Annotated in this window: 56 protein-coding genes and 1 pseudogene (2 of these 57 cut by a window edge); 20 read left to right on the top strand and 37 right to left on the bottom strand. The window is 70.0% G+C overall.

The features are described 5' to 3' along the window. On the bottom strand, nt 1-277 hold the beginning of the coding sequence (locus ACIQBL_RS23505; protein ID WP_401944715.1) for a flotillin family protein. It extends 1,904 nt beyond the left edge of the window; 277 of the gene's 2,181 nt are visible here — the first part of the coding sequence; the start codon lies at nt 275-277; the stop codon falls past the left edge of the window. A 110-nt stretch (nt 278-387) separates the two neighbouring features. Next, nucleotides 388-1,017, bottom strand: coding sequence for a hypothetical protein (locus ACIQBL_RS23500; RefSeq protein ID WP_401944713.1), 630 nt, complete (start codon nt 1,015-1,017; stop codon nt 388-390). Nucleotides 1,018-1,261: 244 nt separating this feature from the next. Between ACIQBL_RS23500 and ACIQBL_RS23495 the strand changes: the two genes are divergently transcribed. Further along, nucleotides 1,262-2,320, top strand: coding sequence for a PucR family transcriptional regulator (locus ACIQBL_RS23495; RefSeq protein WP_401944711.1), 1,059 nt, complete (start codon nt 1,262-1,264; stop codon nt 2,318-2,320). 107 nt (nt 2,321-2,427) lie between these two features. On the opposite strand, the gene ACIQBL_RS23490 is transcribed toward ACIQBL_RS23495, so the two are convergent. The 4 genes from ACIQBL_RS23490 to ACIQBL_RS23475 form a co-directional block, all read right to left on the bottom strand. Next, complete coding sequence (locus ACIQBL_RS23490; protein ID WP_401944710.1) at nt 2,428-2,766, bottom strand: SCO5918 family protein; 339 nt, start codon at nt 2,764-2,766, stop codon at nt 2,428-2,430. A gap of 169 nt (nt 2,767-2,935) precedes the next feature. Continuing rightward, complete coding sequence (locus tag ACIQBL_RS23485) at nt 2,936-3,139, bottom strand: cold-shock protein (RefSeq protein ID WP_019063123.1); 204 nt, start codon at nt 3,137-3,139, stop codon at nt 2,936-2,938. A gap of 203 nt (nt 3,140-3,342) precedes the next feature. After that, complete coding sequence (locus ACIQBL_RS23480; protein ID WP_401944708.1) at nt 3,343-3,690, bottom strand: MerR family transcriptional regulator; 348 nt, start codon at nt 3,688-3,690, stop codon at nt 3,343-3,345. Between the two features lie 136 nt (nt 3,691-3,826). Then, complete coding sequence (locus ACIQBL_RS23475) at nt 3,827-4,561, bottom strand: hypothetical protein (RefSeq protein ID WP_401944706.1); 735 nt, start codon at nt 4,559-4,561, stop codon at nt 3,827-3,829. Nucleotides 4,562-5,613: 1,052 nt separating this feature from the next. Between ACIQBL_RS23475 and ACIQBL_RS23470 the strand changes: the two genes are divergently transcribed. Beyond that, nucleotides 5,614-6,030 (top strand): DUF5994 family protein, encoded by a 417-nt coding sequence (locus tag ACIQBL_RS23470; RefSeq protein WP_401944705.1) that lies wholly within the window; start codon nt 5,614-5,616, stop codon nt 6,028-6,030. 24 nt (nt 6,031-6,054) lie between these two features. Here the strand turns inward: ACIQBL_RS23470 and ACIQBL_RS23465 are convergent, their stop codons facing one another. Together ACIQBL_RS23465 and ACIQBL_RS23460 are read right to left on the bottom strand one after the other, a co-directional pair. Continuing rightward, nucleotides 6,055-6,846, bottom strand: a complete 792-nt coding sequence (locus ACIQBL_RS23465) for a TIGR03943 family putative permease subunit (RefSeq protein ID WP_401944703.1) — start codon at nt 6,844-6,846, stop codon at nt 6,055-6,057. Beyond that, nucleotides 6,843-7,940 (bottom strand): permease, encoded by a 1,098-nt coding sequence (locus ACIQBL_RS23460; protein WP_401944701.1) that lies wholly within the window; start codon nt 7,938-7,940, stop codon nt 6,843-6,845. The genes ACIQBL_RS23465 and ACIQBL_RS23460 overlap by 4 nt, the downstream gene beginning before the upstream one ends. A gap of 180 nt (nt 7,941-8,120) precedes the next feature. Between ACIQBL_RS23460 and ACIQBL_RS23455 the strand changes: the two genes are divergently transcribed. After that, nucleotides 8,121-10,013: an NAD-binding protein gene (locus ACIQBL_RS23455; RefSeq protein WP_401945070.1), complete on the top strand. Its 1,893-nt coding sequence runs from the start codon at nt 8,121-8,123 to the stop codon at nt 10,011-10,013. Nucleotides 10,014-10,135: 122 nt separating this feature from the next. Here the strand turns inward: ACIQBL_RS23455 and ACIQBL_RS23450 are convergent, their stop codons facing one another. Continuing rightward, nucleotides 10,136-11,935 carry a prolyl oligopeptidase family serine peptidase gene (locus ACIQBL_RS23450; RefSeq protein WP_401944700.1) on the bottom strand — a complete coding sequence of 600 codons (1,800 nt, stop codon included), beginning with the start codon at nt 11,933-11,935 and terminating at the stop codon, nt 10,136-10,138. A gap of 148 nt (nt 11,936-12,083) precedes the next feature. On the opposite strand from ACIQBL_RS23450, the gene ACIQBL_RS23445 reads away from it, so the two are divergent. Beyond that, nucleotides 12,084-12,881 (top strand): SURF1 family protein, encoded by a 798-nt coding sequence (locus ACIQBL_RS23445; RefSeq protein ID WP_401944698.1) that lies wholly within the window; start codon nt 12,084-12,086, stop codon nt 12,879-12,881. A gap of 73 nt (nt 12,882-12,954) precedes the next feature. Here the strand turns inward: ACIQBL_RS23445 and ACIQBL_RS23440 are convergent, their stop codons facing one another. The 4 genes from ACIQBL_RS23440 to ACIQBL_RS23425 all read right to left on the bottom strand — a co-directional run bounded on the left by ACIQBL_RS23440 (nt 12,955) and on the right by ACIQBL_RS23425 (nt 17,646). Then, nucleotides 12,955-14,214, bottom strand: a complete 1,260-nt coding sequence (locus ACIQBL_RS23440) for a DUF4232 domain-containing protein (RefSeq protein ID WP_401944696.1) — start codon at nt 14,212-14,214, stop codon at nt 12,955-12,957. Then, nucleotides 14,211-14,786 carry a SigE family RNA polymerase sigma factor gene (locus tag ACIQBL_RS23435; protein ID WP_043667413.1) on the bottom strand — a complete coding sequence of 192 codons (576 nt, stop codon included), beginning with the start codon at nt 14,784-14,786 and terminating at the stop codon, nt 14,211-14,213. The genes ACIQBL_RS23440 and ACIQBL_RS23435 overlap by 4 nt, the downstream gene beginning before the upstream one ends. Nucleotides 14,787-15,307: 521 nt before the next feature. After that, nucleotides 15,308-16,375, bottom strand: coding sequence for an aspartate-semialdehyde dehydrogenase (locus ACIQBL_RS23430; RefSeq protein ID WP_401944694.1), 1,068 nt, complete (start codon nt 16,373-16,375; stop codon nt 15,308-15,310). Beyond that, nucleotides 16,375-17,646, bottom strand: coding sequence for an aspartate kinase (locus tag ACIQBL_RS23425; protein ID WP_043667409.1), 1,272 nt, complete (start codon nt 17,644-17,646; stop codon nt 16,375-16,377). The genes ACIQBL_RS23430 and ACIQBL_RS23425 overlap by 1 nt, the downstream gene beginning before the upstream one ends. A gap of 187 nt (nt 17,647-17,833) precedes the next feature. Here ACIQBL_RS23425 and ACIQBL_RS23420 point away from each other — a divergent pair, with 187 nt between their 5' ends. Then, nucleotides 17,834-18,529 carry a response regulator transcription factor gene (locus tag ACIQBL_RS23420; RefSeq protein ID WP_401944692.1) on the top strand — a complete coding sequence of 232 codons (696 nt, stop codon included), beginning with the start codon at nt 17,834-17,836 and terminating at the stop codon, nt 18,527-18,529. Further along, complete coding sequence (locus ACIQBL_RS23415; RefSeq protein WP_401944690.1) at nt 18,526-19,815, top strand: ATP-binding protein; 1,290 nt, start codon at nt 18,526-18,528, stop codon at nt 19,813-19,815. Before ACIQBL_RS23420 ends, ACIQBL_RS23415 begins: the two co-directional genes overlap by 4 nt. On the opposite strand, the gene ACIQBL_RS23410 is transcribed toward ACIQBL_RS23415, so the two are convergent. After that, nucleotides 19,781-20,281 (bottom strand): SgcJ/EcaC family oxidoreductase, encoded by a 501-nt coding sequence (locus ACIQBL_RS23410; protein WP_401944688.1) that lies wholly within the window; start codon nt 20,279-20,281, stop codon nt 19,781-19,783. The two genes, ACIQBL_RS23415 and ACIQBL_RS23410, sit on opposite strands and share 35 nt — an antisense overlap. Before the next feature lie 105 nt (nt 20,282-20,386). Beyond that, entirely contained in the window at nt 20,387-20,578 is a 192-nt protein-coding gene (locus ACIQBL_RS23405; protein ID WP_262061260.1) for a hypothetical protein, read from the bottom strand. A 145-nt stretch (nt 20,579-20,723) separates the two neighbouring features. On the opposite strand from ACIQBL_RS23405, the gene ACIQBL_RS23400 reads away from it, so the two are divergent. After that, nucleotides 20,724-21,452 (top strand): TSUP family transporter, encoded by a 729-nt coding sequence (locus ACIQBL_RS23400; RefSeq protein WP_401944686.1) that lies wholly within the window; start codon nt 20,724-20,726, stop codon nt 21,450-21,452. A 27-nt stretch (nt 21,453-21,479) separates the two neighbouring features. On the opposite strand, the gene ACIQBL_RS23395 is transcribed toward ACIQBL_RS23400, so the two are convergent. From ACIQBL_RS23395 to ACIQBL_RS23380, 4 genes are all read right to left on the bottom strand, one after another. Further along, complete coding sequence (locus tag ACIQBL_RS23395) at nt 21,480-22,058, bottom strand: Uma2 family endonuclease (protein ID WP_401944684.1); 579 nt, start codon at nt 22,056-22,058, stop codon at nt 21,480-21,482. 91 nt (nt 22,059-22,149) lie between these two features. Further along, on the bottom strand, nt 22,150-23,214 hold the full coding sequence (locus ACIQBL_RS23390; protein WP_401944683.1) for a hypothetical protein: 1,065 nt from the start codon (nt 23,212-23,214) through the stop codon (nt 22,150-22,152). A gap of 284 nt (nt 23,215-23,498) precedes the next feature. Then, the gene (locus ACIQBL_RS23385) at nt 23,499-23,699 is read right to left on the bottom strand and encodes a DUF397 domain-containing protein (protein WP_401944682.1); all 201 of its coding nucleotides are present in this window, start codon (nt 23,697-23,699) and stop codon (nt 23,499-23,501) included. Beyond that, on the bottom strand, nt 23,696-24,517 hold the full coding sequence (locus ACIQBL_RS23380) for a helix-turn-helix domain-containing protein (protein WP_401945069.1): 822 nt from the start codon (nt 24,515-24,517) through the stop codon (nt 23,696-23,698). Before ACIQBL_RS23380 ends, ACIQBL_RS23385 begins: the two co-directional genes overlap by 4 nt. A 78-nt stretch (nt 24,518-24,595) precedes the next feature. Between ACIQBL_RS23380 and ACIQBL_RS23375 the strand changes: the two genes are divergently transcribed. Further along, nucleotides 24,596-25,003, top strand: a complete 408-nt coding sequence (locus ACIQBL_RS23375) for a hypothetical protein (protein ID WP_401944680.1) — start codon at nt 24,596-24,598, stop codon at nt 25,001-25,003. A 229-nt stretch (nt 25,004-25,232) separates the two neighbouring features. Here ACIQBL_RS23375 and ACIQBL_RS23370 read toward each other — a convergent pair whose 3' ends face one another. From ACIQBL_RS23370 to ACIQBL_RS23350, 5 genes and pseudogenes are all read right to left on the bottom strand, one after another. Then, entirely contained in the window at nt 25,233-25,565 is a 333-nt protein-coding gene (locus tag ACIQBL_RS23370; protein WP_401944679.1) for a helix-turn-helix domain-containing protein, read from the bottom strand. Continuing rightward, nucleotides 25,562-25,861, bottom strand: a pseudogene (locus ACIQBL_RS23365) (type II toxin-antitoxin system RelE/ParE family toxin); the annotation flags it as partial. The pseudogene ACIQBL_RS23365 and the gene ACIQBL_RS23370, both read right to left, overlap by 4 nt. Before the next feature lie 40 nt (nt 25,862-25,901). Beyond that, complete coding sequence (locus ACIQBL_RS23360) at nt 25,902-26,564, bottom strand: DUF5063 domain-containing protein (RefSeq protein WP_019070338.1); 663 nt, start codon at nt 26,562-26,564, stop codon at nt 25,902-25,904. Then, a complete protein-coding gene (recR, locus tag ACIQBL_RS23355; protein ID WP_019070339.1) occupies nt 26,557-27,156 on the bottom strand; it encodes a recombination mediator RecR in 600 nt (199 codons plus the stop codon). The genes ACIQBL_RS23360 and recR overlap by 8 nt, the downstream gene beginning before the upstream one ends. Before the next feature lie 69 nt (nt 27,157-27,225). Continuing rightward, complete coding sequence (locus ACIQBL_RS23350) at nt 27,226-27,588, bottom strand: YbaB/EbfC family nucleoid-associated protein (RefSeq protein ID WP_401945068.1); 363 nt, start codon at nt 27,586-27,588, stop codon at nt 27,226-27,228. A gap of 242 nt (nt 27,589-27,830) precedes the next feature. On the opposite strand from ACIQBL_RS23350, the gene ACIQBL_RS23345 reads away from it, so the two are divergent. Beyond that, nucleotides 27,831-28,544 carry an SLATT domain-containing protein gene (locus tag ACIQBL_RS23345; RefSeq protein ID WP_401944677.1) on the top strand — a complete coding sequence of 238 codons (714 nt, stop codon included), beginning with the start codon at nt 27,831-27,833 and terminating at the stop codon, nt 28,542-28,544. A gap of 265 nt (nt 28,545-28,809) precedes the next feature. On the opposite strand, the gene ACIQBL_RS23340 is transcribed toward ACIQBL_RS23345, so the two are convergent. Together ACIQBL_RS23340 and ACIQBL_RS23335 are read right to left on the bottom strand one after the other, a co-directional pair. After that, complete coding sequence (locus ACIQBL_RS23340) at nt 28,810-30,336, bottom strand: substrate-binding domain-containing protein (RefSeq protein ID WP_401944675.1); 1,527 nt, start codon at nt 30,334-30,336, stop codon at nt 28,810-28,812. A 132-nt stretch (nt 30,337-30,468) separates the two neighbouring features. Further along, complete coding sequence (locus ACIQBL_RS23335; RefSeq protein ID WP_401944673.1) at nt 30,469-33,102, bottom strand: protein kinase; 2,634 nt, start codon at nt 33,100-33,102, stop codon at nt 30,469-30,471. Nucleotides 33,103-33,460: 358 nt separating this feature from the next. Here ACIQBL_RS23335 and ACIQBL_RS23330 point away from each other — a divergent pair, with 358 nt between their 5' ends. The 4 genes from ACIQBL_RS23330 (at nt 33,461) to ACIQBL_RS23315 (ending at nt 38,854) form a co-directional block, all read left to right on the top strand. Continuing rightward, entirely contained in the window at nt 33,461-34,816 is a 1,356-nt protein-coding gene (locus ACIQBL_RS23330) for an aspartate aminotransferase family protein (protein ID WP_401944671.1), read from the top strand. A gap of 141 nt (nt 34,817-34,957) precedes the next feature. Continuing rightward, on the top strand, nt 34,958-35,659 hold the full coding sequence (locus ACIQBL_RS23325) for a GntR family transcriptional regulator (RefSeq protein WP_401945067.1): 702 nt from the start codon (nt 34,958-34,960) through the stop codon (nt 35,657-35,659). Nucleotides 35,660-35,685: 26 nt separating this feature from the next. Continuing rightward, a complete protein-coding gene (locus ACIQBL_RS23320; RefSeq protein WP_401944669.1) occupies nt 35,686-38,112 on the top strand; it encodes a dolichyl-phosphate beta-glucosyltransferase in 2,427 nt (808 codons plus the stop codon). Nucleotides 38,113-38,203: 91 nt separating this feature from the next. Continuing rightward, on the top strand, nt 38,204-38,854 hold the full coding sequence (locus tag ACIQBL_RS23315; RefSeq protein ID WP_401944667.1) for a hypothetical protein: 651 nt from the start codon (nt 38,204-38,206) through the stop codon (nt 38,852-38,854). 3 nt (nt 38,855-38,857) lie between these two features. On the opposite strand, the gene ACIQBL_RS23310 is transcribed toward ACIQBL_RS23315, so the two are convergent. The 5 genes from ACIQBL_RS23310 to ACIQBL_RS23290 all read right to left on the bottom strand — a co-directional run bounded on the left by ACIQBL_RS23310 (nt 38,858) and on the right by ACIQBL_RS23290 (nt 41,426). Continuing rightward, a complete protein-coding gene (locus ACIQBL_RS23310; RefSeq protein ID WP_401944665.1) occupies nt 38,858-39,151 on the bottom strand; it encodes a hypothetical protein in 294 nt (97 codons plus the stop codon). Between the two features lie 100 nt (nt 39,152-39,251). Then, on the bottom strand, nt 39,252-39,707 hold the full coding sequence (locus tag ACIQBL_RS23305) for a hypothetical protein (protein ID WP_401944663.1): 456 nt from the start codon (nt 39,705-39,707) through the stop codon (nt 39,252-39,254). After that, nucleotides 39,704-39,970, bottom strand: coding sequence for a hypothetical protein (locus ACIQBL_RS23300; RefSeq protein WP_234336814.1), 267 nt, complete (start codon nt 39,968-39,970; stop codon nt 39,704-39,706). The genes ACIQBL_RS23305 and ACIQBL_RS23300 overlap by 4 nt, the downstream gene beginning before the upstream one ends. A gap of 118 nt (nt 39,971-40,088) precedes the next feature. Continuing rightward, on the bottom strand, nt 40,089-40,892 hold the full coding sequence (locus tag ACIQBL_RS23295; protein ID WP_401944661.1) for a hypothetical protein: 804 nt from the start codon (nt 40,890-40,892) through the stop codon (nt 40,089-40,091). A gap of 138 nt (nt 40,893-41,030) precedes the next feature. Then, nucleotides 41,031-41,426, bottom strand: coding sequence for a hypothetical protein (locus ACIQBL_RS23290; RefSeq protein WP_401944659.1), 396 nt, complete (start codon nt 41,424-41,426; stop codon nt 41,031-41,033). Between the two features lie 125 nt (nt 41,427-41,551). Here ACIQBL_RS23290 and ACIQBL_RS23285 point away from each other — a divergent pair, with 125 nt between their 5' ends. The 3 genes from ACIQBL_RS23285 to ACIQBL_RS23275 all read left to right on the top strand — a co-directional run bounded on the left by ACIQBL_RS23285 (nt 41,552) and on the right by ACIQBL_RS23275 (nt 43,264). Further along, complete coding sequence (locus ACIQBL_RS23285) at nt 41,552-42,388, top strand: helix-turn-helix transcriptional regulator (protein ID WP_401945066.1); 837 nt, start codon at nt 41,552-41,554, stop codon at nt 42,386-42,388. Continuing rightward, nucleotides 42,385-42,594, top strand: a complete 210-nt coding sequence (locus tag ACIQBL_RS23280; protein WP_401944657.1) for a DUF397 domain-containing protein — start codon at nt 42,385-42,387, stop codon at nt 42,592-42,594. Before ACIQBL_RS23285 ends, ACIQBL_RS23280 begins: the two co-directional genes overlap by 4 nt. Nucleotides 42,595-42,664: 70 nt before the next feature. Continuing rightward, nucleotides 42,665-43,264, top strand: coding sequence for a TetR/AcrR family transcriptional regulator (locus tag ACIQBL_RS23275; protein ID WP_401944655.1), 600 nt, complete (start codon nt 42,665-42,667; stop codon nt 43,262-43,264). 9 nt (nt 43,265-43,273) lie between these two features. On the opposite strand, the gene ACIQBL_RS23270 is transcribed toward ACIQBL_RS23275, so the two are convergent. From ACIQBL_RS23270 to ACIQBL_RS23260, 3 genes are all read right to left on the bottom strand, one after another. Continuing rightward, nucleotides 43,274-43,555, bottom strand: coding sequence for a hypothetical protein (locus ACIQBL_RS23270; protein WP_401944653.1), 282 nt, complete (start codon nt 43,553-43,555; stop codon nt 43,274-43,276). A 176-nt stretch (nt 43,556-43,731) separates the two neighbouring features. Then, a complete protein-coding gene (locus ACIQBL_RS23265) occupies nt 43,732-45,558 on the bottom strand; it encodes a bifunctional metallophosphatase/5'-nucleotidase (RefSeq protein WP_401944651.1) in 1,827 nt (608 codons plus the stop codon). 174 nt (nt 45,559-45,732) lie between these two features. After that, on the bottom strand, nt 45,733-47,016 hold the full coding sequence (locus ACIQBL_RS23260; protein WP_401944649.1) for an adenylosuccinate synthase: 1,284 nt from the start codon (nt 47,014-47,016) through the stop codon (nt 45,733-45,735). A gap of 187 nt (nt 47,017-47,203) precedes the next feature. On the opposite strand from ACIQBL_RS23260, the gene ACIQBL_RS23255 reads away from it, so the two are divergent. Continuing rightward, entirely contained in the window at nt 47,204-48,067 is an 864-nt protein-coding gene (locus ACIQBL_RS23255; protein WP_401944647.1) for a diacylglycerol kinase, read from the top strand. A 123-nt stretch (nt 48,068-48,190) separates the two neighbouring features. Here ACIQBL_RS23255 and eutC read toward each other — a convergent pair whose 3' ends face one another. After that, complete coding sequence (gene eutC / locus ACIQBL_RS23250) at nt 48,191-48,955, bottom strand: ethanolamine ammonia-lyase subunit EutC (protein WP_401944645.1); 765 nt, start codon at nt 48,953-48,955, stop codon at nt 48,191-48,193. Further along, complete coding sequence (locus ACIQBL_RS23245) at nt 48,952-50,340, bottom strand: ethanolamine ammonia-lyase subunit EutB (protein WP_401944643.1); 1,389 nt, start codon at nt 50,338-50,340, stop codon at nt 48,952-48,954. Before ACIQBL_RS23245 ends, eutC begins: the two co-directional genes overlap by 4 nt. A gap of 160 nt (nt 50,341-50,500) precedes the next feature. Between ACIQBL_RS23245 and ACIQBL_RS23240 the strand changes: the two genes are divergently transcribed. Further along, nucleotides 50,501-52,012 carry an APC family permease gene (locus ACIQBL_RS23240; protein ID WP_401944641.1) on the top strand — a complete coding sequence of 504 codons (1,512 nt, stop codon included), beginning with the start codon at nt 50,501-50,503 and terminating at the stop codon, nt 52,010-52,012. A gap of 108 nt (nt 52,013-52,120) precedes the next feature. On the opposite strand, the gene ACIQBL_RS23235 is transcribed toward ACIQBL_RS23240, so the two are convergent. Next, the gene (locus tag ACIQBL_RS23235; protein ID WP_401944639.1) at nt 52,121-52,636 is read right to left on the bottom strand and encodes a GbsR/MarR family transcriptional regulator; all 516 of its coding nucleotides are present in this window, start codon (nt 52,634-52,636) and stop codon (nt 52,121-52,123) included. Between the two features lie 73 nt (nt 52,637-52,709). On the opposite strand from ACIQBL_RS23235, the gene ACIQBL_RS23230 reads away from it, so the two are divergent. Together ACIQBL_RS23230 and ACIQBL_RS23225 are read left to right on the top strand one after the other, a co-directional pair. Next, the gene (locus ACIQBL_RS23230; RefSeq protein ID WP_401944637.1) at nt 52,710-53,618 is read left to right on the top strand and encodes an ATP-binding cassette domain-containing protein; all 909 of its coding nucleotides are present in this window, start codon (nt 52,710-52,712) and stop codon (nt 53,616-53,618) included. Beyond that, on the top strand, nt 53,615-54,851 hold the 5' portion of the coding sequence (locus ACIQBL_RS23225; protein ID WP_401944636.1) for an ABC transporter permease. It continues 386 nt past the right edge of the window; only the first 1,237 of its 1,623 coding nucleotides appear in the window; its start codon is at nt 53,615-53,617; the stop codon falls past the right edge of the window. The genes ACIQBL_RS23230 and ACIQBL_RS23225 overlap by 4 nt, the downstream gene beginning before the upstream one ends.

Below are 54,851 nucleotides of genomic sequence, written 5' to 3'. Positions count from 1 at the left end.
TGTCGGCCCGGATGTTGTCCTGGCAGATCAGGCCCTCGCGCCCGGTGCGGCGGATCTCGATCGTCTTCACCGAGATGTCCATGAACTCGGCCTTGTGCAGCACCGGCAGGACGACCGCGCCGGTGAAGGTGACGTCGACCTTCTTCGTCTTGGAGACGATCAGCGCCCGCCCCTGCTCCACCTTCCGGAACAGCCGGCCGACCACCAGGAGCAGGGTGAGCGCGATGAGCAGGACAACGGCGACGAACACACCGATGCCCACGGTGATGGCGTTCATGACATGGGTCCTCAAGGGATGAGAAGGGCGGTGAACGAGCGGGCAGGGATCAGCGAGCGGAGTGCGACGATCCGGGGGCAACGAGCGTGCGGGCGGCCTGAGTTGGCGGCCTATCCCGTCTTGCCCGGTCCGGTCCTCGGGTCGAGCGCGCTGTCGTAGGGCGCGACCCAGAAGAACTCACCGGTCTCGTCGTAGGCGTAGAGCAGTCCGGTGCTGCCACTGGCGAGGGCGTCGTTGCCCGTCTGCCGGACCTGGACCACCGCGGCCGAGCCGTCCGCCGCCCTGACCTCGGCCTGGCCGAACCCGTCGTCCACCCGCCCGGTGCGGATGGTGCAGGTCAGCCCGACGAAGTCCAGCCGGGACGGCCCGTGTTCGTCGGGGAACAGGCGGTGCAGGGGGCGTACGAGCAGCTTGGTCGTACGCCAGGAGACGTACACCGTGCCGAGCAGCACGGCCATCCCGACCAGGACGCCGACCGGGCCCGCAGGGACGAACAGCACGCTCGCGCAGAAGCTGATCAGCCAGCCGACGGCGACGAACAGCGAGAAGGCGAAGGTCACCGGGACTCCGCCGAGCCACCGGCCGTCGACGTGGGCGCGCGAGTGGAGGTGCACATGGGCGTGTCCGTGCGCGTCGGCCGCGCCGAGCGCTACCAGCAGCCAGTAGAGGACGACCACGACGAGCGCCGCGGTGAAGACGATCGTGGGAAAACCGGTCGCGGCAGCGAGGAACGCCCCCATGATCCCGGCCCCCCGTTTCCTCACTCGCCCCAACCAGCCGACAGGGACGCGCGGTTCGCGGTACTGGTGCCGGAAACCTGCCGGTCTCCGGCACCGGAACCTTCCGCGGTGCTCCCCTGGCGCCATGGTGCACGCGGGGTGCGCGCCCGCGCATTGCCGGAACCCGGCAGTGTTCATTAGGGTCTTGATGCCGGTGACGCGCTAAGAAAGCGTCACCAGGGCGTCAAGAAAACAGGGGGCGGCGTTGCCGGAGCGCGGGATACCTGAGCAGTATCTGGCGGGGTACGCGCAGCTCCTGGCGGAGGTCTCCGTCACCGGACGGCGCCTGACCCGGGCCGAGTTGGAGGCCCGGCGTACCCTCGGTGAACATGCCGCCGAGGCCGGACACGAGCTGCGTGCCCTGGTCAACGCCCATCTCGCGGCCACCCGCGCCGCCTGGCCTGCGACCCCCGACACCGCGGACTGCACACTCGCCGCCGTGCAACAGGCCGTCGACGCCTTCGCCGAGGGCTACGAGCGCGCGCAGCGTCTCGCCGTACGCCAAGAGGAGGCGGCCCGGCGGGAGTTCATCGACGACCTCCTCTACGGCCGCAGCGACCTGGGCCGGCTCGCCGAACGCGCCGAGCGCTTCGGGCTGCGCCTCTCCCACACGCACGCCGTCGCCGTCGTCCAGGGTCCGACGCCGTACGACGAGAGCGCACCGGTGCCGCGTCAGGTGGAGCGCGCGATGATCAGCCGTTTCGGTGACCGCAACATCCTGCTCACCACGAAGGCCGGCCGGATGCTGTGCGTCGCGCCGGGCGACCAGGACGAGGTCCTCACCCACTTCGCGAAGCAGTCGTACGCCGCCGCCGAAGGGACCCGCACGGCGATCGGCCGCCCGCAGCCGGGCGCGGGCGGGATCGTGCAGTCCTACGAGGAAGCCCTCAACACTCTCGAACTGGCCGAGCGGCTCAACCTGGAGGGCCCTCTCCTGCGCGCCGCCGACCTGCTGGTCTATCCGGTGCTCACGCGCGACCGGCAGGCCATGGCCGATCTGGTCCTCGACGCGCTGGGCCCGCTCACCAAGGCGCGCGGCGGTCCGCGCCCGCTGCTGGACACCCTGTCGACGTATTTCGACTGCGGCTGTGTGGCCGCCGAGGCCGCCCGCCGGCTCTCGCTGAGCGTGCGGGCGCTGACCTACCGGCTGGAACGCATCCACCAGCTGACCGGCGCCGATCCGGCGAACCCCGGCCAGCGGTACACGCTGCAGACTGCGGTGATCGGGGCCCGGCTGCTGGACTGGCCCGAGAAGGAGCTGTGAGAGCTGAGGAGTTCTGAGAGCTGAGGGCAGAAAAAAGCGACCCCGCGCCCGGATGATCGTCGGCGGCGTGGTCGCTTGGGGTGTGCGGAGGTGTGGGGGCGGAGGCGTCAGCCCAGGGTGGTGCCGATGTACGACGTCGATTCCGGGCCGGAGTCCGCGGGATCGGCGTCGGCGGACGGAGCGACGGGCGCGGGGGCCGGCGGCGCGGGCGGCGTCTCGTGGCAGGTGAAACCGAGCCGGGTGAGGGCCCTCGTCACCTCGAAGGCGGTGAAGTCACGACGATCCTGCTTGGTGATCACCTCGCCGACCTGCTTGACCGGGTACAGCTTGCGACTGATGACGGCGCAGGGGCCGGTGACGGGCTGCTCCGGGCGGATGCCCTTGAGCATCTCCTCCACCTCGCTCTTCGTCAGATCGAAGGGGTAACGGGCGATCACGCAGCGCATGGTGCCTCACCTTGGGGTGCGAGCGGGCGGAGAGGGGAGGATTTCTCCGCGGGGAATGCGGAAGAACGGCCGCGGAACGGTGGGTGACCGAAGGGCGGCAAGTAAATGAGCAGATACGAAAAGGGACCCGCACCCAAGGTGCGGGCCCCTGTTTCGCAGCTTCGCGTGCTTAGGCGGGAACGATGTTCTCCGCCTGCGGGCCCTTCTGGCCCTGCGTGATGTCGAAGGTCACCTTCTGACCTTCCTGCAGCTCGCGGAAGCCCTGGGTGGCGATGTTCGAGTAGTGGGCGAAGACGTCGGCGCCGCCGCCGTCCTGCTCGATGAAGCCGAAGCCCTTTTCCGCGTTGAACCACTTCACGGTACCGGTGGCCATGTCTTAACTCCTAGGCAGTGCACGAGATCCGCACTTTACGAATCTCCTCCATCGCCGTGATGATCACCTGCACCGGAGGTCCGGTTCAAAATTGGCAACCACAACTGCAACTGAAGTCAGCCTAGCACGGAACGCATTTACGCGGCGGTGGAATTGTGGGGGAAAAGCCCCGCCCGAAACAGCGAATTTCTGTTTCGGTCACATCAGATTTTTGACCCATGAGACGGTCCATGAGATGAGTGGCGCAGCTCCTCGTTGACGCGCAGCGCCTCGTCCAGCCGGTCCTCCAGGCTGATGATGCGGCAGGCGGCCTCGATGGGGGTTCCCTGGTCGACCAGTTCGCGGGCCCGGGAGGCCGTACGCAGCTGATGGCGCGAGTAGCGGCGGTGACCGCCGTCCGACCGCGTCGGGGTGATCAGCCCGGCCTCACCCAGTGACCGGAGGAAACCGGGGGTGGAGGCGATCAGCTCGGCGGCCCGGCCCATGGTGTAGGCCGGGTAGTCGTCGTCGTCGAGCCGGTCGGCCGCGGGCTGCTGGCTTTCCGAGGGCATGTACACCTTTCCTGCGGACCACCGGAGGTCGGACGGCCCGCCGCAGGGGAGTTTGTCACCCCGTACAGGAACTCTAGTCCCCCCTGGGGAATCTCTGTCGCGGCGAGCACAGATGTCCTGACGCGGGTTGACGCGGTCAGCACCCCAGGACGAGGACGGCGCAGGGCCCGGAGGCCCGCGGATCAAGGTCGTCCGGGTCGGGCAGAGCCCCCCGTTCGGGGGCTGGACCGGTGGCTCGTACGTGGCCGGACGCGAAGCCTTGTACGTCCTGTACGAGGTCCTGTACGACGTCCTGCCAGCCCCAGGCCCGGTACGCGGCCAGTGTCCCGGCATCGCTGCGGGGCAGCAGGGCGATGCCGAGGGCCGGCGCGTGGTCGGCGAGCAGCCGGCGCTGCAGGCGCCGGGCGAGGTTCCAGTCCCGGTCCTGGTAGTGGGTGCGCACGCGGGGCGGGACGACGATCCCGGAGACCGCGAAGAGCCCGCCGGTGACGGCGAGGTCGCGCAGGCGCCGGGGCAGTCGCGCGTCGCACCCCTGCCACCAGGGATCGGCGCCGCGGACGGGGAAGCCGTAGGCGCAGGCGGTCAGGGTGGTGTTCTCGGCGATCAGCAGCGCGAAGCCCGGCCGCCGGATGTCACCGGCCAGGCGCCGGAGGAAGGCCGCGCGGGACCGGTTCCCCGTGCGGGCGGCGCCGCCGGAGGTCTCCTCGTACAGATCGCCCAGTTCCTGGAACCGGTCCTCGATCTGCCGCCGGCTGAGCGGCCGGACCCGGTCCCCCTCCCAGGGCGACGGCCCACGCTCCCGCCCGGACGACCACGCCTGCTCCCAGCGCGCCCCCTCGGCACCGCCGCGCCCGACAAGCTCCGCGGTCACCGGCCGACCGGGCACATTCACGCTCATGAGCTGAGCCCTGCCCCGGGCGCGGACACATCCACCCCGGCGTCGACATTCGCCGAGAACGGCACCGGAGCGATCCGGCACACGAGAAATTCCCGGTCTCTTCACGGTACGCCCGCGGGGGTGGAGGGGGCGGGCGGTGAGGGGGGTGGGGTGAAGGGGCGCGGGCGAGGTGGCGCGGGCGGAGCCACGGGCCCGGCGGCGGGGGTGAGGGGGTGCAGCCACGGGCGCGGCGAGGTGAGGGGCTGCAGCCACGGGCGCGGTCGGGGCGCCGCGGCACAGCAGCGGGCGGTGAGGGGAGTGGGGTGAAGGGGCGCAGTTGGGGTGGCGGGGGCGAAGCCACGTTCCCGGCGGGGGGTGAAGGGGCCGGCCACAGGTGCGGTCGGGACGGCCGGAGGCCCAGCCACGAGCGCGGCAGGCACGCCGAGGCCAGCCACCGGTCCGGCCGGGACACCGGAGTCAGCCACCGGTCCGGCCGGCACGCCGGAGTCAGCCACCGGTCCGGACGGCACGCCAGGGTAAGCCACCGGTCCGGACGGCACGCCAGGGTCAGCCACCGGTCCGGTCGGGACGTCAGGGCACAGCAGTGGGCGCGGCGGGGGTGAAGGGCCTGGCCGCGGGAGCGGCCGGGCCCGGGACGCCTGGACGCCGGGGCACAGCTGCGGGCGCCGCCGATGCCGACGTCGGTCAGGTGTGTCAGGCACCGGACCATCGACGCGGGAGTACGGTAAGGACCTACCGGGAGTTCTCCGCACCTCGGCTCTCCGCCGACGTCGTTCCCAGTGCACCACGGCACCGGACCGCCGTACGACGGCCGGGGACAGGGATCGCGACATGAACGCGCCCACCGACAGCCGTAGTTGGTCCGCCCCGGAGCACACCGACCGGCCCCTGCCCGGACTCCTCGTGCCGCGCCCCGCGCCGTTCGACTGAGTCCCCGGTCCCGCACGGTCACGCTCACGGTCCTTCCGAGCTCCGGCCCCCAGCCCCTGGCGCCCCGCTCCCGCCCACACTCCTCTGGAGATGTCATGACCATTGCCCCGCAGTCCACGTCACCCCCGTCGCCCCCGTCCGCCGTCGATCTCCTGCTACGACTGCGCCTCGCACCCCACAGTCCGGTGCCGCGCCGCCTCGACGGAGCCTGGTGGCCGCGCTCCTACGACGTGCTGACCGAGGTTCCGGAACTGCTCGCCGGGCTCCCCCGGACCTGGGGTCACATCGTGAGCGTCACGGTGAACGGGACGATCTGGTCCGCCGCCCCCGGCCGGATGCTCGTGCACAACCAGGTCGTACGACTGCACCGGACCACCGCCGTGCACGCCCCGAACACCGTCACCCTGCTCGCCCCCGGCCGCGGTCGCTGGGACCTCCTGGTCGTACCGCCGGGCCTGGCGGAAGGGGCCGCCGAGTCGATGATGGCCGCCGCCGTGGCCAACCTCGGCTGAAACCAAGCCCGTTACTGAAGCCCGTTACTGGTTCCAGCTCTCGTCGTACGGGTCCTTCGGCGTCGGCACCGGTTTGGCGAGGGCGACCTGGAAGTAGGGGATCGGGCCGTTGTTGATGGGGTCCTTGGTCTGCTTGGCGTTGTAGGTGCCGGTGACCTCCAGCCAGGTGTCGGGCTGAAGTACCGGCGGGATCTTGCCCGTTAGGGCGATCTTGACCGGTTGGGCGTCTGCGGCACAGCAGTTGAGGGCCATGCGGACGAGGAACGGGGCGCCGGACTTGTCGAGGGCTATGAAGCCGGTGACCTTGAGCCGGCGGGTGCCGAGGGAATGTCCGTGGTCGTAGACCGCGCGGCTCGCGTAGTCGACCAGGCCGATGGTGAGCGGATTGCTGTCGGGCAGCTTGGAGAGGCCGTAGGGCTTCTGGAGGGCCGTGCCCGTGCGGACCGCGCTGTAGGAGCCGAGGGCCGGCGGGGCGACCAGGATCAGGGCGAAGAGGGGGAGGACCAGGAGCCAGGCGATACGGGGTTCGCGGTGCACATGGCCCACGTGACCATCGCCCTCGTGCCCGTCGCCCACGTGACCATCGCCCTCGGCGTGCGCCTCGGTGTGCACCTCCGCGTGGGCCTTCGTCAGCTTCGCCCGGCGCCACTCGTACCACGCCGTCGCCAGCGCCGCGACGATGAGGACCGCGCCGGAGAGCAGCAGCAGCGGCTGGAGTCCGGCCTTGACGTAGCGCAGGTAGAGGTTGGTGAAGCCCGCGTGCAGCAGGGCCGCGCCGACCAGGAACAGGACCGCTGCCTGTGCCTGCCGGTTCACAGGAGCACCGCCCCGGTGACGACCGCGCCCGCGATGGCGAGGACGAAGGTGGTGGGCGCGAAGCGCAGCGCGAAGCCGCGCCCGAACGTGCCCGCCTGCATGGCGAACAGCTTCAGGTCGATCATCGGGCCCACCACCAGGAACGCGAGCTTGGCCGTGAGCGAGAACTGGGTGAGCGACGCGGCCACGAACGCGTCCGCCTCCGAGCAGATCGACAGCAGGACGGCCAGGATCGACAGGGCCAGGATCGCCACCACCGGGTTGTCGGCCGCCGTCCGCAGCCAGCTCGCCGGTGCCACCGCCTTGAGCGTGGCCGCGGACATCGCGCCGAGCACCAGGAACCCGCCCGCCTGCATCACGTCGTGCCGCACCGAGCCCCAGAACGCGGCCCCCTTGGTCTCGCCCTCGTGCGGTTCGTGGGCGGGCAGGCGCAGCCAGTCGGTACGGCCGACCCGCTGCCACAGCCAGCCCATCACACAGGCCACGAGCAGGCTGCCCGCGAACCGGGCGAGGACCATCTCGGGGTTGCGCGGGAAGGCGACGGCCGTCGCGGTCAGCACGATCGGGTTGATCGCCGGGGCGGACAGCAGGAACGCGATCGCCGCCGCCGGGGTGACACCGCGCCGGACCAGCGCCCCGGCCACCGGCACGGACGCGCACTCGCAGCCCGGCAGGATCGCGCCCGCCATCCCGGCCACCGGTACGGCCAGTACGGGGTTGTTGGGGAGCGCGCGGGCGAAGAACGTCGGCGGTACGAACACCGCGATGGCCGCCGACAGCAGCACGCCCAGCACCAGGAACGGCAGCGCCTGCACGACCACGGCCACGAACACCGTCATCCAGCTCTGCATCACCGGCGCGGACAGGGCCTGCCGGATCGGGCCCTGCACCAGCACCACCACGAGCAGCAGCATGGTCAGCACGAGCGGCGAGCTGAGCTGCCAGCCGTCCTTCGCGGGCTCGGCCGCCTCGGCCGCCTTGGGCACCTCGGGCTTCGCCGGCTCGGGCTTCGCCGGCGCGGGTGGCTGCTGGGGCGTTTCCGCGGTCGGCGGAGTCTCCGTGGTCGGCGCGGCTGGTTCGGTGGTGATGGCCACGGGTGAAGTACCTCCGGCAGGCGCAGGGTTTCGCGAGTTTTGCTCCCTGTCGATGCATACGGCAGTCGGAGCACGGGTGTTCAGCGGAATACTGGAACCACCCGCCTCCTTGGGGCAGTCTTTTCCCTCGTGGCGAGCAGCGTTCCGCATCAGAGTCCTCCGGGCAGTGCCCGTGCGCACATGGTGGTGTGCGGCGACGACGCGCTCGCGCACCGTCTCGCCGCCGAACTGCGCGGTGTCTACGGCGAGCAGATCACCCTCGTCGTACCGCCCTCCGAGGCCACCGCCCGCCAGCCCGTGGTCGGCCGTGCGCGTGCCGCCTCGGTGGCCCTGCGCGACCGGGTCAACGCGGCGGTGGCCAGAGCCAACGGCAACGGCGTCCCCGCCGCCGCCCCCGAACCCCCGCGCGGGGAACGGGTGTTGGAGGCCGCCGAGCTGACCGAGGCGGTGTTCGCGGAGGCGGGCGTGGAGCGGGCGACGGCGCTCGCCCTCGTCTACGACGACGACGAGACCAACATCCGCGCCGCCCTCACCGCCCGCCGTCTCAACCCCCGTATCCGGCTCGTGCTGCGCCTCTACAACCGGCGGCTGGGCCAGCACATCGAGGAACTCCTCGACCAGGCAGCCGCGTTGGCGACCGGCGAGGAGGGCGGCACCGGTACCGGGTTCGACGCCTCCACCACCGTCCTGTCCGACGCCGACACGGCCGCGCCCGCGCTCGCCGCCACCGCTCTCGCCGGTACCAGCAAGGTCGTCCAGACCGACGGGCTGCTGCTGCGCGCGGTGGAACGGCCGCCGCCGGGGCCCGGACAGGTCGCCGACCCGGGGCTGGCCACGCTGGCCCTGCTCTCGGCGACCAGCAGCGACCCGGCCGGCGCGGACGGCTCCGAGGGCATGGGCGAACACGGCCCGCGCCTGCTGCCCGACGCGGCGGCAGTGGCCTCCGCCACCGGGCGCGGCACCGTCGTCCTGGAACAGGTGTCGTACGCCGGGCCGCAGTTGCCGGGCGGGCGCGGGGGCGGTGTCGTGCCGGCCTTCTCCTCGCTCTTCTCGCGGCGGCTGCGCTGGTCGCTGGCGGGCATGGTGGCGTGCGTGATCGCGCTTGCCATCGCGTTGTGGGTGGTGACCAAGGTCCATCCTCTGACCGCCTTCTATCTGACGCTGCTCGATCTCTTCGCGATCGACAACCCCGCGATCGGGGAGCCCCTGGGCCGGCAGATCCTTCAACTCCTCTCCGGTCTCGTCGGGTTGCTGCTGATGCCGGTGCTGCTGGCCGCGGTGCTCGAAGCCCTCGGCACATTTCGCACCGCGTCCGCGTTGCGCAAGCCGCCGCGGGGGCTCGGCGGTCATGTCGTGCTGCTCGGGCTCGGCAAGATCGGCACCCGGGTGCTGACCCGGCTGCGCGAACTCCACATCCCCGTGGTGTGCGTCGAGGCCGACCCCGAGGCACGCGGCCTCGCGGTCGCGCGCCGGCTGCGCGTGCCGGTGATCCTGGGTGACGTCACCCAGGAAGGCGTCCTGGAATCCGCCAAGATCCACCGCGCCCACGCCCTCCTCGCCGTCACCAGCTCCGACACCACGAACCTCGAAGCGGTCCTGTACGCACGGTCCGTGCGGCCCGATCTACGGGTCGTACTCCGCCTGTACGACGACGACTTCGCCACCGCCGTGTACCGGACGCTGCGCGCCGCGCACCCGAACGCCCTGACCCGGAGCCGCAGCGTGTCCCATCTGGCCGCGCCCGCGTTCGCCGGGGCGATGATGGGGCGGCAGATCCTGGGCGCGATCCCCGTCGAGCGGCGGGTGCTGCTGTTCGCGGCGATGACCGTGGGCGGGCATGCGCAGCTGGAGGGCAGGACGATCGCCGAGGCGTTCCGGGCCGGGTCGTGGCGGGTTCTCGCGCTGGACACGGCGACGCGGGACGCCTCCGAGGACGTACGGCGGTCGGGGTTGGTGTGGGACCTCCCCGACACGTATGTCCTGCGGAGCTCGGACAGGGTGGTGCTCGCCGCGACTCGTCGAGGTCTGGCGGAGTTGCTGGGGCGGCGGCCTCTCGATCGTGCCGGTGCTTGAACAAGTGCCCCGTGCCGAAGCGGGCGTTGCTGGGGGCCGCCGCCCCCAGACCCCCGCTTCGGCCCTGAAGGGGCCTCGTCCTCAAACGCCGGACGGGCTGAAAATCAAGAAGTGACCGGAGTTCAGGAGCCCAAGTGCCGCTCCGCGAAGTCCAGTTCCAACCTCACCTGCTTGATCCGCTCGTCCACCACCAGTGACCCGTGCCCCGCGTCGTACCGGTACACCTCGTGGACGGCGCCTCGCTGCTCCAGGCGCTTCACGTAGTTGTCGATCTGGCGGATCGGGCAGCGGGGGTCGTTGACGCCGGCCGAGATGTAGACGGGGGACGTGACCTGGTCGACGTAGGTCAGCGGGGAGGACGCCTCGAAGCGGTCCGGGACCTCTTCCGGGGTGCCGCCGAGGAGGGTGCGGTCCATGGCCTTCAGGGCTTCCATCTCGTCGTGGTAGGCCGTGACGTAGTCGGCGACCGGTACCGCGGCGATGCCCAGCGTCCACGCGTCGGGCTGGGTGCCGATGCCGAGGAGGGTGAGGTAGCCGCCCCAGGAGCCGCCGGTGAGGATCAGGCGGGCGGGGTCGGCGAGGCCCGAGGTGATCGCCCACTCCCTCACCGCCGCGATGTCCTCCAGCTCGATGAGACCGACCCGGACCTTCAACGCGTCGGTCCACGCGCGCCCGTAGCCGGTCGAGCCGCGGTAGTTGACCCGGACGACCGCGTAGCCGTGGTCCACCCAGGCCGCCGGGCCCGCCGCGAAGGAGTCGCTGTCGTGCCAGGTCGGGCCGCCGTGGATGTCGAAGACCGTGGGGAGGGGGCCGGTGGTGCCGGCGGGCTTCTGGACCAGGGCGTGGATACGGCCGCCGGGGCCCTCCACCCACACGTCCTCCACCGGGACCGAGCCGGGGGACTTCATGCCGGGCGGATCCAGGACGACCTCGCCCGTCGTCGAGCGCACCGCGGACGGTTCGGCGGCCGACGACCACAGGTACTCGACGTTGCCGTCGGGGCGGGCCGTGGCGCCCGAGACGGAACCGGGAGGCGTCGGCACCTTCAGCAGCTCGCCCGACGCGAGGTCGTAGCGGAACACCTCGCTGCGGGCCTCGAAGCTGTGCGCGATGAGGAGGGCCGAGCCGTCCGGGTACCACTCGGCGCTCACGTCGCCGGGCAGGTCCAGGGCCAGGTCGGTCTCGCCGCCCTTGACGACGTCCCAGACCAGGGGCTCCCAACGGCCGCGCCGCTGATGGCCGATGAGGAGGCGGGTGTCGCCCTCGACGGGTGCGAAGCCCAGCACCTCCAGGCCCAGCTCCTCGGTGCCGCCCTTGGTGTCGTCCAGGTCGGCGACCGCCGTGCCGTCCGGGCGCAGGACGCGCAGCGCCGAGTGCATCGCGTCGCCGTGCTCGGTGTGCTCGATGGCGATCAGCGAACCGTCGTGCGAGAGGTCGCCGACGCCCGCCGACTCACGGTGCCGGTAGAGCAGCGCGGTCTCCTCGCCGGTGCGGGCGAGGTGGATCGTCGTACCGTCCTCGTCCGTGGAGCGGCCGACCACGGCGGTCCTGCCGTCCCGGGCGAGGGCGAGCCCGGCCGGGTAGGACGGTTCGAGGCCGGGGACGGCCGGTTCGTCGGGGCCGCCCTTGAAGGGCTGGCGGCGCCAGACGCCGAACTCGTCGCCGTCCTTGTCGTCGAACCACCAGATCCACTCCCCGTCGGGGGAGAGCACACCGTCCGTCGTGCCGTTCTGCCGGTCGGTGACCTGGCGTTGCTCGCCCGTCGCCCGGTCCCAGGCGTACAGCTCATACGTCCCTGTCGCGTTCGACACGAACAGGGAACGGTCGGGTGCGTCCTCCGCCCAGTCGGGCAGGGACACGCGGGGCGCCCGGAAGCGCTTCTCCCAGTCCGGTGTGTACTCGGACCCGTTGCTCTCAGTCATGGCCCCATACTGCCCGCCCACACAGACATTGCACTGGTCGGATCCTCAGCCTGTGGATAACTTCGACCAAGACCCGGCCGGAGCATTGCCGACCCCCGGGCCGACCCCCGGGCCCAGCCCGCCGGGACAGCCCCGTACCGTGGGAGTCGTGTACCGGTTTCTGCTGACATCGCGCTGGTGGGGCATCAACGTCTTCGTACTGCTCGCCATCCCCTTCTGCCTCTTCATGGGGTCGTGGCAGCTGAGCCGGTTCCAGGCGCGCGTGGACACCAGCCACCAGGCCACCAAGCAGGTCGAGACCGACCGCACGGAAGCCGCGCGTCCCCTCGCCTCACTGCTGCCCGTCGACCAGAGCACCTCCGGCCGGCAGACCACCGCGACCGGCCGCTACGGCAAGCAACTCCTCGTCCCCGGACGCCAGTTGGACGGGAAGAACGGCTACTACGTCCTCACCCTGCTGCGCACCGACGGCGGCAGGGCGCTGCCCGTCGTCCGCGGCTGGCTGCCCGGGAAACCCGACGCCGCGAAGGCACCGGCCGCGCCCACCGGCGAGGTCACCGTCACAGGCTCGCTCCAGGCGTCCGAGACCCCCGGCGACAACGGCGTCAGCGCACAGGGCGGGCTGCCCTCCGGCCAGACCGCGGCGATCAGCGCGGCCTCGCTGGTGAACCTCGTGCCGTACCAGCTGTACGACGCGTGGGTCACGCTCGACAAGGGCGACTCGGGGATGAAGGCCGTACCGGCGACCGCACCCGCGAACACCGGTCTCGACCTGAAGGCGTTCCAGAACCTCGGTTACACGGGCGAGTGGTTCGTCTTCGCGGGCTTCGTCGTCTTCATGTGGTTCCGGCTGCTGCGCCGCGAGGTGGAGTTCGCGCGGGACGCGGAACTGGGCCTGGTGCCCGAGGACGACACGGAAGAAGCGGTACGCGTCACCGCGGTCTGACGACCGCCGGTCCCCCGTGACCGACACGAACAACCGACGACGGACGACCGACGACCGACGACGAACGACCGTCCTACGAACCCGACAGCACGCCTGTCCGGTAGACCGTCCCCGCGCACGCGTTGGGCACCGTCGCCGAGACCGTCGGTGAGCCCGCCTCCGCCGTGTGGGAGACCACGACACTGCCGTCGAGCGTGCCGTCCTCCAGCAGCTGGGTGGACGTGCCGGTGTCGCCGGCCGTGGACCCGGTGGAGGTGCTGGCGTCCTCGCTGGGTGACGGGCTGGCCGTCGTACCGCCGGTGGTGGTGCCGCCGGTGGTGGTGCTGCTGGTGGGGCAGGTCTCGGAGGGCACCCAGGCGAACTTGACCTGGTAGGCGGCACCCGGCAGCAGCACCAGCCGGGAGGCCTCCGTCGACGGGTCGGGCAGCCCGGCCGCCGCGTCCCCGGAGCTGTGCCGCACCACGGTGATCTTGGCCGCGTCGGCGGCACCCTGCGCCGCGTAGCCCACCGTGCCGGCGCCGCCGACGGTACAGCTGGCGGAGGAGGTGTTGGTGACGCTGAACGTGCCGTAGACCGTGCCCGCCGCGTCGGGGGCGTCCACGGTCGAACTGGACGCGCCGAGCTGTTCGGCCGTACAGACGGACGCGGCCGTCCCGGTGGTGGCCGAGGGGTTGGCGCTCACGGTGCCGCTGCCGGGGGTCTTGCCCGTGCCGTCGTTCTTGTGGCCGCCCGGGTTCTGCGAGGCCTGGCCCGAGGAGCCGCCGGAGGTGCTGGAGCCGCCGTCCGGGTTCTTGCCCTGGCTCGTGCCGCCCTGGGCCTGTGAGCTGTTGCCCATGATGGACGGGTCGGCGTCGGAACCGGTGGAGTTCGAGACGTGCACGAGGGCCGGGACGGCGGTGCCGAAGAAGAGGGCGGCGGCGGCCATGCCGACGACGGCCTGGCGCTTGCGGGCCCGGCGGGCCGGTACCGCCTTGCGCAGGTGGTCCAGTGTGCCGTCGCGCGGCTCGACCTCCTGGACCGCCCGGTGGAGGAGCCGGCGCAGGGCCAGCTCGTCCGGGCCGAGCCCTTCGGGGTTGTCCCCGCCGATGCCGGACATGGCCATGGCCAGTGCGGACTCGGGGCTGCGCCCCTCGGGATTCTCGGGGTGCCGCCCTGCGGGGTGCTGCCCGTCGAGGCTCGGCCCGGTGGGGCTCTGTTCGTCGGGGCCGTGGTTCACAGTTCCGTTCCCAGCGTGCGATTCGTTCGGCTGTTCCTTGCGCGCCCAGGTCGGCCCGCGCCAGGCGTCCGGCTCGGGCCGGTCGCCCGGTCCGTGCCGCTCGACGTTGTCGCTCATGCCGACGCCTCCATCGCGATCCGGAGGGCGGCGATCCCGCGCGAACCGTACGCCTTCACCGAGCCCAGCGATATCCCGAGCGACTCGGCGACCTGCGCCTCCGTCATGTCCGCGAAGTAGCGCAGGACCAGGACCTCGCGCTGGCGGCGCTGCAGGCCCTTCATCGCCTTGATGAGGGAGTCGCGCTCCAGCAGGTCGTAGGCGCCCTCCTCCGCGCTGGCCATGTCCGGCATCGGCTTCGAGAGGAGCTTGAGGCCGAGGATGCGGCGGCGCAGGGCCGAGCGGGAGAGATTGACGACGGTCTGGCGCAGATACGCCAGGGTCTTCTCGGGGTCACGGACGCGTTTGCGCGCCGAGTGGACCCGGATGAACGCCTCCTGGACGACGTCCTCGCAGGAGGCGGTGTCGTCGAGGAGGAGCGCCGCGAGTCCGAGCAGCGAGCGGTAGTGCGCCCGGTAGGTCTCGGTGAGGTGGTCGACCGTGGTTCCGGCCGCGACGGCGTCGTCGACACCGTCGCGCTGGTTCGGGATGCGGGCGGGCCGCGCTGCGGGCATCGGCGCGATCACCGGCATGCCGCCGGGCGCACGGGATCCACGCGGAGGCCGTAGGGCCGTGCCGCGTGCCGCAGAGAAGTCGAGTACCTGAGCCACGCCAGTTGGACACGCTTCCCCCCTTGGGGGTTGTACGCGTCGGCCGTCACATTTACGTCAGACGAAACAGACAGTCCGCCCACCCGTCCGCCGTCACCGCCCACTCGTCCGGTGTCACCACCTACCCGTCTGGTGTCAGGCAGCACAACCGACAGTGCGTCGAACACCCTCATGCCTACCCGCTCTTCCCCTGTGTCACGAATGTCCGGGGCGTCCCCACGCCCCTCACCGCATCCCCGCGCCCACCTGAAGGGCGTCCGCAAAGACGCTCCCCGCTCACCGCGCGGTTGCGGTAAGAGGGGAGTGAAATCTTCGGATGCGGAGGTGGCCGGATTCAAGTGGTCCCCACCATTAATCCGACCACATCGCGCTCAGTGATCCTACAAACTCGTGCGCCACTGGCCAGCGGATTTACGGCCGGGCAGGGAAGGCGGGGCCGGCGCTCACGCCAGCTCGCGCGCCACCAGCTCGGCGATCTGCGCGGTATTGAGGGCCGCGCCCTTGCGCAGGTTGTCCCCGCAGACGAACAGTTCGAGCGCGGTCGGATCGTCCAGCGCCCGCCGCAGCCGCCCCACCCAGGTCGGGTCGGTGCCCACCACGTCGGCGGGCGTCGGGAACTCCCCGGCGGCCGGATTGTCGAAGAGGACGACACCCGGGGCCGTAGCGAGAATTTCACGTGCCCCGTCGACGGTGACCTCGCCCTGGAAGCGGGCGTGGACGGTCAGGGAGTGCGTGGTGATCACCGGGACGCGGACGCAGGTCACGGCGACCGGCAGCGCGGGCAGCCCCAGGATCTTGCGGGACTCGTCCCGCACCTTCATCTCCTCCGAGGACCAGCCGTCCTCCCGCAGGGACCCGGCCCACGGTACGACGTTCAGCGCGACCGGCTCCGGGAACGGCCCGGTGTCGTCCCCGACGGCCCGCCGCAGGTCACCGGGCTTGGTGCCCAGTTCGGTGTTGGCGACGAGGGCGAGCTGCCGGCGCAGGGTCTCCACGCCGGCCCGGCCGGCCCCGCTCACCGCCTGGTACGACGACACCACCAGCTCACGCAGGCCGAACTCGGCGTGCAGCGCGCCCACGGCGACGATCATCGACAGGGTCGTGCAGTTCGGGTTGGCGATGATCCCGCGCGGACGCCACCGCACCTTGTGCGGGTTGACCTCGGGGACCACCAGGGGCACCTCGGGGTCCATCCGGAAGGCGCCCGAGTTGTCGACGACCACCACGCCCTTGGCGGCGGCGATCGGCGCCCACTGGGCGGAGACCTCGTCGGGCACGTCGAACAGGGCGACGTCGACCCCGTCGAATGCCTCCTCCGTCAGGGCCACCACCTCGACCTGCTCCCCGCGCAGGGCCAGCTTGCGGCCGGCCGAGCGCGGAGAGGCGATCAGACGGATCTCGCCCCAGATGTCCGCATGCTGGGACAGGATCTGGAGCATGACCGTGCCGACGGCTCCGGTCGCCCCCACCACGGCGAGCGTCGGACGCACGGTCGCTCCGGTCGTGGCCATCAGCGGCCGGTGCCTCCGTAGACGACGGCTTCGTCGCTGTCGGAGTCGAGGCCGAACGCCGTGTGCACGGCGCGGACGGCCTCGTTGACGTCGTCGGCGCGGGTGACGACCGAGATACGGATCTCGGATGTCGAGATCAGCTCGATGTTGACGCCCGCGTCGGACAGGGCGGTGAAGAAGTCGGCGGTGACGCCGGGGTTCGTCTTCATGCCCGCGCCGACCAGGGAGATCTTGCCGATCTGGTCGTCGTAGCGCAGCGACTCGAAGCCGATGCCGCCCTTGTTCTTCTCCAGGGCGTCGATGGCCTTGCGGCCCTCCGCCTTGGGGAGGGTGAAGGAGATGTCCGTGAGACCCGTCGAGGCCGCCGACACGTTCTGCACGATCATGTCGATGTTGACCTGGGCGTCGGAGATCGTCCGGAAGATCACCGCGGCCTCGCCCGGCTTGTCGGGCACGCCGACGACCGTGATCTTGGCCTCGGAGGTGTCGTGCGCGACACCGGAGATGATGGCCTGCTCCACCTTCTGGTCCCCAATCGGCTCACTGCTGACCCACGTGCCCTGAAGTCCGCTGAAGCTGGACCGCACATGGATCGGGATGTTGTATCGGCGGGCGTACTCCACACAGCGGTGGAGCAGCACCTTGGAGCCGGAGGCGGCGAGCTCCAGCATGTCCTCGAAGGCGATCCAGTCGATCTTCCGCGCCTTCGGCACCACCCGCGGGTCGGCGGTGAACACCCCGTCGACATCGGTGTAGATCTCGCACACCTCGGCGTCGAGAGCGGCGGCCAGCGCCACGGCGGTGGTGTCGCTGCCCCCGCGCCCCAGCGTGGTGATGTCCTTCTTGTCCTGGCTCACGCCCTGGAACCCGGCGACGATGGCGATGTTGCCCTCGTCCAACGCCGTACGGATCCGACCGGGCGTGACGTCGATGATCCGCGCTTTGTTGTGGACCGAGTCGGTGATGACGCCTGCCTGGCTGCCGGTGAACGACTGGGCCTCGTGGCCCAGGTTTTTGATCGCCATGGCCAGCAGTGCCATGGAGATCCGCTCCCCGGCGGTCAGCAGCATGTCGAACTCACGCCCGGCGGGCATCGGAGATACCTGCTCGGCGAGATCGATCAGCTCGTCCGTCGTGTCGCCCATCGCGGAAACGACGACGACCACTTGGTGGCCGTTCTTCTTCGCTTCGACGATTCGCTTGGCGACGCGCTTGATGCCCTCGGCATCGGCTACGGAGGAGCCTCCGTACTTCTGCACGACAAGGCCCACGTGCGCTCCTCGCTCAGTCCTGGTGTGTCGGCTCAGTTTAACGAGCGCCCGAAATTCCCTTCCCAGGTATCGCATGGTGAGATTCGGACGCCCAGGTCAGCGCATGCCCACGGAAGCGCTCCGGGAAAAGTGCCAAGCATCACAAGTGAACGCTGTGAATTAAGTTTCAAGCACTAAGGTGCGCCGTGTGCGCGTACTTCTGGTGGAAGACGATGAACCCGTGGCCGAGTCGCTGCGCCGCGGACTGCTGCGCTACGGCTTCGAGGTCGACTGGGTCACCACGGGCGGGGCGGCCCTCAGCCACAAGGACCCCTACGACGTCGTCCTGCTCGACCTCGGCCTGCCCGACACCGACGGCCTCGACGTGTGCAAGGAGCTGCGCGCCCGCGGCGACGTGCCGATCATCGTGATCAGCGCGCGCAGCGACGAGACGGACCGGGTGGTCGGCCTGGAGCTGGGCGCGGACGACTACGTGTCGAAACCGTTCGGCGTGCGGGAGGTCATCGCCCGCATAAGGGCGGTGATGCGCCGCGCACAGCCGAGGGCGGTTGCGGAAGCGGCCGGCCCCGACGCCTACGGCACCCGCCTCACCATCGACCGCAAGGCCGCGCGCGTACGCCTCGACGGCGAGGAGGTCCCGCTCGCGCCCAAGGAGTACGACCTGCTGTCGTTCCTCGCGGAGGAGCCGGGCGCGCTGATGTCGCGCGAACAGATCATGGAAGCGGTCTGGGACGCGAACTGGTTCGGCCCGACGAAGACACTCGACGTCCATGTGGCCGCGCTGCGGCGGAAGTTGGCGGGCGCGATCACGATCGAGGCGGTACGGGGGGTCGGTTTCCGCCTGGAGATCACCGCCTCCGGCGACGGAACGCCCGTCTCATGATCCGGCAGCTCATCGTCAGCTACGTCCTGCTCGTGGCCGTGGCGCTGACGGCGTTCACCGTGCCCGTCGCGTTCACCCTCACCGCCCAGCTCCGGGGCGACACCGAGCAGTCGGTGCAGCGCGAGGCCAGGACGATGGCCCTGTTGCTGAGCGGCGACGCCGCCTCGCGGGCCGCACTGGACCGCATGGTGGTGGCGTACGCGCAGGAGACCCCCGGCACCGCCGAGGTACTGCCCGCCGCGCAGGCGAAGACCTCGACGCACTGGGGCGACGGGGCACTTGAGGTGACCGAGCCCGCCAAGCGCGACGGCCGGACGGTCGGCGCCGTCCGCATCTCGTACCCGACCTCGGACCTGACCCGGCGCCTGGTGCAGATCTGGGGTTTCCGAGCGATTCTCGCCCTCGCCGTCCTGGCGGTGGCGGCGGGACTGGGCGCGCTCGTGGCCCGCCGCCTCACCCGCCCGCTGCGCCAACTCAACGACATGGCGAGCAAGTTCAGCGACGGCGACCTGACGGCCCGCTCGCCCGTGACGGGCCCGCACGAGACGCAGACACTCGCCCGCACGCTGAACCAGGGTGCCGAACGCCTCGACACCCTGATCGCCTCGCAGCGCATCTTCGTCGCCGACGCCTCCCACCAACTCCGCACCCCGCTCACGGCGTTGAGACTCTCGCTGGACAACATCGCGGACGGCACGGACGACGAGTTCGTCCGCGAGGACGTGGAGCAGGCGACGGCCGAGGTGGTCCGGATGAGCCGTCTCGTCAACGGCCTGCTGGTGCTGGCGCGGGCCGAGGCGAAGGTGACGGCGGCGGAACCGCTGCCGCTGAGGGAGATCGTGGCCGAACGCCTCTCGGTGTGGAGACCGGCCGCCGACGAGCGCGGAGTCCACATCGCGCTCGGGGGGAGTGTTGTCGACGGCCGGCCGCTTGTGCTGGCCAGTCCCGGTCATCTCGAACAGGTCCTGGACAACGTGCTGTCGAACGCCCTGGAGGTGTCACCGGACGGCGCGACGATCACCGTACGTTCCGCATCACGGGGCGACGAGGTCGAGTTGACGGTGGCGGACGAGGGCCCCGGCATGTCCGACGCGGAGAAGTCCCGCGCCTTCGACCGCTTCTGGCGCGGTCAGGGCCTCACCGGGCGCTCCGGTTCGGGCCTGGGCCTCGCCGTCGTACGCCAGTTGGTGACGGACGACGGCGGGACGGTGACCCTGCGGGACGCGCCCGGAAGGGGACTCGCTGTCTCGATCAGCCTTCGGGCATCACCGAGGAGTGGTGGTTGACGATCAGCCACTTGCCGTCGCGCTTCTCGTACTCGTAGGTGTAACGAGCCTCGACCACACGCTTCTGGCCGGTCTTCGGGTCGGTGAGCGTGATGTCGTAGGCACCCGCGTCGATGGCCGAGTTGCTGTCGAGGACGTTGATGTACGTCTCGACCTTCTTCGCGACCGGCTTGTTCGGCAGGAAGTGGTCGAAGTAGTCGACGATCTCGGCACGGTCGGTGCGGATCTCGTTGGAGACGGTGGGGAGCAGTACGGCGTCCGGCGCGTACCGGTTGGCGACCTTCTGCGGGTCACCGGTCTGCAGGGCGGCGTTCCAGCCGTCGAAGAGGGCGGCTATCTGCTTCTTGGTGGGCTTGGCGTCGCGCTGGGGGCCGGCGGTCGCGGCAACGGTACCGAGGGTGCCGAGGGCCAGGACGGTGGTGACGGTGACGACGGCTGCACGCTTGCTCATGGACCGGCGGGTCATCTCAACTCCAGTTGTACTGGTGCTCTTTGGGATGACTCAAGAATCGCTTTTGGCTGGTTAGGGCCCGTGCAACGGACGTACAGGGGTGAGGAAGGGCCCCTCCAATTAACGCGCTGTGGCCGACTGGCCACGATCCCGGACGAGACTGACCCCGGCTCCCAGCGATACCACACCCATCCCCACGGCGGTCATCACGCCCTGCGTTCCGTCGACCACGAAGGGTGCGACCGCGGCGACGGCCAGGTTGAAGAGGAAGAGGAACCAGAGGACGGGCTTGGAGGAGAGGAGGTTCTTCATGGCGGTGTCCTTCGGAGCGGAGGGGGTTCGGAATTCGTTCGCTTACGAGTTCAACGATCCCGTTTCCGCAGGTCCGCGACGAGGGAGTGCGGTCCCGAAGTGAGGGTGTAGCGGACTACACCCTGGCCCTGGATGATGTTGCCCCATGACGGGGGCCACGGGGGACATACTGCTCGGCGGAATCGTCCTGCTGGGCGCTTCCGTCCAGTGGCTCACGGGCATGGGCTTCGCCCTGGTCGCCGTACCGGCGCTGGTGCTGCTGCTCGGGCCGGCCCAGGGCGTCGTGCTCGCCAACTGCGCCGCCGGCGCGATCAGCGTCGTGGGCCTGGCGGGCGGCTGGCGCCGGGTACGGGCGCGCGCGATGGTGCCGCTGTGCGCGGCGGCGGTGTGCACGGTACCGGCGGGCGCCTGGCTGACCCGCCAACTCCCCCCACCTGTCCTCCTGTTGGTCATGGGCGGGTTGGTGACGGTCGCCGTGCTGCTGGTGATGCGGGGCGCCCGCGTCCCGGCGCTTCGGGGCACTCGCGGTGCCGTCGCGGCCGGCGCGGCGGGCGGTTTCATGAACGCGGCGGCCGGGGTCGGCGGCCCACCGATCTCCCTTTACGCGGTCAACGCGGGTTGGACGGTACGGGAGTTCGTCCCCAACGCGCAGTTCTACGGCGTCGTCGTCAACGCGTTCTCGGTGGCGGCGAACGGGGTGCCGTCGTTGAGCGGGGCGCGGTGGGGTGCGGTGGTCGCCGCGATGGTGGTGGGCGGGGTGATCGGGCGGGGGCTCGCGGGGCGGCTGCCGGAGAGGTGGGCCCGGGTGCTGGTGTTGTCGTTGGCGTTGGGGGGTGGGGTTACGGCGGTGGGGAAGGGGGTGTGGGGACTCTGACCCTCGGCTCCCCCACGCCGCGAGCGTTCAGTCCGCGAGCTCTGTCAGGGGCTCGGTGTCCAAGGCGATGTTCACGGGGTCCGGGAGCTTGACCGTGGCACCGAAAGGCCTGTTCACCTGCTGGCGATAGCGACCGTCCTCGGGCTCGGTGAACACGGTGACCGAACCGTCGTCCCGGTCGATGAGGAGGTACACGGGGATGCCGGCTGCCGCGTAGCCGTCGGGCTTCTCGATTCGATCACGCTGATTCGTGTCGGAATCGTACGACGTGACCTCCACGGCCATCAGGACCCCGCCGGCCTCCGACCATTCGCCGTGCCCCTTGAGGCCACCCTTGGGCATCAGGATCGCGTCCGCGCGAGCGCGTCCCTTGCGGTAGGCCTCGGTCTTGAGGCCCCGCTCCGGATAGAGCCGGAGGTCGGGACGCAGTTGCATGCACCGCTCCAGTAGCCACATGTAGATCTCCGTGTGGTTGCCGTCCGGCACGGGCTTGACCTGGACCTTCCCCTTGATGAACTCCAGCCGCACGGTCTCGGGGGCATGGCGTTCCAACTGCTCGAATTCCTCGACGGACATCTGGGGCTGCTGCTCGGTCCTGGGGGTCATGGCGTCGCCTCCTCGACTCCATAGTGCCCCGACCCGCACGTCCTGCACGCTCATACGCCGCCGCCCTCTCCTCCGCGCCACTTCTCGACCGTCACGGGTTCCACCGCCTCGGCGGGAGGCCGTTCGCGATGCGGTCGCGGTTGTCGCGGTAGTGATAGTGGACGCGGTCCTCGATCGGCACGGGGCGGAACGTGTCGGGCACGGGCCCGCCCGTACGGCGTTCCAGCTTCTGCTTCAGGAGGCGGGCCGTCGTGGTTCCCAGGTAGGCGATCTCCTCGAACCCCTTCTTGATCTCCTCCTCGCTCATCTCCGGCTCCGCGCGGCATTCCTCGCAGATGCCGTTGATGATCTTCGCCGTCCGCTCGTCGGCATCGCAGGTGGCGCAGGCCATGAGCACGCGGGTCACACGGGCGCGGAGGGGGCGGGTCTCGGCGGCGTCGTTCTTCTTCGGGGGCATCTTCGTCTCCAATCGCTTGCGGGCGAATCCGCCCGGGTTCGTGACGGTGGGTGGCAGTCCGTCGGTCAGCGCGCGGGCCATGCCGGCCGGGGTGGCGCCTCGTGTCAGCCACTCGGCGGCGAGGGGTTCGAGGGCGCGGCACTCGGCTTCGGAGAGGGGCATACGGGGGTCTGTGGCGCGGAGTTGGGCGAGTGCGCGGTACGCGGCGCTGGGCTCGGGGGTGTCGCTGGGCTCGGGGGTCGGGTCCGTCGCCGGCGTCCCGTCGCTCCCGTTCTCGCTGTCGCTCTTGGGCGCGGGGGTCGGGTCTTCCGTCCTCGCCAGGCCCGGCTGGTAGTCGTGCGTGACGTCCCTGCCGTGGCGCTCGCGCGCGAACTCGGCCCACCACTGCGCCGACCTGGGCGTACGCGACCAGTACGTCCGCGTCACCCACCGCATCGAGTTGTCCTCGACGGTGATGTGTTCCTTGATCCAGCGCAGGTGGCCGGCCTCGGTGAGGCTCTTGAGAGACGTACGGCAGGCCTGCTGGCCGTAGCGGGGATGCTCGGCCGCGATCACCTTGTGGCCCATGGCGTGGCCGTTGTCGAGGTGGTCGATGAAGACGGCGATCTCGGCGTCCCGGGGGAGCAGATGTGCGAAGTCCGGGTCCGCGTGCGGTTCTTCGTCACCCGTGGCGCGTTTTCCGTAGCCCGTTTTGGCCATGGGGTGCGACGGGGACGGCAGGGCAGGGCTAGGCTGGGCGTAAGCCACGATCGAGTCCGTTCGATCCGTAGGTCCAGGCCCCGGAGCCGGTGTTGGTAGCACCGACCGGGGCCGATCTATTTGCTTGTTTGCCGTGAACCTAGAGTGGCTTTACGTTCCAGCGCAAGCTGATCACGGAACGTCACCCGTTCGGATTAAACCCCCCTCAACTCACGTACAGGCTTGGTTGGTTGGGTTGTTTTCACCCAGCCCAGAACCCAAGAAAAGAGCTCGAAGCCCGGGGCTCAAGCTCCGGGGTGAACTGCGGAGACTCCGGAGAGGAACGCCGTCCAAGCGGGGGCGGGGAGGGCAAGTTCGGGTCCCGCCGAGTTCTTGGAGTCGCGTATGTGGACGGTCAACTGCGGTGTGGGGAGGGCGACCTCGACGCAGGCACCGCCTTCGTTGTCGCTGTAACTCGACTTGAACCACTTCAGCTGGTCACTCATGGCTGATCCACCATCCGTTCGACGAAACGGGCCGACTCAGCGGGGCTGAGAGCCTGCGTGCGGATCATGCTAAGCCGCTCGCTCACCCGGCTGACAACCTCCGGATCGGCCGACAGTTCGCTGGCGAACGGGCCCTCCGAATAGGCGAATCGCTCGTGGTCGCGGGTCTCCAGCAGCACCATGGGCCCCATGAGCGCGTCGCTGGTGGCCCGTTCGAAGGGGAGCACCTGCACGGTGACGTTCCGCAGCCGGGACACCTCCAGCAGACGGCGCATTTGTTCGGTGTCCACCTGGGGGCTGCGCAGCACCGCCTCATAGAGGACGAAGCTCAGGCCCACCGGCGGCTTCCGCTCCGTGAGGATCGCCTGCCGCTCGATGCGCCCCTCGATCCGCTCCTCCACCGTCTCCTCGTCCAGGGGCGGGCAGCGGTTCTCGATCAGCGTGCGCGCGTACCCCGGCGTCTGCAACAGCCCCGGGACGACCATGGTCTCGTACCACCAGAGGCTGATCGCCTCCTTCTCCCGCTCCATGAAGTCCTGCGCCCGCGACGGGAACTTCTCCTTGTTCAGGTAGTCCTTCGCCGCGCTCAGCATGCCGTCCGCGTTGCACAGCTCGTCAGCCGTGTCGAGCACTCGTGGCGTCGGCCTCCGTACGCCTTGCTCCATCGACTTGATGGTGTCCAGCGCGTAGTTGGAGGCGGCGGCCAGTTCCTCGCGGCTGACGTTCGCCTTCGTGCGCCAGCGTTTCAACTGGTTCCCGCTGTAGCGCCAGGCCACCGGTGGCTGGGAGTTGGAGTTCGCGTTGGACTTGCCCGGCACAGCACCCACCTCCGACGGATACACCCCGGCGTGTATCACCTCAGTCACTACCGAGCGTAGCTTCGCGAACGCCACCGTGTGACCATGACCGACTCAATTCACCTGCCGGACTGGATCCCCGCGTCCGGTCACCAACTCCGCCTCACCGGCGTCCACTTCGACGCCGTACGCATCGAAGGCGTGCGGGGAGAACGAGTCGCCGGGCGTCTCATCGAGGCCGCCGACGGGGATGCCGGGCCTGTTGTCTGTGAGGCGGCGGGGTTCCGGTGGATGTACTTCCTGCTGGCGCCCGGGGAGGTGCGTCGGCACAACTGGCCTTTGGGTGTGCAGCAGTTCGGGGGACGGGCCGCTCGTACTGTCACGTACATCGGGATTCCGGCGCTCTACGGGAACACGTGGCCGTTGCGGTGGTACAGCGAGCCGACGTCATCTGCACCGTACGTCGACCAGAAGTTGCTGCTCACCGCTGTCGGAGCCGTCAGCTGATGCCTGTTGACCAGTCGGCGGGCGCGAAGCTGTTCGTCCGAACGGCCGAGTTCGTCGAGGAGCCGACCGTCACCCTGCCACTTGGCCAGACGCCGCAAGCCGTCGGCCGGGATGCCGGGCGCCGCCACGGTCGGCGCGGGTGGATCCTGGAGGAGGGCGATGCACAGACGCTTCCCGAGGAAGGCGGGTATGCCCACTTGGCTCCCGGCAAGACTGACCGACGGAACGTTCAGGCCGCCCCGGCCGTCCGGTCCCCGTACTCGATCGTCACAGTGATCCGGGCCCCGAGCGCCTCCGCGTACGTGCGCATCGTCTCCAGATTGTGGATCTCCCCGCGCTCGATCTGGGAGACCCTGGCCTGCGAAATCCCCACGGACTCCGCCACCTGAGCCTGCGTCAGCCCTTGCTCCTCGCGGATCTCGCGCAGATGGTGGCCCACGACGTACGCCTCAGTCGCCGTACGTGCTGCCTGCTTGCGGGATGCCCACTCGGCGTCGGACACCCCGGCCTGGTTCTCCCGCATCCGGCGCTTGGTCTCTGTCCAACTGCTGTACTGGCTCATCGGGCCTTCCCGTCCTTTCCTGCCTCGTCAGCGGCGGCCAGGTACTCGTCATAGCGGGCCTCGGCGAGGGGGATCGACTCGCGATACCAGTCCTTCCAGCGACCGGACTTGTCTCCTGCCACGAGCAGAATCGCCTCCCGCTTGGGGTCGAAGACGAAGAGGATCCGGACCTCCGTGCTCCCCGAACTGCCCGGGCGCAGCTCCTTGAGGTTGTGTGTCCGGGAGCCGGTAAGCCGGTCGACCAACGGACGCCCCAGCGCGGGACCGCTCTCCGCCAGCATGTCGACCGCAGCTTCTTCAGCTCAACGAGTGAACAGATATCCGAACGAGCCGGAATTACTTCACTGGCCTGATCCCCAGCGGTTCCCCGATCTCCTCCGCCATGACCCGTCCCGCCTCGAACTCCAGCGTCTCGTCGCCCATGACGCTCTGGTCCGTGTCCAGGCCGTCGAGTTCGGCGAGGGGCTGGTTCAGGCGGACGTGGGCCACCACCGACTGGAGGGCGCGCAGGGTCGCGGACGCCGTGGAGCCCCAGTTGGAGAAGTAGGAGAACTGCCACCACCACAGGGCCTCCGTGGTGCGGCCCGCGCGGTAGTGGGCCATGCCGTGGCGGAGGTCGGTGATGAGGTCGGCGAGGTCGTCGGAGATGCGGGCCGGTACCGGGGCCTTGCGCGGCTCGTAGGGGTCGAAGACCTCCGAGTACACGTCGATCGGCTCCAGCATCACCGCGAAGCGCTCGCGGAGTTCGTCCACGTCCGGCTCCGGGCCGAGGTCGGGCTCGTAGCGCTCGTCGGGGACGATGTCCTCGTGCGCGCCCAAACGGCCGCCCGCCAGGAGGAGTTGGGACACCTCCAGGAGGAGGAAGGGGACCGCCGAGTCGGGGTCCTCGCCCTTCGCTACCTCCGACACGGCCACCAGGAAGCTCTCGACCTGGTCCGCGATCTGGACCGCGAAGTCGTCCGGGTCCTGTGCGGTGGCATGCAGCGTGGCGTCAGACATCTAGGAGTCGTCTCCCCTCGAAGGCGCGGCCGAGGGTCACCTCGTCCGCGTATTCCAGGTCTCCGCCCACCGGGAGGCCGCTGGCCAGGCGGGTGACCTTGAGGCCCATGGGCTTGATCATGCGGGCGAGGTACGTGGCCGTGGCCTCGCCCTCCAGGTTCGGGTCCGTGGCAAGGATCAGTTCCGTGACCGTACCGTCGGCCAACCGCGCGAGAAGTTCCCGTATACGCAGGTCGTCGGGCCCGACACCCTCGATCGGGCTGATCGCGCCGCCGAGGACGTGGTACTTGCCCCGGAACTCGCGCGTGCGTTCGACGGCCACGACGTCCTTCGGCTCCTCGACCACGCAGATGACCGAGAGGTCGCGGCGCGGGTCGCGGCAGATCCCGCACAGCTCTTCCTGCGCAACGTTTCCGCAGGTCGCGCAGAAGCGGACCTTCGCCTTGACCTCCATCAGGCACTGCGCGAGCCGGCGGACGTCCGTCGGCTCGGCCTGCAGGATGTGGAAGGCGATCCGCTGCGCGCTCTTGGGACCGACGCCGGGGAGTCGCCCCAACTCGTCGATGAGGTCCTGGACCACGCCCTCGTACAACGGACTGCCTGCCCTTCCTCGGAGTATGTGCGGGAGGTACGTACGTACCGTAGTTGGCCGCGGCCGGTCTTAGAAAGGCAGACCCGGGATACCGCTGCCACCGCCCAGTCCCTGGGCCAGCGGGCCGAGCTTCTGCTGCTGGAGGGTCTGCGCGTTCTCGTTGGCCGCCTGGACGGCCGCGACGATGAGGTCCGCGAGGGTCTCGACCGTCTCTTCAATGGACGCAGCGTCCGGGTCGACCGCCTTCGGGTCGATCTTCAGCGCGCGCAGCTCGCCGGCGCCGGTGACGGTCGCCTTCACCAGGCCGCCGCCCGCCTGTCCGTCGACCTCGGTCCGCGCCAGCTCCTCCTGCGCGTTCGCCAGGTCCTGCTGCATCTTCTGGGCCTGCTGCAGCAGCTGCTGCATGTTGGGCTGGCCACCACCGGGAATCACGATCAGCTCCTGGTTTCGTACGGCTGTCCGGGCGAGGTTTTTCCCGCTCGGCACGAGCCTACGTGGTCCGGGCAGTCATCGCCCCGGCACTCTTTCGAGTGAGTCGTCACCGTGTCCTATACCTGATCAAGACCCACTTCCGGGCGGAAAAGTGGTGAATCCTGCTTCTTCGCCACCCATTGGGCGGTAGGAAGGATCCGGCACATCAGCATCAGGTGTCACACGACGTAAGGGAGTGCCGGGTGGGTCAGCCGGAGATTCAGCCCGAGGGTGGCGATCTGGCCGGGCGGACGTTTCCGCTCGGGGACTGGGGCGAGCCCGCGGCCCGGCTGGACGAGCTGTACCGGTGGGTGGAGCGTGGGGCGCTGGACACGGCGGCCTGGTATCTCACCGACCGGGTGTGGAAACGGCGCGGGGCGCGGGTGCTGCGCGGGGGCGCGGCGCTGGGCGGGGTGGCGGGGGCCGCGCTGCCGCTGCTCGACCTGACCGGGGCGGTGGGCGGGCTGGCCGCCTGGGGCTATCTGGCGCTGCTGCTGGGGGCGGCGTGCGTGGCCGGGGACCGGTTCTTCGGGATGACGTCCGGCTGGATAAGGGACGTGGCTACGGCGCAGGCCGTGCAGCGGCGTCTTCAGGTACTCCAGTTCGACTGGGCGTCGGAGGGGGTGCGGGAGTTCCTGGGGCCGGCGGAGGGCACGGCGAGCGAGGCCGCGGACCGGTGTCTGGGGGTGCTGCGGCGGTTCTCCGAGGATGTGACGGAGCTGGTGCGGATGGAGACGTCCGACTGGATGGTGGAGTTCCGGACGGGGTCGGCGCCGCTGGGCATCCAGTCGGCGGGGGCGGCCGGGGGGCGGCCGGAGGGGGCGGTCGTCCAGGGCAGGTTCCCGCAGCCGCCGGGGTCGGGCGGGGGCGGCACCCGGCCGAACATGCCGCGACAGCGGCCACCGGAGCCGAGGTGAGCGGGGGCGCCGGGGACGAGGTGGGGGGCCGCGGCGCCAGAGCCGGGGTGAGGGAGCAACGGGGCCGGGGCGAGGGAGCGACGGCGCCAGAGCCGGGGCGAGGGAGCGACGGCGCCAGAGCCGAGGTGAGGAGGCGGCGGGGCCGAGGTGAGGGAGCGACGAGGCCGGGATGACGGAGCAACGGCGCCGGGGCCGAGGTGAGGGGGCGACGGCGCCAAGCCGAGGTGAGTAGGAGGCGGGCCGGGGTGAGTGGCCGCGGTCGAGGCTACGCGCAGAGTTTCAGGCCCTCCGGGGTCCAGCACGGGATGTGGCCGTGGGTGCGGATCACGTCCTGGCCGTCGCCCCGCGACAGATAGGTCAGGAAGCTCGACGCGAGGGAGTCGGCCGGGGGCTGGCCGTAGGTGTAGGCGTACTCGATCTCGCGGTACGGGTAGTCGCTCGTGCCGTGTTCGATGGCGTCCACGGACGGGGTGTGGCCGTCGAGGGTGAGCACGTGCAGGCCCTTGGCTCCGGCGGCGAGGTTGAGTTCGCTGTAGCCGACCGCGCCGGGGAGTCCGGCGACCTGGGTCAGCACCTGGTCCGTGGAGTCGAGTTCGCAGCGGATGACGGGCGCCGTCGGATCGTCCTTGTGCACGCAGTCGACGGATGAGTTGGCGATCTCGCCGCGCTTCAGCACCCGGCGCTGGAACACCTGTCGCGTCCCGGAGTTGGCGTCCCGGCTGACCAGGTGCACGGCGAGGTCCGGTCCCCCGAGCTGCCGCCAGTTCTTGATCTCGCCCCGGTACAGGCGCCGTACGTCCGCGGTGGACAGGTTCTTGAGGTGGACGCCGTCGTTGACGACGATCGCGAAGACCGACACCGCGACCCGGTTCTCGCGCAGCTGCGGCATGTCGGTCGGCTTGGGTCCGTCCGACAGGGCTACGACGGCCGGTGAGCCCTTCTTCGTCGCGAGCCCGGTGGCCTCCAACTCCCGTACGCCCGCGGTCGATCCGTGCGGGTCGACCACGACCGTCGCGCCCTCGCAGTCCCGCTCGTACTTCTTCGCCACCTCCTCCACCACGGGCGCGAAGGCGGTCGAACCGGTGACGGTGAGGGTGCCGTGCGCGCAGCCGATCGGGGGCGGGTTGTCGTCGCGGGCCACGACGATCGTCGCCAGCGTCACCACGCACAGCGTGAGCATGATGGTGATCAGCCGTGCGGCACGGCTGAACAGGGGCTGCGTCTCGTCCGGGGTGGCGCTGCGGTTGGGGTGGACCTCGCCGTCGCGGATGCCGCCGATGAGCCGGATGGGGCAGCCGACGTCGCCGCCGGAGAGCAGCACCAGCAGTTTGAAGTGGTCGCCGCGGTTGAGCGGGACGCGCGGGATGCGCAGGGTGTTGCCGTCGTAGCCGAGACCGGCCGCCGGGGTGAAGTGGTCCATCAGATGGTCGGTGCCGACCGGCTGGGTGACCGAGACACCGCGGATCGTGCGGTCGGTGAACACCGCGGTGAGGCCGTGGAGTTCACGCCCGGTGTAGTCGTTGTCGGCGATGCTCTGCGAACCGTCGTTCTCGATGCGCAACAGGACGAGCGTGGCGTCGGACATGCCGGGGGCCTCGTCGAAGAGGCCCAGGCGTCTGTTCGCGCGGCCCGAACGGACGTCGTCGCCAATGGGGTTGTCCATCTGGACGCGGTAGCCGATCCTCTTGCGGCGCGGCACCCGGCGTTCGTACCAGACCATCACGCCGGACGCGACGATACCGAGCAGCGCGGTACCCACGGCGACGACGTTCTCCGCGCTCAACCACTTCACTGCGGGCCCCCGCTCCCCAGCCGGATCGTGGGGTCACGGTACGAGCGGCACCGGAAAACACGCAGGGGGTTCTGGCGTAAGTTCGCGTGACGTTCAACCGGCCCTGGAGTGAAGGGAGTTCAGCCCACCAGTTCAGCCCGTCTTCGTGTACGTCAGCTTCTCCCCGTTGCTGGTGTTGACGCGCTGGAGCGTGGTGTCCGACAGCAGGGTGATCTCGGTCGCGGAACCCGGGTTGCAGGACGACAGCGGCTTCCCGGAGGTGACGGTGGAGGCGCCGATCACCAACGGGCTCTCGCCGCGCGGCTGTTGGGCGAGGTCGGCGGTGAACACGCAGTGGTAGTCCGGGCCGTCCGCCACCAGGGTCAGGACGGGGTCCCCCACGTTGCCCTGCCGGATGGTGAGTTGGCGGGTGTTGTGTCCTGTGTTGTTGTCGATGGACGCGTTCCAGGTGCCGAGGTAGCCGCTCGGTACGGCGCCGGCGCCGGTCTGTGTGGGGGAGGGGGAGTTCGTCGGCGATGGTTCCCCGGTGGTCGGACCCGGGGTCGTGGGCGCGGCACTCGTGGCGTGCCCGCCCGAACCGGCCGCCGTACGGCCGCCGTTGCCGCCGCTCTTCATCAGCGCGTACACCGAACCGCCCGCCCCCAGCGCGACGACCAGCGCCACCACGACCAGCAGCGCGGTCGACCGCCCGTTGCGGCGCGGCTCCTGGGGCTGCGCGTACGGCACCGGGCCGTAGGGCGGGGTGGGGCCGAGGCCGGGGTTGTGGGGGTACGGGTTGTACGGCACCTGGCCGCCCCAGCCGACGGGCTGCCGTGCGGGCGGTTGCGGATGGTCGGCGCCGACCTGCGGGTAGCCGTAGCCGGCGGCGGGCTGGGGGTGCTGCTGCGGGTAGCCGTAGGCCGGGTGCGGGGTGGGCGGGGCCGGTGCGTGGGTGGCCCCGGCCGGGTCCACGACCGCCGTCGGGGGGTGGGTGACCCACGCCCCGCCGCCGGCCGCCGGGGGCGGCATCGGGGAGGAGTCGTCGGAGGCCGGGGCGTGCTCGGGGGAGGCCTCGGAGGGGGTTACGGGTGGGGTGGGATACGGAGGCGGAGGCGCTGCGGTGGTGGGTGGCTCGGCGGCGACGGCGGGTGCCTGTCCGGCGACTGGAGTGGGCGTCTGTCCGGCGCTGGCGGGCGACGTCTCTCCGCCAACAGCGGGAGGCATCTGTCCAGCAATGGGAGCAGGCGCCTGTCCAGCGACGGCGGCAGGCGTCTCTCCGGCGACGGCAGGGGGCATCTGTCCAGCGACGGCGGCAGGCGCCTGCCCGGCGACGGCGGCAGGCGTCTCTGCGGTGACGGGAGCGGAGGCCGGAGCCGGGGCTGCACCCTGCGCCGCCTTCGGGCCCGCCGTCTCGGGGGGCGCCGTCTCCGCGGCTGCCTCGGCGCCCGGCGCCGCTGGGGCCCCCGGCTCCGGAGCGGCCTTTTGCAGGTCTACCCTCTCCGGCCCGCTCCTCTGCGGCTCGCCGTTCTCCGGCATCTCTGGGCCGCGTATCCCCGCCTCGCCCTTCTCCGGCCCTCGCCTCTCCGGGCCGCCCTTCTCCGGCCCTCGCCTCTCCGGGCCGCCCTTCTCCGGCTCGCGCATCCCCCCCTCGCGCCTCTCCGGCCCACCCGTCTCCAGGCCGCCCTTCTCCAGGCCGCGCCTCTCCGGCCCACCCGTCTCCAGGCCGCCCTTCTCCAGGCCGCGCCTTTCCAGCTCGCCTCTTTCCAGGCCGTGTCCTTCCCGCTCGCCCCTCTCCGGGCCGCGTGCCCCCGGCCCGCCCCTCTCCGGGCCGCGGATCTCCGGCTCGACCCGTTCCAACTCCGTGGTTTCCGGGTCCTCCGTGTTCAGCAACTGCACCGCGTGGCGGCCGAGTTGGGCGACCAGGGTGGCCGGGAGCCATGGGTCGTGGGAGCGGCCGCCGGAGACGGTGTCCTCGGCGCCTGTGCGGTCGAGGATGTTGTGGAGGGTCGGGCGGGTGGCCGCGTCCTTGCGCAGGCAGTCGCGGACCAGGGCGGCGATGCCCTCGGGGACGCCCGACAGGTCGGGTTCCTCCTGGGCGATGCGGAACATCAGGGCGTGGACGCCGCTGTTGGCGGTGCCGAAGGGGAGGGTGCCGGTGGCGGCGTAGGCGAGGACGGAACCGAGGCAGAAGACGTCGCACGCCGGGGTGATGCGGTCGCCCCGCACCTGTTCCGGTGCCATGAAACCGGGCGAGCCGACCAGTGAGCCGGTGCGGGTGAGCCCGTCGCCGGCCAGGGTCTCCAGGGCCCGCGCTATGCCGAAGTCGATGACGCGGGGGCCGTCGATGGTGACGAGCACGTTGGACGGCTTGAGGTCGCGGTGGACGATGCCGGCGGCGTGGATGTCCTGGAGCGCGTGCGCGAGACCGGCCGCGAGGATCCGTACCGAGCGCTCGGGCAGTGCTCCGTGGTCGCGACCGACGACCTGCTGGAGGCTGGGTCCGGCGACGTATCCGGTGGCCACCCATGGCACCTCGGCCTCGGTGTCCGCGTCCAGTACGGGTGCCGTCCAGTGCCCGCCGACCCGGCGCGCGGCCAGCACCTCCTGCCGGAACCGTGCCCGGAACTCCTCCTGCGCGGCGAGGTCCTCCCGCACCAGCTTCACGGCGACCGTGCGCCCCCGGTCCGAACGGGCCAGGTACACATGGCCCATCCCGCCGGCCCCCAGCCGCGCCAGCAGCCGGTACGCCCCGATCCGCTGCGGATCGGCCGCCCCCAGTTTCTCCATGGCCGCGCCGCCTCCCCTGAATCCCCGGTCACGCCCTGGTCACACCGCTGTCGCACCCCTGTGCTCCCGCGACAGACCGAGAATAGTGCGGGGAATCGACGAGACGGCCGGGGCGGTGTCTACGGTTCCGTAACAGGAGACCGGCCCAGCCGTGCACCGAGCGCCCCGCACCACCCCCCTCCGCAGGCCGGGGGTGAAACTAACCGTTCACAAGGGCTGACAGCAGTTAGTTTCACCCCCGGCTTCCGGCAAGCCCCCGCACCGGGCGCCCACCCTGGACAACCTGTCGCGGAAACCCCCCGACCACAGACAGACCGCCGATATCCCTTCCGCATCGCGGACATTTACGCTCACCCGCATGACCCCTCAGCCCAACCCCCAGGCCGGCGCCGCCGTGAAGGCCGCGGACCGTGCGCATGTGTTCCACTCCTGGTCCGCGCAGGAGCTCATCGACCCGCTCGCCGTCGCCGGTGCGGAGGGGTCGTACTTCTGGGACTACGACGGCAAGCGGTACCTGGACTTCAGCAGCGGGCTCGTCTACACGAACATCGGCTACCAGCACCCGAAGGTCGTCGCCGCGATCCAGGAGCAGGCCGCGACCCTCACCACCTTCGCGCCCGCCTTCGCCATCGAGGCCCGGTCCGAGGCCGCCCGGCTGATCGCCGAGCGGACGCCCGGGGACCTGGACAAGATTTTCTTCACCAACGGCGGGGCCGACGCCGTGGAGCACGCGGTGCGCATGGCCCGGCTGCACACCGGGCGGCCCAAGGTGCTCTCCGCCTACCGCTCGTACCACGGCGGCACGCAGCAGGCGATCAACATCACCGGCGATCCGAGGCGTTGGGCCAACGACGGTGCCGCCGCCGGGGTCGTGCACTTCTGGGCACCCTTCCTGTACCGGTCCCGTTTCTACGCGGAGACCGAGGAGCAGGAGTGCGCACGGGCGCTGGAGCACCTGGAGACGACGATCACCTTCGAGGGGCCGGCCACGGTCGCCGCGATCGTCCTGGAGACCGTTCCGGGCACCGCCGGGATCATGGTGCCGCCGCCCGGTTATCTCGCCGGTGTGCGGGAGATCTGCGACAAGTACGGGATCGTCTTCGTCCTGGACGAGGTGATGGCCGGGTTCGGGCGGACCGGTGAGTGGTTCGCGGCCGACCTGTTCGACGTCGTACCGGACCTGATGACCTTCGCCAAGGGCGTGAACAGCGGATACGTGCCGCTCGGCGGGGTCGCCATCTCGGGCGCGATCGCGGACACCTTCGGCAAGCGGCCCTACCCGGGCGGACTGACGTACTCCGGGCACCCGCTGGCCTGCGCCGCGGCCGTCGCGACCATCAACGTCATGGCTGAGGAAGGCGTCGTAGACAACGCGAAGCACCTCGGTACGACCGTCGTCGAGCCCGCCCTGCGCGCGCTGGCGGAGCGGCACCCGAGTGTCGGCGAGGTGCGGGGCGTCGGGATGTTCTGGGCGCTGGAGCTGGTGAGGAACCGGGAGACGCGCGAGCCGCTGGTGCCGTACAACGCGGCCGGTGAGGCGAACGCGGCGATGGGCGCGTTCGGGGCCGCCGCCAAGCAGCAGGGGCTGTGGCCGTTCGTCAACATGAACCGCACGCACGTCGTGCCGCCGCTCAACGTGACCGAGGCCGAGCTGAAGGAGGGCCTCGCCGCCCTCGACACGGCGCTCTCCGTGGCCGACGCGTACACGGAATAAGCGCTGGATAAAGGCGGAATGGGCGGGTCCGATCCCCGGGTGCCCGCATTCGGGCAGGGCGGGAACCCGAACGCGTAAGGTGGCGTGCTCGTAGACATATACGAGTACGCCATCGAACGCGATGAGGGAGACGCTCCGACGATGCCCGGAAGCAGCGGCAACGGCGCCGTGACCCGCAGCACCCTGCGGCAGCAGATCGCCGACGCGCTTCGCGACGAGGTCCTGGCCGGCCGGCTCCAACCGGGCCAGGAGTTCACGGTGAAGGAGATCGCCGAGCAGTACGGCGTCTCCGCGACCCCGGTCCGGGAAGCCCTCGTCGACCTCTCCGCGCAGGGGCTCCTGGAGGCCGACCAGCATCGCGGTTTCCGCGTCCACGAGTACTCGGTGGCCGACCACCGCGGCATGATCGAGGCCCGCGCCCTGGTCACCGAGGGCATGTTCCTGGCCCTCGCCGAGGGCCACCCCGTCTTCGACCGCACCGAGGACCCCCGTACGGTCGCCGCGCTCGCCGGGGTCCGCCGCCGCGGCGAGGAGGCGCAGCGCGCCGCCGCCGCCGGTGACCTCAGCGTGCTGATCGGCTACGACCTGCGCTACTGGCGCGAGCTGAGCGCCATGTTCGGCAACCCCTACCTCGGCGACTTCCTGCACCGGCTGCGTGTCCAGTCCTGGGTGTGCACGGTGCAGCATCTGCGCCGACTGACCGATCTGCGCGGGCAGTTGTGGTCCGCGCACACCGAACTGGTCGACGCCCTGGCGCGCCGCGACACCCCGGCCGCGCGCGCGATCGTCCTCGCGTACAACGCGCACTCCCTCGCCCTCATCGAGCGGCTGGCCGCCCGGTGACCGGACCGGAAAGGGCCGCTCCGGCCGTGGACAGTGTCGTCGTGGACCTCAGCGTCGTCGTGCCCGCCTACAACGAGGAACAGCGGCTCGGGCCGACACTCGACGCGATCACCACGTATCTGCGGGACAACGAGAGCCGTTTCGGCGACTGGGAGATCGTCGTCGCCGACGACGGCTCCGACGACGGGACGCGGGAGGTCGTCACCTCCCGTTCCCTCGACAATCCCCGTGTGCAGTTGGTCACCAGTCCGCGCAACCGCGGCAAGGGCCACGCCCTGCGCCTGGGGGTCGCCGCCTCGCGCGGGCGCCGGATCCTGGTCACCGACGCCGATCTGGCCGCGCCCATCGAGGAGTTGGAGAAACTCGACAAGGAGCTGAGCGAGGGCCGCGCGGCGGCGATCGGCTCAAGGGCCGTGCCGGGCGCGACGATCGAGAGCCACCAGCACCCCGTCCGTGAACTCCTGGGCCGCGCGGGCAACTTCCTCATACGCCAGGCCGCGGTGCCCGGCATACGCGACACCCAGTGCGGCTTCAAGCTCTTCGAGGGCGACCGCGCCCGCGAGGCCTTCGCCGCCTCCCGCATCAACGGCTGGGGCATCGACGTAGAAGTCCTCCAGCACTTCCGCCGCGCCGACTGGGAGGTCGCGGAGGTCCCGGTGCGCTGGGCCCACCAGACCGGTTCGAAGGTACGACCGCTGGACTACGCCCGGGTCCTCACCGAACTCACCCGCCTGCGCGCCCGCTCGCTGCGCCCGGTCGACATCCTTGTCACCGTCCTCTTCCTCCTCATGTCGGTCGCCCTCTACTCGGGCCGCTTCTTCGACCCGAGCCACCGCTACCTGGAGGACTCCCTCCAGGACCAGAACCAGTGGGAGTGGTTCTTCGCGGTCACGGCCGACAACGTCGCCCACCTCCACAACCCGCTCTTCTCGAACCTCCAGGGCTTCCCCGACGGCGTGAACCTCATGGCCAACACGGTCATGCTGGGCCTGTCGGTCCCCTTCGCGCCCCTGACCCTGCTGGCAGGCCCCGCGGTCTCCCTCAGCGTCTGCATGGCGCTGGGCCTCGCGGCCACGGCCGCCGCCTGGTACTGGCTGATCGTGAAGCGTGTCGTACGGCAACGGGCCGCGGCCTTCGTCGGCGCCTCGCTGGCGGCCTTCGCCCCGCCGATGGTCAGCCACGCCAACGCGCACCCCAACTTCGTCATCCTCTTCATGATCCCGCTGATCATCGACCGCGCCCTGCGCCTGTGCGCGGGCACGCGCGTGGTCCGCGACGGCATCGTGCTCGGCGTGATGGCGGCCTACCAGATCTTCCTCGGCGAGGAGCCGTTACTCCTCGCGTCGATCGGCATGGTCCTGTTCGCCGCGTCCTACGGAGTCCTCAACAGGGATGTCGTCCGGGCGTCCTGGCGCCCCCTGCTCAAGGGCCTGGGCATCGCGGCGGCGGTCTGCGCGCCGATCATCCTGATCCCGCTCTACTACCAGTTCGCGGGACCGCAGAGCTACAAGAGCGTCCTGCACGGCGACAACGCCGGCAACAGCCCGCTCGCCCTGCTCTCCTTCGCCGAACGCTCCCTGATCGCGGGCAACGAGATCCGGGCCAACTCCCTCTCCCTCAACCCCACCGAACAGAACGCCTTCTACGGCTGGCCGCTCGTCGCCCTCGCCTTCGCCATCGTCGTACGCCTGTGGGAGCACGCGCTCGTCAAGGCATTGGCGTTCACGGCGATCGCGGCGGCGATCCTGTCGATGGGCCCCAAGATCCGCATCCCGCTCACGGACACGATCTACCCCGGCCCCTGGGCCCTCCTCGCCCACAAGCCGCTCTTCGAGTCGGTGATCGAGGGCCGGGTGGCGATGATCTGCGCACCGGCGCTGGGCATGCTGCTGGCGATCGCGGTGGAGAAGCTGGCGGCGATCCGACAGCTCGGCACGCAGTACGTGGGCCTGCTGGCCGTGTGCATGGCCCTGATCCCGATCATCCCCGCACCACTCAAGGCGGTCGACCGGGTGGCGGTACCGGCCTTCTTCACGGACGGCACCTACAAGTCGTACGTACGCGACGGCGAATCCCTCGTCCCGGTCCCGCTCGCCGACCCCGGCGCGGCGGAACCCCTGCACTGGCAGACGGCGGCCGACCTCGGCTTCAAAATGCCGGGCGGCTACTTCAACGGCCCCTACGGCACCGACCGCATCGGCATCTACGGCGCCTCGCCCCGCTACACCTCGAACATGCTGCGGGACGTGCGCTACACCGGCGTCATCCCCACCATCGGCAAGAACTGGCGGGCGCAGGCCAAGGCCGACTTCGCGTACTGGCACGCGGGCGCCCTGGTGGTCGCGCCACAGCCCAACGACGACAAGCTCCGCACCGCTGTGGAAAAGCTGGTGGGCAAACCCGGTAAGTGGGTGGACGGCGTGTGGGTATGGGACCTGCACGAGGGAAGCTGACCCGGGCCGCACCGACTACTCTTCCCCCTACTCTTGCCTGGACCACCATGCGAGATCCACGCTGCGCAGCGAGTAACCGAGGAGCCCTCTTTTGGCCTGTGACCTGTGGCTGGTCCCGCTCGTCGACGTGTTGTGCCACACCCCCGACAACCCCTTCGCCGAGGAACTCGCGCTCTACAACTCGCTGCTGGCCGAGGCCGGGCTCCCTCCGGTGCCGGTGTACCAGTACATGCCGGGACTGTCGGGGGAGGTCGCCCCGGTGGCGGGATTCGACTACGACGCGCTGCACTTCCTGCGCCGGGCCTACCTCCTCCAGGTCTGCGGCCTCCCCGTGACTCCGGTGGACGAGCTGGGCGGCGACTACGAACAACTCCTGGAGATGTTCGAGACCACAGCGCAGCAGTCCCACCTGGTCTGGCACTACGACCACGCGGGCGCCTACGTCCCGGTCGACTTCCCGCACCCCCTCGCGAACGACGAACTCCTCGCCGGCGGCGGCCCGTTGGGCTCGTCCCAAACCCTGCTCCGCGAGCTGGAGTTCGTGGCCCCGACGATCGGCATCGACCCGGCGAACCCGCCGGCGCCCCCGGAACCCCCCTCCTCCCCCACGGAGTTGGAGGAACCGGCCGTCGCCGCACCGTACGATCCCAGTCCCTTCGCCCGGGAACGCCACGTCTGGCTCGGCCTGCACGCGGCGGCGACGCGCAGCCTGGCGCAGGGTTCGATGATCGTGTTCAGCTGAGCGTCAACGCCCCAGCTGGGAGAGGCCCTTCTTCACGTCCTCCAGGTTCATCACCGGCGTGTAGGTGATCTCGGCGTCGAGGTTCAGGAAGAACGGCTCGGCGATCACCGGCATCTGGGAACTGTCCTGCATGTCGAAGACCAGATAGGCGGTCCGCTTGCCATGGTCGGTGGTGAAGTAGGCGGCTTCGGGCTTGATCTGTTCCACCGACTCCTCGACCAGTTTCCCCAGAGTGCCGTTCCGAATGGCCTCGTTCGCCTTCTCCGTGTCGAAGGACGCCTTGAGCAGTACGCGCATGACACTCACCTTCTCGTTCGGGCAGTTTCAGGATATGCCCGATATGGGAGTGATGTTGGGTGAGGGGCACCCAGCGGGCGGGCACCCCTCACCATCGCGGTCAGCTCTGCTCGACGATACGGATCGTGCGAATGCCGGTACCGCGATACCGGGTGGGCGTCTTCGTCAGGACGGGTCGGCCGCGCGGCCAGTCGACGGTGGGCAGGGCGAGGTGCAGCACATGGGCGCCACTCCAGTCGACCTCACCCTTGTCGCCCGCACCTTCGACGTCGGCGCCACCGGCGACCCGCAGCCGCTTGCCCACGGCGGTCGCCGCCGCGAAGTCGAGCCCTTCGATGGCCACGGACGGCAACGCGCCGACGTGTTCGGCGACCCCGGCCCGCTCCCGCTCGGCGGCGGCGAGACTGAGTGCCGGGATGTAGACACCCAGGGCGGGATCCTTCTCGGCCTCGACAACGAGCCGGGAGGCCATGATGTTGCCCGCGCCGAGGGCCAGCGCGGCGGTGTCGTCGAAGATGACGGCACGAGGCAGCGGGTACCGTTCCTCCCCCGTCACTGGACCTCCCCGATACGCCCGGCCTCAAGATCGGCCCACAGCTTCTCGCCGGCCTTCTCGTCCTCTTCCGTGTAAGGCCTGCCGAGGAAATGCTCCTCCACGTACGCCCTGGTCTCCTCGTACCGCTTCCGCAGCTCTTCCTTCGTGGGCGTGGCCCCGGCCAGCTCCGCGACAAGGTCCCGCATGGTGATCCCACGCTCCCGGGCAAGCTCCTGAAGGCGGTCACGGACAGCGGGGTCGACCTTGATCGTGGTGTCAGCCATGAGCACAGTATACCGACGGTATACCGTCTCCGGGCGTACGAGTGTGACGGTCATCAGCACTCCGTTTCTTTCGAGGGACCCGGCTCTGCACGGGCGTGCGGCCGGGAGTCTGGGGGGCTTACGCGAGCGCGGGGCGCGCCTGCAACAAGGCGCGAGCGAGTGCGCCTCCGCGCCGCGCGGCCTCGCGGTAGCCGGAAGCGCCGGGTTTGCGGGGTTCGACGTGGACGGTGGTGACCGGTGCCGTCGCGGGGGTTGCCGGGCATTTTCGGCGCAGGCGGTTTTCGACGATGGCGGCGGCCGAGTACATCCGTCGCGGCAAGCCGTCCGTCAGGGCCGCGCGCACCTGAACGCTCGTCGCGCCCCGGTCCCACCACTCCTCGACCAGCGGCGCGAGTTTCAGCGCTTCGGCGGCGCCGAGAGTGAGCCGGGGTTCGTTGCGGCCGAGCGTGCCGAGCAGCTTCGCGGCGAGCGCCGTGCGCTCGCTCAACTCGGCCGGGGGCGGCGGGGAGGGAGGTTCTTGTTCCCTGGTTTTTTCTCCCGAAGGGAGAGCGTCCGACGGTGCGAGGGCCGACTCTCCGGAGGCCAGGTTCTCGACTTTTTCTTCTTCACCCGCAGGCGGCTCGTCCTCGTACGGAGTATCGAAAACCTCGTACACGGTGAAGAGTTGGCCGCTCTGCGGGTTCTTGTGCACCACGCGCCGCAGATACCGCGAATCCTCCAGCTCATGCAGGGCGGCGGCGATCCGCGACCGCCCCTCCTTGCGCTGATCGGCGAGCGTGCGGATGGTGACGCGGGCCTCGTTCGGGAGGCTCAATAGGTACGTCAGTACGCCGACCGCGCACCAGGAGATGCTCCGGTCGCGGAGAAGAGCGTTGGAGAAGACTGAAAAGGCGCGCGTGGGCGTCGTACGATGAATACGCATCGGGAGTTCTGGCTCCGGGTGTCGAGCCCCCGGGTGTTAGCGCACCGCGGGGGCGTTTTCGTTGGCGTGACTCTATGCGCACACAAAGCGACGAACGCAAGCCGGAACTGGGTTTTCCTGGGCGGGAGTTCGCGTTCTTCACTCTTGAGGGTGAAGGGCGGTTCGCAGGAGCAGCGCGTGGACGAAATGGTCCGGGGATGTTGGGCGGTAGCGCCAAGTCAGGGGCCAGGTATGGCCGTTGAGGGCCGGGACCGGGATGAACGAGATGTGGTTCGGGCCGGCGGTGAGGCGGGTTACTCCGGGCGGCCAGGGGCGGTGGGACGTGCTGCCGACAGGGACCAGGAAGTAGACCGCCCTGTTGCCCGTCGCCTCCTCCACTACCGGGCCCGGCGCCCCTCCCGTCATGCGGGCCAGCCTGTCCGCGAGGTCTCTGCCCTCGTCGCCGTCCACCCGTACCGCGTCGAACTGGACCCCTGCCTTGCGGAGTTGGATGCCGGTTGCGGGGATCCATTTCAGGTCACTTTGTGTATCCATGCCGATAGTTTCCGCAGGCCCGGCTACCGTCTTCCATAACTCTGCGTCGACCGTCCGCAACGGTTGGGTGCGGAAGCCGAGTGTTGGTGACCGGTTGAGTTCGGTTGAGTCCGGGGGTGACCGCCATGGCGCGGGCCAAGAACAAGGAAGAGGCGAGCGGAACGGCGCATCTCGTCGCCACCCTCGCGAAAGCACTGCGTGAGCAACAGCAGCTGACGCAGACCGAGTTGGGCAAACTGATGGGCTACACCGGGTCGGCGGTCAGTGCGATGGAGACCTGTGCGCAGCCCGCGAGCGACGACATGCTCGTCAAGCTGGAGGAGACGGTCGGGGGTGGCCTGGGGTTCTTCGACGAGGCACGCAAGTGGATGCTGCTGGAGAAGTACCCGACCCGTTTCCGTGGGTTCGCGGAGATGGAGGCGGAGGCCATCACTCTGTCGTCGTACGAGACGCTGGTCGTCGACGGCCTGTTCCAGACCGAAGCCTATGCGCGGGCATTGATCGGCGGCAGTTTCCCGCCGGTGTCCGAGCAGAAGCGGGAAGAGCTGGTGGAGGCACGGCTCGCCCGCAGGAAGCTCTTCGACCGGGACCCGGCTCCGATGATCGAGCTGATCCTCGAAGAGAGCGTGCTGAGGCGGCCATTCGGCAGTTGGGACGTACAACGGGAGCAACTGCGCTCGCTCGCCGAGGACGCGCGACGGGACAATGTCTGCGTGCAGGTGCTGCCGATGGATCGCGGGCTGCGCGGAACGTACGCGGGTGACCGTGGCTCCATGAAGCTCGTGGTCACCAAGGAGCACGAGCACGTTGTCTACATGGAGATCGAGGACCAGGGCATCCTGATCAGCGATCCGCCGGAAGTCTCCCAACTGGCCCACCGCTATGCGAAGATCCGCGCACAGGCTCTGAGCCCCGACGATTCACTGAGTCTCATCGAGCGGTTGGCAGGAGAAGAACGATGACAGGCACCGGCCCCCTGCGGTGGTTCAAATCCAGCTACAGCGACGGGGGCGGCGGCAACTGCGTCGAGATCGCCACCTGCCCCCACTCTCCCCACCCCACCATCCACATCCGCGACTCCAAGAACTCCGACGGGCCGGTCCTCACCGTCTCCGTCGCATCCTGGACCGCCTTCCTCCCCCTCCCCCACCCCCACCCAGAAACGTGACACTCACACCCCCACCTGTCACATTTCCAAAACCACCACACCCCCGGGTGGCCGCCGAGAGGCCGTTCTTGTGAGCGCACACGCCCCGCCCGGCATGGGCACCGTGTACCGAGCAGTGCTGGACACCATGGCTGAGCACGGTCCGCGTCAGCCTCCGATCGCACAGATCGCGCGACTGGCCTCCACCAACCGGCAGTTCATCTACCGGAACTGGCCCGACCCCAAGGTCCTGTTCAGGGATGCCTGCATGGCGGAACTGGACAGCCTGTTGCACCGGGCGGCCGAGGTACCCGGCGTAGGGGACGACCCGATGCCGCCGACCTGCCACGTGATCACGCAGATCGTGCGCGCCGCCAGGCTGCTCCGCGAACACCCCGTGACACAGGCAGCCGCCCGCACCAGCCCCGACCTCTGCCTCGCCGCCCTCACCTGGCCGGTCACACCGTTCCACGAGCGGGGGCTGCAGTGGATGCGAGGCCGTCTGTTCACGCTGCACCCGGGCAAGGACCTGGAAACCCTGGCGGAGGCCCTGCTGACCGTCACAGCGCCGTTCGCACTCATCCCACCCACGTCGCCAGGCCCTGCCGAACAGGCCCGACTCGACAGCCGGCTCCACTCAGCCCTGCACTCCTGCCTGAGCACCACCCCAGCCTGCACCGACTGCGGCTGAGAGGGCGCTCTAGAGATCCTGAAGGAACCACAGGGAGAGCGTCAACACCGCGACCCCGCGCACCGCGACCGACGTCAGGATCACGCCCCGGAGCTTTTCTGTGCGCAGCCACAGGGTCCATGTCACGAGCAGTGACAGCACGACCGTGAGGATCAAGGTCACGGGGGCGGGGTCGGCGTACAGAGCGTCGGGGTGAGTCCACACCAGGTATGTCCACCACGCGGCGGACGTCACGGTGAGGAGTGACTCGGCCCCGAGGCCGACGAGTTCCTCGCGGAGCGGCTTCAGCACAGGTTCGTCCCTCCGGCGATCAGCAACAGCGCCCAGGTCACCGGCAACGAGGCCCACAGCGCGTAGGCCACGTGCCGGTGGAGGTCCTTCGATATGGCATGGACGGAACCTAGTGAATGTCCGGTGTGAAGAGGCCGTGAAGTTGATCATTCACAGCAACTCACAGGAATCCACCCCTAGAAGACCGCCGTACCCGCCTGCGTCAGCTTCCAGTTCGTCGCCGCGAACGTCGTCGGGTCGATCGTGCCCTTCGCCGTGGCGTAGGCGATCATCAGGTCGCGGACCTGGTTGGTGGAGCTGTAGGCGGTGTCCGCGGCGGCGATGTGCGGGTAGCCGCTGCCGCCGTTGGCGCGGTAGTTGTTGACCGCGACGACGAAGACCTGGTCGTCGGCGACCGCCGTGCCGTTGTAGGTGAGGTTCTTGATGCGGGAGCCCTCGGCCGCCGCGATGTCGATGTCGTACGAGACGCCGGCCGCCGTGTCGTACATGTAGTCCCAGAAGCTGTTGGCGTTCGTCAACGTCGAAGTGTCCACCGCCGTGCCCGTCGGCACCTGGTGGTAGTACTTCGCCGCGAACTCCAGGTAGTCCTTGAGCTGGGCGCCGGTGAGCTTCTTGCCGTAGAGGGTGTTCTCGTAGATGTAGAGGCCCGCGACGTCGCGGATCGTCACGTCGCCGGCCGGGATGACGGCCGTGCGGCTGAAGCACGCCGCCACCGAGATCAGCGGGAGCGCGGCGTCCGCCGTCGACAGGCCCGCCTTCACCGCGTCCATCTGGACCTGGTGGATGAAGTCGATGGCGGGGACGTCCTTCCAGCAGGCCTCCGCCGTCGACATCGCCGCCGTACACGTACCGATCGCGGTGTTGACGTACTTGACGACCAACTCGTGGTCGGCGTCGAGGAGTTCGGTGATGCGTGCGTCCTCCGCGACCGTGTTGCTGTTGAGCGTGGTCGACGTGGTGCTGGTGACCTTCCAGCAGCCGTGCTCCAGCTCCAGTTCGAAGTCGAAGACGGACAGGCGGTAGCCGTAGCAGTACGGCTCGGACAGGACGACGTCCTTGCCGGTCTCCGTGTTCTTCACCGTGTACGTCGGGACGTCGACGTGCGTGTGGCCGACGAGGATCGCGTCGATGCCGGGGACCTGCTCGGCCACCAGGTTCGACGCGTTCTCCACGTACGGGAGTTCGTCGCCCCACGAGGTCGAGCCGTCGAGGCCCGAGTGGTCGGTGAGGAAGACGACGTCGCAGCCCAGGGCCTTGAGGCGCGGCACGTACTTCTTCGCCTGCTCGACGAGGCCGGTGAAGGTCATCTTCCCGGAGACGTTGTCCTTGTCCCACAGGGCGATGCCGGGGTTGGTGAGGCCGAGGATGCCGACCTTGATGTCCGGCGCCCCGGGGACCCTGATGCACTTGACCGTGTAGGGCTGGAAGGCCGGCCTGAGCGTCTTCGCGTCCAGGGCGTTGGCGCCAAGCAGCGGGAAGTGGCACTGCTTCTCGAAGGTGCGGACGACCTCGATGCCGTAGTTGAACTCGTGGTTGCCGAGGGCCGCGGCGTCGTAGCGCATCTCGTTCATGGCGATCGCCATGGGGTGCTTGGGGCCGCGCTTGCCGTTCTTGCCGGTGATCGGGTCGACGCTCGCGTAGTACGACGCCAGGGACGTGCCCTGGATGATGTCGCCCGCGTCGACGAGCAGTACCCGGTCCTCGCCCTTCTCCGCGCGCAGGTTCTTGACGAGGGTGGCGATACGGGCGATGCCGTAGGTGTTGCCCTTGCTGTCGGAGTAGGCCGCGTTCTTGTAGTAGTCCCAGTTGAAGACGTGGCTGTGCAGGTCGGTCGTGCCCAGGATGGAGAACGACCAGGTCTTGGGCTTCGGCGTCGGCGCGGGCTGGTGGCGGTCGGCGGCCTCGGCCGGTGTCGCCGCCGCCGTTCCCGCGATGGCCACGGCAGCGCCGGTGACGGCGGACTTCTGCACGAACTCACGGCGATTCATGGGATTGACGGGCATTCGGGGCTCCTGGAAGGGCACAGAGGGCGGGTGTTGCGTACGGGGCGCGGCGGGCTACCCGCGTAGATGCTGGCCTTCGCCTGTTACCGGCGTAACCACGGACAGCCCAAGGGCCGGTCAAGGTTTCCCAAGACCGGCCCAAGTGCGGCCGTCAACCGCAGTTCAACCGCCGCCCTAGATGAACGAGTTGATCTCGATCGTCTCCGTACGTCCCGGTCCGACCCCGATCGCGGAGATCGGTGCGCCGGACATCTCCTCCAGTGCCTTCACGTACGCCTGCGCGTTCTTGGGGAGGTCCGCGAAGGTCTTGGCCTTCGTGATGTCCTCGCTCCAGCCGGGCAGGTTCTCGTAGATCGGCTTCGCGTGGTGGAAGTCGCTCTGCGAGTACGGGAGTTCCTCGACGCGCCTGCCGTCGATCTCGTAGGCCACGCAGACCGGGATCTCCTCCCAGCCGGTGAGGACGTCGAGCTTGGTGAGGAAGAAGTCGGTCAGGCCGTTCACGCGGGTCGCGTAGCGGGCGATGACCGCGTCGAACCAGCCGCAGCGCCGGTCGCGGCCGGTGGTGACGCCCCGCTCGCCGCCGATGCGGCGCAGCGCGTCGCCGTCCGCGTCGAACAGCTCGGTCGGGAACGGGCCCGAGCCGACCCGGGTCGTGTAGGCCTTGAGGATGCCGATGACCCGGCTGATCTTCGTCGGGCCCACGCCGGAGCCGGTGCAGGCGCCGCCGGCGGTCGGGTTCGACGACGTCACGAAGGGATACGTGCCGTGGTCGATGTCCAGGAGCGTGCCCTGGCCGCCCTCGAAGAGGACCACCTTGTCGTCGTCGAGCGCCTGGTTGAGGAGGAGGACCGTGTCGGCGACGTACGGCTTGAGGCGGTCCGCGTAGGACAGCAGCTCCTCGACGACCTGCTCGATCGCGATCGCGCGGCGGTTGTAGAGCTTGGTGAGCATCTGGTTCTTGACGTCGAGGGCCGCCTCGACCTTCTGGGTGAGGATCGACTCGTCGTAGAGGTCCTGGACCCGGATGCCGACGCGGTTGATCTTGTCCGCGTAGGTCGGGCCGATGCCCCGGCCGGTCGTCCCAATCTTCCGCTTCCCGAGGAAGCGTTCCGTCACCTTGTCCACCGTCACGTTGTAGGGCGTGATGATGTGAGCGTTACCGCTGATCAGGAGCTTGGACGTGTCGACGCCGCGCTCGTTCAGCCCGTTCAGCTCGGAGAACAGGACCGACGGGTCGACGACGACACCGTTGCCGATGACCGGAGTGCACTCCGGTGTGAGGATCCCGGAAGGGAGCAGGTGAAGGGCGTACTTCTGATCGCCCACGACTACCGTGTGGCCGGCGTTGTTGCCGCCCTGGTAGCGCACCACATAGTCGACGGACCCACCTAGCAGGTCCGTCGCCTTTCCCTTGCCTTCGTCACCCCACTGAGCACCGAGCAGCACAAGTGCGGGCACGCGCGTACACCCCTTCCGGGCGGGGCATGTCCAAGGTCAGAGACGTACGCCGCACAGCGTGTGCCTCGTACGCCCGCGACCCTCGTCGGTCGCGAACCGTCGGACCGGATGCCCCGGAATAGACGAAGCCCCTGGCGCAATAGCGCAAGGGGCTCTTGCACAAAGATGCTACCCGAGGAAGCGAGGCATGGCCGAGGTGGCGACTTTCGCGACTTCAGATCAGCTGCTGGTCGTCATCGATCCGGTCGCCCGGCGCGCCGACGCGGAGTCCGTCCGCATCGCGAAAGACGTGCTCAGCGCGGGTGCGGCGACGAAGGTGTGCCTTCCGGAGGGGCCCGAGGAATTCGCCCGGGTACTGGCCCGGCGGGGCTCGCGCCGGCCGGTGCTGGTGGGCGACGACCGGGCCCTGATGCGTGCGGTGTCCCTGTTGCACCGGCAGCGGGAGCTGGCCGGATGTGCGCTGTCGATGGTGCCGGTGGGGGGTGCGCTGTCCCTGGCGGGGGCGCTGGGGGTGCCCACGGGGGCGGTGGCGGCGGCGCGCGCCGTGCTCGACGGGGTCGTACGGCGGATGGATCTGCTGGTGGACGACAGCGACGGGGTGGTGCTCGGCGCGCTGCGGATTCCCTCGCTCCCCTCGCCCGGGGTGCCCTCGCCCGCCGGTACCGGGCACGCGTCGTGGCTGCGGACGTGCCAGTCGCTGGTACGGACGCTGGTGCCGGCCCGCCCGTCACGGGAGCGGGAGTCGCTCGACGGTGTGCCGCGGTTCGGGCCGGCGCGGCTGCGGGTCGAGGTCGACGGGGTCACCCTGGTCGACCTGGACCAGCCGGTGGAGGCGGTTTCCGTGCGACCGGGGGCTTCGGGACTGGCCGAGGTGGAGGTGCGGCCGGTGTCGGTGGGGGCGGAGGCCTCACCGCTGTGTGCGCGAGGGCGGTCGGTCACCGTGTCCGGGGCGGACTTCAGGTACCGGGCGGACGCGGTGGTGGCGGGGCCGGTGCGGACCCGGACGTGGGTGGTTCGGGAGGGGGCCTGGGGGCTCACGTTGCCGGGGTGAGGCGGGGTTTCCTCGCCCCCGCCGCCCCTACCCGTCCCGTCCTCCAGGGGCGCTGCCCCTTCGACCCCGACTCGGGGGCCGGCCCCCGGGCCCCCGCTCCTCAAACGCCGGAGGGGCTGGAGTTCAGGTGCTGGGATTCAGCATCGGCGCGTCCGAGTCGTCCTTCAGGGTCACCCCTGTCGCCCCCAACTCCCGTGCCCGCCCCATCAACCCCGCCAGCTTCCCCGCCGCCACCTCGTACGTAAGCCCCAGCGGCGGCCGGATGTTGCTCAGGCAGTTCCTGTCCGCGTCCGTCGTCTCCCCCGGCTTCGGGCGGTACGTGAGGTACGCGCCCAGGGAGTCCGCCGCCGACATGCCGGGGCGTTCGCCGACGAGGACCACGACCATCGCCGCGCCCATCGCCGACGCCACGTCGTCGCCGAGGGCCACGCGGGCCTGTTCCGCGAGGACGACCGGGGCCACCCGCCAGGACGTCGGCAGCAGTGCCGTAGTCGCGCGCACCATCGCCGCCGCGTGTTCGTGCACGGCCCGGCTGGACAGGCCGTCGGCGACCACGAAGACGACGTCCCACTCCCCCACCGGCAGGTGTGCTCGGTCGGCGGGGTCCAAGCGGCGCCCCAGGTCCGGGCGTTGGAGGTAGGTGAGGCGGTCGACGGCCGCGCTGCGGACCCGGACCGTCGGTTCCCCCCTCAGCCCCTCCGCCACCACGTCCGGTTCGAACGGGGAGTGCACCGCGTCCCGTGCCGCCGCGTGCGCGGCCTGCAACTCCAGCCGGTGGTGGGTCGGCAGGCCCGAGCCCGCCCTGCCCAGGCCGATCCTCGCCTGGGTGTGCCGGCGCAGGGAAGGCCACAAGTCCCGCTCCACCGAAGCCACTTGACTGGTCGTCATGCCGCCAGTTCCCTTCCGATCGCCGTCAACGGGTGGGTCGTACCGGACACGTCCCTGATCTCGCCGCTCTCGCCCAGCAGGCCGATCGAGTCGAGCCATGCCTCGAACTCCGGTGCCGGGCGCAGCCCGAGGACTTCGCGGAGGTACAACGCGTCGTGGTAGGAGGCGGATTGGTAGTTGAGCATGATGTCGTCGCCGCCCGGGGTGCAGATCACGAAGGACGCGCCGGCCACGCCGAGCATGGTGAGCATCGTGGCGATGTCGTCGTCGTCCGCGTCGGCGTGGTTGGTGTAGCAGATGTCCAGGCCCATGGGCAGGCCCAGCACCTTGCCGCAGAAGTGGTCCTCCAGGGCCGCGCGGAGGATCTGGCGGCCGTCGTAGAGGTACTCCGGGCCGATGAAGCCCACCACCGTGTTCACGAGGAGCGGGTCGTAGCGGCGCGCGACCGCGTAGGCCCGTGCCTCCACCGTCTGCTGGTCCACCCCGTGGTGCGCGTCCGCCGACAGCGCGCTGCCCTGACCGGTCTCGAAGTACATGACGTTCGAGCCGACCGTGCCCCGGCCCAGCGCCCGCGCCGCCTCGTACGCCTCGTCGAGCAGGCCCAGCGTCACACCGAAGGACGCGTTGGCCGCCTGGGTGCCCGCGATGGACTGGAAGACGAGGTCGACGGGCGCGCCGGACGCCATCAGGTCGACGCTGGTCGTGACGTGGGACAGGACGCAGGACTGGGTGGGGATCGCGTAGCGCTGGATGACCCCGTCCAACAGCTCCAGCAGGTCCCGTACCGCCTTCGGGCTGTCCGTCGCCGGGTTGATGCCGATCACCGCGTCGCCGGAGCCGAGCAGCAGCCCGTCGAGCAGGGCCGCGGCCACGCCCGCCGGGTCGTCGGTGGGGTGGTTGGGCTGGAGGCGGGTGGCGAGGCGGCCCGGCAGCCCGATCGTCGACCGGAACGCCGTCACCACCCGGACCTTCCGGGCGACCGCGACCAGGTCCGCGTTGCCCATCAGCTTGGACACGGCCGCGACCATCTCCGGCGTCAACCCGGGCGCGACGGCGGCCAGTTCGGCGGTGCCGGCCGTCAGCAGCCACTCCCGGAACCCGCCCACCGACAGCCCGGCCACCGCCGCGAACGCCCCCGTGTCGTGCGTGTCGAGGATCAGCCGGGTCACGTCGTCGGTCTCGTAGGGGATCACCGGTTCGGCGAGGAAGGCGGTCAGCGGTACGTCCGCCAGCGCCCAGCGTGCCGCCACCCGCTCCTGGGCGGACGACGCGGCGAGCCCGGCCAGCCGGTCGCCGGAGCGCTCGGGGCTCGCGGCGGCGAGCAGGCGCGCGAGGGAGCCGAAGCGGTAGCTCCGGCCGCCGAGGGTGGAGGTGTACGTACTCATGGCGGTGACCGTACGAGGGGCGTGTTGCCCCCAGGTTTCCTCAGATTTCTAAAGGTCTGGTTGACAAACATTTAACGCGCCGAAACCCTTTCCCGACTCATTCGGCCTACAGAGTTCCGCTTCGGAACACCAGCCGAGCAGCAGGAGAGGAGCCATCCCGATGGCAGTGGACGAAGGGGTCGCCCCCGCGGCGAACACAAGCGAGGACGGCGCCGTTCACCGGCTCAAGCCCAACGCCATCGGCCTGCTGGGCGTGGTCTTCATGGCCGTCGCGACCGCCGCCCCGATCACCGCGATGACCGGCAACGTGCCCTTCATGGTCTCGTCGGGCAACGGCATAGGCGCCCCGGCGAGCTACCTCGTCGCAATGGTCGTCCTGGCAATCTTTTCCGTCGGCTTCACCTCGATGGCCAAGCACATCACCTCGACGGGCGCCTTCTACGGCTTCATCTCCTACGGCCTCGGCCGCACCGTCGGACTCGCCTCCGGCCTCCTCGCCACCTTCGCGTACGTCGTGTTCGAACCGGCGCTGATCGGCATCTTCTCGACCTTCGCCACGGGAACCTTCAAGGACCAGACGGGACTTGACATCCCGTGGTGGGTCTTCGCGATCGTGATGCTGGCCGTCAACGCGACCGGCACGTGGTTCGGTGTCTCGGTCGCGGAGAAGCTGCTCGTCGTACTCCTCGGCACGGAGGTGACCGTCCTCGCCGCGATGGCGATCTCGGTCGCCCTGCACGGCGGCGGCCCGCACGGCTTCACCTTCGGCCCGGTCAACCCGGTCAACGCGTTCAAGGGCACGAGCGCCGGCCTCGGCCTCTTCTTCGCCTTCTGGTCCTGGGTCGGCTTCGAGTCCACGGCCATGTACGGCGAGGAGTCCCGCGACCCCAAGAAGATCATCCCCAAGGCGACGATGATCTCGGTCCTCGGCGTCGGCGTCTTCTACGTCTTCGTCTCCTGGATGGCCATCATCGGCAACGGCGAGAGCGAGGCCGTCAAGGTCGCCTCCTCGGCGAACCCGCTCGCGCTCTTCTTCAACCCCACCGAGCACTACGTCGGCCACTGGGCCGTCGACCTCATGCAGTGGCTGATGATCACCGGCTCGCTCGCCTGCGGCATGGCCTTCCACAACTGCGCCAGCCGCTACATGTACGCGCTGGGCCGCGAGGGCGTCCTCCCGTCCCTCAAGAACACCATCGGCCGCACCCACGCCAAGCACGGCTCCCCGCACATCGCGGGCTTCGTGCAGACCGTGATCAGCGCGCTGCTGATCGTCGCGTTCTGGGCCACGAGCAAGGACCCGGCCAACGCCCTCTACGTCCTGCTCGCCATCCTCGGCACGATGGCCATCCTGGTCGTGCAGGCGGTGTGCTCGTTCGCGGTACTGGCGTACTTCCGCACCCACCACCCCGAGAGCCGGCACTGGTTCAAGACGTTCACCGCTCCGCTGCTCGGCGGCATCGCGATGCTGGCGGTGGTACTGCTCCTGGTCTCCAACATGAGCGTGGCAGCGGGCTCCGAGTCCAACTCACTACTCCTGAAGGCAACCCCCTGGCTGGTAGCCCTGGTCGCGGCGACGGGCATCGGCTACGCCCAGTACTTGAAGCGCAGGGCGCCCGAGCGCTATGCCTTGCTCGGCCGCACGGTCCTCGAAGAAACCAAGGAGCGCTGAGGTTCTTTTAGGGGCGCGGGGAACTGCGCGACCAGCCACGACGCTCCCGCAGATTCGTACTTGTCTGCAGGCCCGTGGTGGGCTGGTCGCGCAGTTCCCCGCGCCCCTTCAGGGCGCTCCACCGAACCGCGTTTCCCGGTACACCCGCCACCGCTCCATCATCGCCACGATCTCCCCGTCGACGAACTCGAAGAACGCGAGCGTCTCGGCCATCCGACGCCCCGCCGGCGTATCCGCACCAAGACTCGCAACCCCCTCACTCAGAGCCGCCTCCCACCGCTTCAGCACAGCCTCACGATTGGTGAGCGCCTCGTACCACTGGTTCCCCTGAACCCGGTACCGCTCACGCCGCGAACCCGGTTCCCGCTCGCGCGACACCATGTGCTGCTGCGCCAGATACCGCACCCCACCGGACACCGCCGCCGGACTGATCCGCAGCTGTTCGCCCAGCTCGACGGAGGTCATCGCCCCCTCGTCGGAGGAGAGCAGCGCGGCGAAGATCCGGGCCGGCATCCGCTGCATCCCGGCCTCGACGAGCTGCGCCGCGAAGGCCTCGACGAACTTCGACACGGACTCGGCGTCCCGCGCACCAGATGTGTCCGCCGCACCAGAGGTATCCGTCATGGACTCACCCTACCCGCGTTTCATACACTTCCTTAACTTCACAAATTTCTGAAAGAAGCGTACGTTCGGCTCCATGACGAAGGCAATCACCGTCTCCGGCCTGCACAAGTCGTTCGGTACGACGCACGCCCTCGACGGCCTCGACCTCACCGTCGACACCGGCGAGGTGCACGGCTTCCTCGGCCCCAACGGCTCCGGCAAGTCCACGACGATCCGCGTCCTGCTCGGCCTGCTGCACGCCGACTCGGGCGCCGCCCAACTCCTGGGCCGCGACCCGTGGACCGACGCGGTCGAACTGCACCGCCGGATCGCCTACGTCCCCGGCGACGTGACCCTGTGGCGCAACCTCTCCGGGGGCGAAGTCATCGATCTCTACGGCACGTTGCGCGGCGGCCTCGACAAGACCCGCCGCGCCGACCTGATCGACCGCTTCGAACTCGACCCCACCAAGAAGGGCCGCACGTACTCCAAGGGCAACCGCCAGAAGGTCGCCCTCGTCGCCGCGTTCGCCTCGGACGTCGACCTGCTGATCCTGGACGAACCGACGTCCGGCCTCGACCCGTTGATGGAGGAGGTCTTCCAGCGCTGCGTGGAGGAGGAACGCGACCGGGGTCGCACGATCCTGCTCTCCTCCCACATCCTCAGCGAGGTCGAGGAGTTGTGCGACCGGGTGAGCATCATCCGCAAGGGCCGCACGGTGGAGACCGGTTCGCTGGCCGACCTGCGCCACCTCACCCGCACCAGCGTCACGGCCGAACTCACCGACCTGCCCAACAGGTTGGCCACCCTCCCCGGCGTGCACGACCTCGACGTACAGGGCCATCGCGTCCGCCTCCAAGTGGAGACGGACCAACTCAACGCCGTACTACGGTCGTTGAGCGAGTCGGGCGTGCGCTCGCTCACCTCGAAGCCGCCGACGCTGGAGGAGCTGTTCCTCCGCCACTACCAGGAGGCGGACACGAAAGACGGGGTGTCCGGATGACCGCCACCACGTTCCCCGCCCGCACCGGCACCGGCACCGGCACCGGCGGCTCACGCCAACTCGCAGGCACCGGCGCCCTGTTGCGCTTCAACCTGCGCCGCGACCGAGTGGTGATCCCAGCGTGGGTGGCGGTGACGGGCCTGCTGGTGGTGTCGCTCCCCGGCTCCCTGCGCAGCGTCTACTCCACCCCCGCCGAACGCGCCGACATCGCCCGCCAGATGCTCACCAACAGTTCGCTGCGCGCGACCTACGGCCCGGTGTTCAGCGACTCCCTCGGCGGTCTCACCGCCTGGCGCATCGGCGGCTACGCCGCGATCCTCGCCGGGATCATGAGCCTGGTCGTCGTCGTACGGCACACCCGTGACGAGGAGGAGAGCGGCCGGCAGGAACTCGTGTCGTCGGCGATGGTGGGCCGCCGCGCACCGCTGACGGCGGCCCTGTTGACGGCCCTCGTCGCCAACTCCGCGCTGGCGCTGCTGATCACGGGCGGTCTCGCCGGGCAGGGTGCGGGCGGCGCGCTGTCGCTCGGGCTCGGCATCGGCGGGGTGGGCATGGTGTTCGCGACGCTCGCGGCGATCGTCGCGCAGTTCACGGACAGCGGCCGGCTCGCGAAGGGCCTGACCGGCGGACTGGTCGGCACGGCGTTCGTCCTGCGCGCGGTCGGCGACTCGACCACCAACGACGGCTCCTCTCCCCTGACATGGCTCTCACCGATCGGCTGGCTGGAGAACCTGCGCCCGTTCGCGGCCGAACGCTGGTGGGTCCTGGCCCTGTTCCCACTCGCCGCTCTCCTACAAGGCCTCGTGGCCTACGAGTTGGCGGGCCGCCGGGATGTCGGCATGAGCTTCCTGCCCGCCCGCCCGGGACCGGCCCACGGCCGCCTCGGCACGGCGGGTGCGCTCGCCTGGCGTCTCCAGCGGGCCGCCGTGCTGGGCTGGAGCCTCGGCTTCCTCGCGGCCGGGGTGGCCTTCGGCGGCATCACGAAGGGGGTGGCGAGCCTGGTCGGGGACAACGCGAAGACCCGCGAGATCATCGAGCGGATGGGCGGCCAGTCCGGCATCGAGGACGCGTTCCTGGCCACGATGGTCGGCATGTTCGGCATGCTCGCCGCCCTCTACGCCGTCTCCTCCGTCCTACGGCTGCACAGCGAGGAGACCGGCGGGCGCGCCGAACCCGTCCTCGCGAACGCGGTCGGCCGCCTGCGCTGGGCCGCCGGCCACCTGACCATCGCCT

This window comes from Streptomyces sp. NPDC088350 (assembly GCF_044753545.1).
In the GTDB taxonomy this organism is placed as follows: domain Bacteria; phylum Actinomycetota; class Actinomycetes; order Streptomycetales; family Streptomycetaceae; genus Streptomyces.
This window is presented reverse-complemented; position numbering and strand designations above follow the sequence as displayed.

Coding starts and splice junctions, on each gene's coding strand:
- ACIQBL_RS23255 (WP_401944647.1), top strand. CDS start 47,204: ATGGCCGAGGTGGCGACTTTCGCGACTTCAGATCAGCTGCTGGTCGTC.
- ACIQBL_RS23500 (WP_401944713.1), bottom strand. CDS start 1,017: ATGGGGGCGTTCCTCGCTGCCGCGACCGGTTTTCCCACGATCGTCTTC.
- ACIQBL_RS23485 (WP_019063123.1), bottom strand. CDS start 3,139: ATGGCCACCGGTACCGTGAAGTGGTTCAACGCGGAAAAGGGCTTCGGC.
- ACIQBL_RS23240 (WP_401944641.1), top strand. CDS start 50,501: ATGGCAGTGGACGAAGGGGTCGCCCCCGCGGCGAACACAAGCGAGGAC.
- ACIQBL_RS23415 (WP_401944690.1), top strand. CDS start 18,526: ATGATCCGGCAGCTCATCGTCAGCTACGTCCTGCTCGTGGCCGTGGCG.
- ACIQBL_RS23230 (WP_401944637.1), top strand. CDS start 52,710: ATGACGAAGGCAATCACCGTCTCCGGCCTGCACAAGTCGTTCGGTACG.
- ACIQBL_RS23395 (WP_401944684.1), bottom strand. CDS start 22,058: ATGACCCCCAGGACCGAGCAGCAGCCCCAGATGTCCGTCGAGGAATTC.
- ACIQBL_RS23410 (WP_401944688.1), bottom strand. CDS start 20,281: ATGACCCGCCGGTCCATGAGCAAGCGTGCAGCCGTCGTCACCGTCACC.
- ACIQBL_RS23390 (WP_401944683.1), bottom strand. CDS start 23,214: ATGGCCAAAACGGGCTACGGAAAACGCGCCACGGGTGACGAAGAACCG.
- ACIQBL_RS23265 (WP_401944651.1), bottom strand. CDS start 45,558: ATGCCCGTCAATCCCATGAATCGCCGTGAGTTCGTGCAGAAGTCCGCC.
- ACIQBL_RS23455 (WP_401945070.1), top strand. CDS start 8,121: ATGGTGGTGTGCGGCGACGACGCGCTCGCGCACCGTCTCGCCGCCGAA.
- ACIQBL_RS23295 (WP_401944661.1), bottom strand. CDS start 40,892: ATGCGTATTCATCGTACGACGCCCACGCGCGCCTTTTCAGTCTTCTCC.
- ACIQBL_RS23360 (WP_019070338.1), bottom strand. CDS start 26,564: ATGTCTGACGCCACGCTGCATGCCACCGCACAGGACCCGGACGACTTC.
- ACIQBL_RS23450 (WP_401944700.1), bottom strand. CDS start 11,935: ATGACTGAGAGCAACGGGTCCGAGTACACACCGGACTGGGAGAAGCGC.
- ACIQBL_RS23310 (WP_401944665.1), bottom strand. CDS start 39,151: ATGCGCGTACTGCTCAAGGCGTCCTTCGACACGGAGAAGGCGAACGAG.
- ACIQBL_RS23330 (WP_401944671.1), top strand. CDS start 33,461: ATGACCCCTCAGCCCAACCCCCAGGCCGGCGCCGCCGTGAAGGCCGCG.
- ACIQBL_RS23440 (WP_401944696.1), bottom strand. CDS start 14,214: ATGAGCGACAACGTCGAGCGGCACGGACCGGGCGACCGGCCCGAGCCG.
- ACIQBL_RS23285 (WP_401945066.1), top strand. CDS start 41,552: ATGGCGCGGGCCAAGAACAAGGAAGAGGCGAGCGGAACGGCGCATCTC.
- ACIQBL_RS23400 (WP_401944686.1), top strand. CDS start 20,724: ATGACGGGGGCCACGGGGGACATACTGCTCGGCGGAATCGTCCTGCTG.
- ACIQBL_RS23235 (WP_401944639.1), bottom strand. CDS start 52,636: ATGACGGATACCTCTGGTGCGGCGGACACATCTGGTGCGCGGGACGCC.
- ACIQBL_RS23405 (WP_262061260.1), bottom strand. CDS start 20,578: ATGAAGAACCTCCTCTCCTCCAAGCCCGTCCTCTGGTTCCTCTTCCTC.
- ACIQBL_RS23370 (WP_401944679.1), bottom strand. CDS start 25,565: ATGAGCCAGTACAGCAGTTGGACAGAGACCAAGCGCCGGATGCGGGAG.
- ACIQBL_RS23335 (WP_401944673.1), bottom strand. CDS start 33,102: ATGGAGAAACTGGGGGCGGCCGATCCGCAGCGGATCGGGGCGTACCGG.
- ACIQBL_RS23385 (WP_401944682.1), bottom strand. CDS start 23,699: ATGAGTGACCAGCTGAAGTGGTTCAAGTCGAGTTACAGCGACAACGAA.
- ACIQBL_RS23280 (WP_401944657.1), top strand. CDS start 42,385: ATGACAGGCACCGGCCCCCTGCGGTGGTTCAAATCCAGCTACAGCGAC.
- ACIQBL_RS23490 (WP_401944710.1), bottom strand. CDS start 2,766: ATGCGCTGCGTGATCGCCCGTTACCCCTTCGATCTGACGAAGAGCGAG.
- ACIQBL_RS23325 (WP_401945067.1), top strand. CDS start 34,958: ATGCCCGGAAGCAGCGGCAACGGCGCCGTGACCCGCAGCACCCTGCGG.
- ACIQBL_RS23290 (WP_401944659.1), bottom strand. CDS start 41,426: ATGGATACACAAAGTGACCTGAAATGGATCCCCGCAACCGGCATCCAA.
- ACIQBL_RS23245 (WP_401944643.1), bottom strand. CDS start 50,340: ATGAGTACGTACACCTCCACCCTCGGCGGCCGGAGCTACCGCTTCGGC.
- ACIQBL_RS23480 (WP_401944708.1), bottom strand. CDS start 3,690: ATGCCCTCGGAAAGCCAGCAGCCCGCGGCCGACCGGCTCGACGACGAC.
- ACIQBL_RS23435 (WP_043667413.1), bottom strand. CDS start 14,786: ATGCCGGTGATCGCGCCGATGCCCGCAGCGCGGCCCGCCCGCATCCCG.
- eutC (WP_401944645.1), bottom strand. CDS start 48,955: ATGACGACCAGTCAAGTGGCTTCGGTGGAGCGGGACTTGTGGCCTTCC.
- ACIQBL_RS23430 (WP_401944694.1), bottom strand. CDS start 16,375: ATGGCCACGACCGGAGCGACCGTGCGTCCGACGCTCGCCGTGGTGGGG.
- ACIQBL_RS23300 (WP_234336814.1), bottom strand. CDS start 39,970: ATGGCTGACACCACGATCAAGGTCGACCCCGCTGTCCGTGACCGCCTT.
- ACIQBL_RS23470 (WP_401944705.1), top strand. CDS start 5,614: ATGACCATTGCCCCGCAGTCCACGTCACCCCCGTCGCCCCCGTCCGCC.